This is a genomic window from Christiangramia fulva (genome assembly GCF_003024155.1).
GTDB classification, from domain to species: Bacteria; Bacteroidota; Bacteroidia; order Flavobacteriales; family Flavobacteriaceae; genus Christiangramia; species Christiangramia fulva.
Genome location: NZ_CP028136.1, coordinates 863,726 through 921,396, shown reverse-complemented (window position 1 = coordinate 921,396; position 57,671 = coordinate 863,726). Strand labels below are relative to the sequence as shown.

58 protein-coding genes (2 of these 58 running past the window's edge) are annotated in these 57,671 nt (G+C 40.3%); 40 read left to right on the top strand and 18 right to left on the bottom strand.

Annotation, left to right across the window (positions count from 1 at the left end; all coding sequences use genetic code 11):
• The 4 genes from C7S20_RS04280 to C7S20_RS04265 all read left to right on the top strand — a co-directional run.
• Positions 1-1,701, top strand: the 3' portion of a protein-coding gene (locus tag C7S20_RS04280; protein ID WP_227009093.1) for a GEVED domain-containing protein. It extends 1,287 nt beyond the left edge of the window; only the last 1,701 of its 2,988 coding nucleotides appear in the window; the start codon falls outside the window, past its left edge; its stop codon occupies positions 1,699-1,701.
• Between the two features lie 78 nt (positions 1,702-1,779).
• The gene (locus C7S20_RS04275; RefSeq protein WP_107011320.1) at positions 1,780-2,541 is read left to right on the top strand and encodes an exodeoxyribonuclease III; all 762 of its coding nucleotides are present in this window, start codon (positions 1,780-1,782) and stop codon (positions 2,539-2,541) included.
• Positions 2,542-2,552: 11 nt separating this feature from the next.
• Complete coding sequence (locus C7S20_RS04270) at positions 2,553-3,515, top strand: OmpA family protein (RefSeq protein WP_423738337.1); 963 nt, start codon at positions 2,553-2,555, stop codon at positions 3,513-3,515.
• A complete protein-coding gene (locus C7S20_RS04265) occupies positions 3,515-4,549 on the top strand; it encodes an NADP(H)-dependent aldo-keto reductase (RefSeq protein WP_107011318.1) in 1,035 nt (344 codons plus the stop codon). Before C7S20_RS04270 ends, C7S20_RS04265 begins: the two co-directional genes overlap by 1 nt.
• On the opposite strand, the gene C7S20_RS04260 is transcribed toward C7S20_RS04265, so the two are convergent.
• The 6 genes from C7S20_RS04260 to panC are packed head-to-tail and all read right to left on the bottom strand — an operon-like array spanning position 4,546 to position 10,461.
• Positions 4,546-5,682: a peptidoglycan DD-metalloendopeptidase family protein gene (locus tag C7S20_RS04260; protein WP_107011317.1), complete on the bottom strand. Its 1,137-nt coding sequence runs from the start codon at positions 5,680-5,682 to the stop codon at positions 4,546-4,548. The genes C7S20_RS04265 and C7S20_RS04260 overlap by 4 nt on opposite strands.
• Positions 5,683-5,721: 39 nt before the next feature.
• Complete coding sequence (gene radA / locus C7S20_RS04255) at positions 5,722-7,086, bottom strand: DNA repair protein RadA (RefSeq protein WP_107011316.1); 1,365 nt, start codon at positions 7,084-7,086, stop codon at positions 5,722-5,724.
• A gap of 12 nt (positions 7,087-7,098) precedes the next feature.
• Positions 7,099-8,247: an alpha/beta hydrolase gene (locus C7S20_RS04250; RefSeq protein WP_107011315.1), complete on the bottom strand. Its 1,149-nt coding sequence runs from the start codon at positions 8,245-8,247 to the stop codon at positions 7,099-7,101.
• Positions 8,248-8,282: 35 nt separating this feature from the next.
• A complete protein-coding gene (locus tag C7S20_RS04245; protein WP_107011314.1) occupies positions 8,283-9,248 on the bottom strand; it encodes a lysylphosphatidylglycerol synthase transmembrane domain-containing protein in 966 nt (321 codons plus the stop codon).
• Positions 9,249-9,251: 3 nt separating this feature from the next.
• A complete protein-coding gene (gene panD / locus C7S20_RS04240) occupies positions 9,252-9,602 on the bottom strand; it encodes an aspartate 1-decarboxylase (protein ID WP_107011313.1) in 351 nt (116 codons plus the stop codon).
• A gap of 10 nt (positions 9,603-9,612) precedes the next feature.
• A complete protein-coding gene (panC, locus tag C7S20_RS04235) occupies positions 9,613-10,461 on the bottom strand; it encodes a pantoate--beta-alanine ligase (protein WP_107011312.1) in 849 nt (282 codons plus the stop codon).
• A gap of 110 nt (positions 10,462-10,571) precedes the next feature.
• Here panC and C7S20_RS04230 point away from each other — a divergent pair, with 110 nt between their 5' ends.
• From C7S20_RS04230 to glmS, 3 genes are read left to right on the top strand one after another with little or no spacing between them, the layout of a single operon-like run.
• The gene (locus C7S20_RS04230) at positions 10,572-11,384 is read left to right on the top strand and encodes a glycogen/starch synthase (RefSeq protein ID WP_107011311.1); all 813 of its coding nucleotides are present in this window, start codon (positions 10,572-10,574) and stop codon (positions 11,382-11,384) included.
• 16 nt (positions 11,385-11,400) lie between these two features.
• The gene (gene bamH, locus C7S20_RS04225; RefSeq protein ID WP_107011310.1) at positions 11,401-12,948 is read left to right on the top strand and encodes a BamH family beta-barrel-assembly machinery protein; all 1,548 of its coding nucleotides are present in this window, start codon (positions 11,401-11,403) and stop codon (positions 12,946-12,948) included.
• A 6-nt stretch (positions 12,949-12,954) separates the two neighbouring features.
• Complete coding sequence (gene glmS / locus C7S20_RS04220) at positions 12,955-14,802, top strand: glutamine--fructose-6-phosphate transaminase (isomerizing) (RefSeq protein ID WP_107011309.1); 1,848 nt, start codon at positions 12,955-12,957, stop codon at positions 14,800-14,802.
• A gap of 121 nt (positions 14,803-14,923) precedes the next feature.
• Here glmS and C7S20_RS04215 read toward each other — a convergent pair whose 3' ends face one another.
• The gene (locus tag C7S20_RS04215) at positions 14,924-16,459 is read right to left on the bottom strand and encodes a S10 family peptidase (protein ID WP_107011308.1); all 1,536 of its coding nucleotides are present in this window, start codon (positions 16,457-16,459) and stop codon (positions 14,924-14,926) included.
• A 305-nt stretch (positions 16,460-16,764) separates the two neighbouring features.
• Between C7S20_RS04215 and atpD the strand changes: the two genes are divergently transcribed.
• Both atpD and C7S20_RS04205 read left to right on the top strand, forming a co-directional pair.
• Positions 16,765-18,273, top strand: coding sequence for a F0F1 ATP synthase subunit beta (gene atpD / locus C7S20_RS04210; RefSeq protein ID WP_107011307.1), 1,509 nt, complete (start codon positions 16,765-16,767; stop codon positions 18,271-18,273).
• An 80-nt stretch (positions 18,274-18,353) separates the two neighbouring features.
• Entirely contained in the window at positions 18,354-18,647 is a 294-nt protein-coding gene (locus C7S20_RS04205) for a F0F1 ATP synthase subunit delta/epsilon (protein ID WP_107011306.1), read from the top strand.
• 58 nt (positions 18,648-18,705) lie between these two features.
• On the opposite strand, the gene C7S20_RS04200 is transcribed toward C7S20_RS04205, so the two are convergent.
• The 4 genes from C7S20_RS04200 to C7S20_RS04185 form a co-directional block, all read right to left on the bottom strand.
• Positions 18,706-20,478, bottom strand: coding sequence for a M61 family metallopeptidase (locus C7S20_RS04200; protein WP_107011305.1), 1,773 nt, complete (start codon positions 20,476-20,478; stop codon positions 18,706-18,708).
• Between the two features lie 57 nt (positions 20,479-20,535).
• A complete protein-coding gene (locus tag C7S20_RS04195; protein ID WP_107011304.1) occupies positions 20,536-20,739 on the bottom strand; it encodes a helix-turn-helix domain-containing protein in 204 nt (67 codons plus the stop codon).
• Between the two features lie 2 nt (positions 20,740-20,741).
• Positions 20,742-21,200, bottom strand: a complete 459-nt coding sequence (locus C7S20_RS04190) for a DUF2975 domain-containing protein (RefSeq protein WP_227009150.1) — start codon at positions 21,198-21,200, stop codon at positions 20,742-20,744.
• Positions 21,201-21,312: 112 nt separating this feature from the next.
• Positions 21,313-22,179: a TolB-like translocation protein gene (locus C7S20_RS04185; protein WP_107011302.1), complete on the bottom strand. Its 867-nt coding sequence runs from the start codon at positions 22,177-22,179 to the stop codon at positions 21,313-21,315.
• 286 nt (positions 22,180-22,465) lie between these two features.
• Between C7S20_RS04185 and C7S20_RS04180 the strand changes: the two genes are divergently transcribed.
• From C7S20_RS04180 to mnhG, 7 genes are read left to right on the top strand one after another with little or no spacing between them, the layout of a single operon-like run.
• Positions 22,466-24,790, top strand: a complete 2,325-nt coding sequence (locus tag C7S20_RS04180) for a putative monovalent cation/H+ antiporter subunit A (RefSeq protein ID WP_107011301.1) — start codon at positions 22,466-22,468, stop codon at positions 24,788-24,790.
• Positions 24,787-25,215 (top strand): Na+/H+ antiporter subunit B, encoded by a 429-nt coding sequence (locus tag C7S20_RS04175; RefSeq protein WP_227009092.1) that lies wholly within the window; start codon positions 24,787-24,789, stop codon positions 25,213-25,215. Before C7S20_RS04180 ends, C7S20_RS04175 begins: the two co-directional genes overlap by 4 nt.
• Positions 25,216-25,218: 3 nt before the next feature.
• On the top strand, positions 25,219-25,572 hold the full coding sequence (locus C7S20_RS04170; RefSeq protein WP_107011300.1) for a Na+/H+ antiporter subunit C: 354 nt from the start codon (positions 25,219-25,221) through the stop codon (positions 25,570-25,572).
• Positions 25,569-27,083 (top strand): proton-conducting transporter transmembrane domain-containing protein, encoded by a 1,515-nt coding sequence (locus tag C7S20_RS04165; RefSeq protein ID WP_107011299.1) that lies wholly within the window; start codon positions 25,569-25,571, stop codon positions 27,081-27,083. Before C7S20_RS04170 ends, C7S20_RS04165 begins: the two co-directional genes overlap by 4 nt.
• Positions 27,084-27,090: 7 nt before the next feature.
• On the top strand, positions 27,091-27,567 hold the full coding sequence (locus tag C7S20_RS04160; RefSeq protein WP_107011298.1) for a Na+/H+ antiporter subunit E: 477 nt from the start codon (positions 27,091-27,093) through the stop codon (positions 27,565-27,567).
• Entirely contained in the window at positions 27,564-27,836 is a 273-nt protein-coding gene (locus C7S20_RS04155; protein ID WP_107011297.1) for a cation:proton antiporter, read from the top strand. The genes C7S20_RS04160 and C7S20_RS04155 overlap by 4 nt, the downstream gene beginning before the upstream one ends.
• Entirely contained in the window at positions 27,833-28,249 is a 417-nt protein-coding gene (mnhG, locus tag C7S20_RS04150; protein ID WP_107011296.1) for a monovalent cation/H(+) antiporter subunit G, read from the top strand. Before C7S20_RS04155 ends, mnhG begins: the two co-directional genes overlap by 4 nt.
• On the opposite strand, the gene C7S20_RS04145 is transcribed toward mnhG, so the two are convergent.
• Positions 28,246-28,707 carry an MgtC/SapB family protein gene (locus C7S20_RS04145; RefSeq protein WP_107011295.1) on the bottom strand — a complete coding sequence of 154 codons (462 nt, stop codon included), beginning with the start codon at positions 28,705-28,707 and terminating at the stop codon, positions 28,246-28,248. The two genes, mnhG and C7S20_RS04145, sit on opposite strands and share 4 nt — an antisense overlap.
• A gap of 26 nt (positions 28,708-28,733) precedes the next feature.
• Here C7S20_RS04145 and C7S20_RS04140 point away from each other — a divergent pair, with 26 nt between their 5' ends.
• The 8 genes from C7S20_RS04140 to C7S20_RS04105 all read left to right on the top strand — a co-directional run bounded on the left by C7S20_RS04140 (position 28,734) and on the right by C7S20_RS04105 (position 36,601).
• Positions 28,734-29,882 carry an aminotransferase class I/II-fold pyridoxal phosphate-dependent enzyme gene (locus tag C7S20_RS04140; protein ID WP_107011294.1) on the top strand — a complete coding sequence of 383 codons (1,149 nt, stop codon included), beginning with the start codon at positions 28,734-28,736 and terminating at the stop codon, positions 29,880-29,882.
• Positions 29,883-29,885: 3 nt separating this feature from the next.
• A complete protein-coding gene (bioD, locus tag C7S20_RS04135; protein WP_107011293.1) occupies positions 29,886-30,509 on the top strand; it encodes a dethiobiotin synthase in 624 nt (207 codons plus the stop codon).
• A complete protein-coding gene (gene bioA, locus C7S20_RS04130) occupies positions 30,497-31,783 on the top strand; it encodes an adenosylmethionine--8-amino-7-oxononanoate transaminase (RefSeq protein ID WP_107011292.1) in 1,287 nt (428 codons plus the stop codon). Before bioD ends, bioA begins: the two co-directional genes overlap by 13 nt.
• Positions 31,784-31,859: 76 nt before the next feature.
• A complete protein-coding gene (locus tag C7S20_RS04125) occupies positions 31,860-32,459 on the top strand; it encodes an SET domain-containing protein (RefSeq protein WP_107011291.1) in 600 nt (199 codons plus the stop codon).
• 57 nt (positions 32,460-32,516) lie between these two features.
• On the top strand, positions 32,517-33,659 hold the full coding sequence (locus C7S20_RS04120; protein WP_107014088.1) for a beta-ketoacyl synthase N-terminal-like domain-containing protein: 1,143 nt from the start codon (positions 32,517-32,519) through the stop codon (positions 33,657-33,659).
• Positions 33,660-33,746: 87 nt separating this feature from the next.
• A complete protein-coding gene (gene bioB / locus C7S20_RS04115) occupies positions 33,747-34,838 on the top strand; it encodes a biotin synthase BioB (protein WP_107011290.1) in 1,092 nt (363 codons plus the stop codon).
• A gap of 12 nt (positions 34,839-34,850) precedes the next feature.
• Positions 34,851-35,720 carry a cupin-like domain-containing protein gene (locus C7S20_RS04110; protein ID WP_107011289.1) on the top strand — a complete coding sequence of 290 codons (870 nt, stop codon included), beginning with the start codon at positions 34,851-34,853 and terminating at the stop codon, positions 35,718-35,720.
• Positions 35,720-36,601, top strand: coding sequence for a cupin-like domain-containing protein (locus tag C7S20_RS04105; protein ID WP_107011288.1), 882 nt, complete (start codon positions 35,720-35,722; stop codon positions 36,599-36,601). The genes C7S20_RS04110 and C7S20_RS04105 overlap by 1 nt, the downstream gene beginning before the upstream one ends.
• On the opposite strand, the gene C7S20_RS04100 is transcribed toward C7S20_RS04105, so the two are convergent.
• The 3 genes from C7S20_RS04100 to C7S20_RS04090 form a co-directional block, all read right to left on the bottom strand.
• On the bottom strand, positions 36,591-37,073 hold the full coding sequence (locus tag C7S20_RS04100; protein ID WP_107011287.1) for a regulatory protein RecX: 483 nt from the start codon (positions 37,071-37,073) through the stop codon (positions 36,591-36,593). The genes C7S20_RS04105 and C7S20_RS04100 overlap by 11 nt on opposite strands.
• A 138-nt stretch (positions 37,074-37,211) precedes the next feature.
• Entirely contained in the window at positions 37,212-38,750 is a 1,539-nt protein-coding gene (locus C7S20_RS04095; protein WP_107014087.1) for an Rne/Rng family ribonuclease, read from the bottom strand.
• Positions 38,751-39,081: 331 nt separating this feature from the next.
• Complete coding sequence (locus tag C7S20_RS04090) at positions 39,082-39,399, bottom strand: HU family DNA-binding protein (RefSeq protein WP_257791353.1); 318 nt, start codon at positions 39,397-39,399, stop codon at positions 39,082-39,084.
• Positions 39,400-39,515: 116 nt separating this feature from the next.
• Here C7S20_RS04090 and mutY point away from each other — a divergent pair, with 116 nt between their 5' ends.
• The 5 genes from mutY (at position 39,516) to C7S20_RS04065 (ending at position 44,027) form a co-directional block, all read left to right on the top strand.
• A complete protein-coding gene (gene mutY / locus C7S20_RS04085) occupies positions 39,516-40,568 on the top strand; it encodes an A/G-specific adenine glycosylase (RefSeq protein ID WP_107011285.1) in 1,053 nt (350 codons plus the stop codon).
• Positions 40,569-40,679: 111 nt separating this feature from the next.
• Complete coding sequence (locus C7S20_RS04080; RefSeq protein ID WP_107011284.1) at positions 40,680-41,156, top strand: single-stranded DNA-binding protein; 477 nt, start codon at positions 40,680-40,682, stop codon at positions 41,154-41,156.
• A gap of 21 nt (positions 41,157-41,177) precedes the next feature.
• Positions 41,178-42,503, top strand: coding sequence for a gliding motility-associated protein GldE (locus C7S20_RS04075; RefSeq protein WP_107011283.1), 1,326 nt, complete (start codon positions 41,178-41,180; stop codon positions 42,501-42,503).
• The gene (gene gldD / locus C7S20_RS04070; RefSeq protein ID WP_107011282.1) at positions 42,500-43,069 is read left to right on the top strand and encodes a gliding motility lipoprotein GldD; all 570 of its coding nucleotides are present in this window, start codon (positions 42,500-42,502) and stop codon (positions 43,067-43,069) included. Before C7S20_RS04075 ends, gldD begins: the two co-directional genes overlap by 4 nt.
• Before the next feature lie 58 nt (positions 43,070-43,127).
• Entirely contained in the window at positions 43,128-44,027 is a 900-nt protein-coding gene (locus tag C7S20_RS04065) for a DMT family transporter (protein WP_107011281.1), read from the top strand.
• Positions 44,028-44,087: 60 nt separating this feature from the next.
• Here C7S20_RS04065 and C7S20_RS04060 read toward each other — a convergent pair whose 3' ends face one another.
• Both C7S20_RS04060 and C7S20_RS04055 read right to left on the bottom strand, forming a co-directional pair.
• Complete coding sequence (locus C7S20_RS04060; RefSeq protein WP_107014086.1) at positions 44,088-46,154, bottom strand: M16 family metallopeptidase; 2,067 nt, start codon at positions 46,152-46,154, stop codon at positions 44,088-44,090.
• A gap of 13 nt (positions 46,155-46,167) precedes the next feature.
• Complete coding sequence (locus C7S20_RS04055; RefSeq protein WP_107011280.1) at positions 46,168-47,490, bottom strand: M16 family metallopeptidase; 1,323 nt, start codon at positions 47,488-47,490, stop codon at positions 46,168-46,170.
• Positions 47,491-47,676: 186 nt separating this feature from the next.
• Between C7S20_RS04055 and C7S20_RS04050 the strand changes: the two genes are divergently transcribed.
• The 4 genes from C7S20_RS04050 (at position 47,677) to C7S20_RS04035 (ending at position 50,933) form a co-directional block, all read left to right on the top strand.
• Positions 47,677-48,141 (top strand): DUF4199 domain-containing protein, encoded by a 465-nt coding sequence (locus C7S20_RS04050; protein WP_107011279.1) that lies wholly within the window; start codon positions 47,677-47,679, stop codon positions 48,139-48,141.
• Between the two features lie 118 nt (positions 48,142-48,259).
• On the top strand, positions 48,260-48,766 hold the full coding sequence (gene rplU / locus C7S20_RS04045) for a 50S ribosomal protein L21 (protein WP_107011278.1): 507 nt from the start codon (positions 48,260-48,262) through the stop codon (positions 48,764-48,766).
• Between the two features lie 20 nt (positions 48,767-48,786).
• Positions 48,787-49,047, top strand: coding sequence for a 50S ribosomal protein L27 (gene rpmA, locus C7S20_RS04040; RefSeq protein ID WP_107011277.1), 261 nt, complete (start codon positions 48,787-48,789; stop codon positions 49,045-49,047).
• Positions 49,048-49,358: 311 nt separating this feature from the next.
• A complete protein-coding gene (locus tag C7S20_RS04035) occupies positions 49,359-50,933 on the top strand; it encodes a carboxylesterase/lipase family protein (protein WP_107011276.1) in 1,575 nt (524 codons plus the stop codon).
• Between the two features lie 53 nt (positions 50,934-50,986).
• On the opposite strand, the gene C7S20_RS04030 is transcribed toward C7S20_RS04035, so the two are convergent.
• Positions 50,987-52,219: an LVIVD repeat-containing protein gene (locus tag C7S20_RS04030; protein WP_107011275.1), complete on the bottom strand. Its 1,233-nt coding sequence runs from the start codon at positions 52,217-52,219 to the stop codon at positions 50,987-50,989.
• A gap of 142 nt (positions 52,220-52,361) precedes the next feature.
• On the opposite strand from C7S20_RS04030, the gene miaB reads away from it, so the two are divergent.
• The 7 genes from miaB to groL form a co-directional block, all read left to right on the top strand.
• Complete coding sequence (miaB, locus tag C7S20_RS04025; RefSeq protein WP_107011274.1) at positions 52,362-53,807, top strand: tRNA (N6-isopentenyl adenosine(37)-C2)-methylthiotransferase MiaB; 1,446 nt, start codon at positions 52,362-52,364, stop codon at positions 53,805-53,807.
• A 60-nt stretch (positions 53,808-53,867) separates the two neighbouring features.
• Positions 53,868-55,130, top strand: coding sequence for a sigma-54 interaction domain-containing protein (locus tag C7S20_RS04020; RefSeq protein ID WP_107011273.1), 1,263 nt, complete (start codon positions 53,868-53,870; stop codon positions 55,128-55,130).
• A gap of 87 nt (positions 55,131-55,217) precedes the next feature.
• On the top strand, positions 55,218-55,721 hold the full coding sequence (locus tag C7S20_RS04015; RefSeq protein ID WP_107011272.1) for an LptE family protein: 504 nt from the start codon (positions 55,218-55,220) through the stop codon (positions 55,719-55,721).
• Positions 55,721-56,596, top strand: a complete 876-nt coding sequence (locus C7S20_RS04010; protein WP_107011271.1) for a hypothetical protein — start codon at positions 55,721-55,723, stop codon at positions 56,594-56,596. The genes C7S20_RS04015 and C7S20_RS04010 overlap by 1 nt, the downstream gene beginning before the upstream one ends.
• A gap of 2 nt (positions 56,597-56,598) precedes the next feature.
• On the top strand, positions 56,599-56,955 hold the full coding sequence (gene secG / locus C7S20_RS04005) for a preprotein translocase subunit SecG (protein WP_107011270.1): 357 nt from the start codon (positions 56,599-56,601) through the stop codon (positions 56,953-56,955).
• A gap of 152 nt (positions 56,956-57,107) precedes the next feature.
• Positions 57,108-57,383, top strand: a complete 276-nt coding sequence (locus C7S20_RS04000; RefSeq protein WP_107011269.1) for a co-chaperone GroES — start codon at positions 57,108-57,110, stop codon at positions 57,381-57,383.
• A 109-nt stretch (positions 57,384-57,492) separates the two neighbouring features.
• Positions 57,493-57,671, top strand: the 5' end (the start) of a protein-coding gene (groL, locus tag C7S20_RS03995) for a chaperonin GroEL (protein WP_107011268.1). It continues 1,462 nt past the right edge of the window; 179 of the gene's 1,641 nt are visible here — the first part of the coding sequence; the start codon lies at positions 57,493-57,495; its stop codon lies beyond the right edge, outside the window.

Genomic DNA, 57,671 nt, shown 5'->3' with positions numbered 1-57,671 from the left:
GATAGCGATCGTTTTTGCGGAAGTATTGCCCTCGACATTCGTGGTAATATCGGTTTAGGATATACTGTTTTAAATGATAATCCTAATAATCCTGTCTACCCTTCACTTCGATATACCGGTAGGTATGCTGATGATTCACCAGGACGTATGACCCTTGAAGAACAAAGTATTTATGAAGGGAAAAGTCCCGATCCGTTTTATCGATATGGGGATTATGCCCATTTATATGTAGACCCGAGCGACGGTATCACATTCTGGCATAATGGGGAAGTTTTCGAGGGATCCAAAAGAGTTGATAAGGTTGGGGTTTTCAGGATAGGCATAGAAGATCCAAGAGATTTGTCGGTAGTTTCAATTATTTCTCCAAAAAGTTCAACCTTAACAGATGCTGAAAAAGTGACGGTTAAAATTCGAAATTATGGGACTATGCCTCAATCGAATTATCAGGTAAGCTATACCATTAACGGGCAAACCGTAACCCAAACTTTTAATGAGACTATCAATCCAGGCGAATCTGTTGAACTTACTTTTGATCAGACTCTGGACCTGTCTCAGGGAACTAATTTTACCATTACGGCAAGTGTAAATCTTGAAAATGATATTAATGATTATAATGATTCTTTAACAAGTACTTTTCAAAATCTACCACCAAAAGATGTGGCGGTAACATTTATTGCCAAACCCGTGACAGGATTAGTTCAGAATGCAGATGAAGAGGTCACGGTGATCATTGAAAATCTCGGTGGCGAACCCCAAAGTCAAATCCCTTTGGATTACAGGCTTGGTTTGCGCAACCCTGTTAAAGAAGTGTACCAGGGAGTAATTGGTGTAGGTGAAGAAGAAGTTTATACTTTTTCACAAAAAATAAGGATAAATAGTCCCGGAAATTTTATTTTAAAATCTGAAACCAATCTTGAAGGTGATGCCAATCCAGAGAACGATGCCACGGTTAAATCTTTTGCTAAACTTGATTGTATTCCAGATGGATCAGATTGTAGTTATGGGGACGGGATCAGTTATTTTGAGTTAGGAGAGATTATTAATGAAAGGATTCCCTGTACCACAGGTTATGCCGATTTTATTGGACTTCCGGTTGCTGAACTTGACCGTTCTAAAGGTACTTTTACGGTCACTATAAAATCTGAATTTGCCGAAGAGGATTTTGAGAAATTCTCCATGTGGATTGATCTAAATGATAATGCACTTTTTGAAAGTAACGAGCGTGTTATTTCATCTGAAGTTATTACCGCTGAGGGAACTAAATTATCATATGAATTTCAACTTCCCGCTAATGCTCCACTAGGAGAACATTTATTGAGAATCCGCGCAGGCGATACCCGTTATGAAGGAGATCTTAACGATCCCTGTGATGTAATGGATTACGGAACTACCCACGATTATACCATCTTGTTGACCGACAGTAAACTTGATCTTAAAGATTCCATCTTAAACGATTCGAATTTAGTTGTAGTCTCTGAAGGAAATAATAAGTTTCGAATTATTATGGAAACTGTTATTACCGAGCCTCTTAACATCACTATTTATGATATGCTTGGTCAAAGACTGGTGTACGACCAAATGGAATATACCGGTATTGCTCAGGAATATGAATTGGATATGTCTTATGTGCCCCCCGGCGTTTATTTGGTGAGAGTGGGAACAGAAAAGGCTGGTAAAGTCAAACGCTTTATTGTTAAATAAGATTTAAGAAAGCCCGCTTATGTAAGGTATTCTTGAAATTTATCCTGAGAACCTTATTTTTGATGAAAATTGTGATCAATGAAGATTATTTCTTATAACGTTAATGGTATAAGAGCCGCCATAAGAAAAGGTTTTTTAGATTGGGTTCAGCAGGCAGATCCTGATGTGGTTTGCCTTCAGGAGATTAAAGCCCAGCCGGAACAGCTAAATCTTGAAGATTTTGAAGAAGCGGGTTATCCCTATCATTACTGGCATCCTGCAGAGAAAAAAGGCTATAGCGGCGTTGCTATTTTAAGTAAAACAGAACCGGAAAATGTCATTTACGGCAGCGGAATAGATTATATGGATCATGAAGGCCGCATTTTAAGAGCCGATTTTCAGGACGTTTCTGTGATGAGCCTTTATTTACCATCGGGAACCAGCAGTAAAAGATTGCAGCATAAATTTCGGTTTATGGATGATTTTCAGGATTATATCGATAACCTGAAGGAGTCTGTGCCGAATCTTATTATTTGCGGCGATTACAATATTTGTCACCAGGCGATCGATATTCATGACCCCGTTCGGCTTAAAACTGTCTCAGGTTTTTTACCTGAAGAAAGGGCCTGGATCGATGGTTTCATGAAAAGCGGTTTTATCGATTCTTTTCGGCATTTTAATGAGGAGCCCCATCAGTATTCATGGTGGAGTTACCGTGCCAATGCCCGCAACAACAATAAAGGCTGGCGAATTGATTATAATCTTGTTGCCGAGCCCTTAAAAGAAAGGCTGCAGCGAGCAGTGATTTTGCCCGATGCCATGCATAGTGATCACTGTCCCGTGCTGGTAGAAATTGATTAAAAAACAAAATGATGAAAATAAAAGCACTTTTAATTCTGGCTATTCTGAGTATTGCAACCTCCTGTGTTTCGTCAAAGAAATACAACGAACTGGAGAGTCGTAATGCCGATCTTCAGCGCGAAAACAGAAGAATGTCGGGCGATCTTGAAAATTATAGACGCACTTCTGAAGATCTTAAGGAAAAATATGCGGTACTTACTAAAGATTATGAAACCATAACTACAGAGCGTAATCAGCTGATGGAAAAGCTGAACGACCTTCGGAAGAATTACGAAAGCCTGGAAAAGTCGTATGATGCTTTGGAGCAGAACAGTTCTGCGGCCATTGCCGAAAATTCCCGGCAGAACAGGGAATTGCTGGCCCAGCTTGACGAAAAAGAAGCGGCTTTAATTCAGGAAAATAGGAGGCTTGAAAAGCTGGAAAAGGACCTTGCTCTTCGTTCCCAGCGAATCGATGAACTGGAAAAGCTAATTGCCGCCAAAGATGCCAAAATGAATGCCTTGAAAGAAGCGGTTTCCAATGCGCTGACCAATTTTGAAGGAAAAGGCCTCACTGTGGAACAGCGAAACGGGAAGGTTTATGTTTCTATGGAAAATAAGCTTCTTTTTGATTCCGGAAGCTGGGCCGTGAATGCTGAAGGCCGTCGCGCCGTTCAGCAATTAGGGGAGGTTCTTGCTCAAAATCCCGATATCGCCGTACTTATTGAAGGTCATACCGATAATGTGCCATATGGCGGCCGGGGAGAACTAAAAGATAACTGGGACCTTTCCACCAAACGTGCGACCTCTATTGTGCACATTCTGCGGGAAAATCCGAATATCGATCCTCAGAACCTTACGGCCGCGGGTCGGGGTGAATTTATGCCGGTAGCATCGAATGATACAGAGGCCGGAAGAGCAAAAAATCGACGAATTGAGGTGATCCTGACTCCTAAACTCGATGAGATCACCAAACTATTAAAAGAAACTAATTAATGAAATACACCAAACTTCCGAATACGGATGTAAAAGTGAGTAAAATATGCCTGGGTTCCATGACGTGGGGCCAGCAAAACACAGAAAAAGAAGGTCACCAACAAATAGATTATGCCTTAGATCAGGGAATCAATTTTATTGATACCGCTGAAATGTACCCGGTACCTGCGCGTCCCGAGACTCAGGGGAGCACCGAGGAGATAATTGGCAGCTGGCTTAAGAAAACCGGTAGAAGGGAGGAAATAGTCCTCGCTTCCAAAATTGCAGGTCCTGCTGATATGGTGTCCCATATTCGTGAAAATATGGGCTTTCATAAAAAAGCAATGGAGGATGCCATTCACAACAGTCTTAGGCGCCTCAATACAGATTATATAGACCTTTACCAGCTTCACTGGCCGGAGCGAAATACCAATTTCTTTGGAAAAAGGGATTATTCGCATGAGGAAGAGGAAAAATGGGAAGATAACTTCAGGGAGATCCTTGAAAATCTTAACCAGTTTATTCAGCAGGGAAAAATCAGATATATTGGTCTCTCTAATGAAAGTCCTTACGGACTGATGCGTTTTCTGGAAGAAAGCAAAAATGACCTGCCACGGGTAAGAACAGTTCAGAATCCCTATAGCCTCTTGAACCGAAAGGATGAAATCGGGCTTACTGAAATTTATCATCGCGAAAATGTGGGTTTATTGCCGTATTCACCTCTTGGAATGGGAACGCTTAGCGGGAAACACCTGAATGGGATTAAAAAAAATACACGATTAAGCCTTTTCCCGCAGTATAAAAGGTATACCAATCACCAGGCGGTAGAAGCCACTAAAAAATACAATCAGCTGGCGGTGAAGTTTGAGATGAGTTTAACCCATCTCGCGCTGGCTTTTGTTAACCAGCAGCCTTTTGTAACCAGCAATATTATTGGAGCCACGACGATGGATCAACTCAGGGAAGATATATCGAGTATCGATGTGGAACTTTCTGATGAAATCCTGGAAGAGATCGATGAAATTCATAATTCCATGCCCAATCCAGCTCCCTAATCGGCAGGTATTACAAGGCTTTCATGAATAAACATAGACTGGTTCAGACTGTCACGCACATGGAACCAGTCTTCAGCTTTGCCTAAAACTTTTAATTTTTCTCCCTGTTTTGCAGTTTTGAGCAACCGGGAATTATCGTTAGAAGGTTTATTTCTGAAATTGGCTGTTTTACCGGTGACTATAACCCGTGGAGGAATGATGCCTTGTTCCTGTGCACCTAAATTATGATGTTCGGTTTGGTAAACAAAACCTATAGGGTCGATAGCTCCCCTGCTGCGTTTGTAAATTCTGAAATGCAGATGTGAAGGAGTGTTCACGGCGTTTCCTGTATTACCAACAAAACCTAAGGTATCGCCAGTCTTTACCCGTGACAGATCTGGAATGATACTATCGAGATGCGCGTAATATAAAGACTGGTGCCGTTTAGGATCCCTTAGCCAAACCTGTTTTCCGCCCAGGCCTTCCTCGCCGGTACGTATGATACGCCCATTAACCGCGGCAACCACGGCCGTTCCCTTTTTAGCGAAAATATCCAGGCCTTTATGATCTCGTTTTCCGCCTTCCCGCATATCGCCAAAATAACTGCCAATATCTTCATTCCTTCCATTAACAACAGGGAAAATGTAGGCCGGTGATTTTTCTATTTCCAGTTTAAATGGGGTATGAGCTTCAATTTCGGGCTGAAAAATGATCTTGTAAAGCCCTTTTTCATTGATCTCATGATTTAGGCCTGGGCTATCGTCATCGGGTTGAGCTATTTTCTGAAAATTATCCGGATCATTTTCATCGGCTTTATATAACTGAATAAAAATTTTTGTTTCGGAAGAATCGGTTTGCATTTTCGCTTTGATGATCTCTCCCGGTAAAAAATAGCCTTCATAAGAATATACCGAAAAATCCCTGGGCATGAGTCCCCCAATTTCCCGGTATGGCAAACTGATTTTTATTTTGTCATTAAGGGCACTATCGATTTGTGAGTTCCAGAGCTCAAAAAGTTCATCGGAAATATCGTTTTCTTTCTGATATTTTTCCCTGGCAGATAATCCTTTGAGGAGGTCACCTGTTTTTTCAATTTTTGAGCAGGCGATCAGGCAAAGCATCAAAAAAATCCCTATTATCTTCCTGTTCACCATAAGCTATACTTCCCTCAAATATAGCTACATAAAAGCTTTTCAGGAAAAAAGATATCCTACCACATCCTCAATTTTGGAAACTTTAACGATGTTGATCTTGAAGTGCTGTCTCGGAATTTTACTAAGTTTTGAAATCATTATAGATCCAAAACCTAATTTTTCGGCTTCGAGAATACGTTGTTCAATTTTCATAACCGGGCGAATTTCCCCGGCAAGGCCTACTTCAGCAGAAAAGCAGAAATCTTTTTCCAGCGCGATATCTTCATTTGAAGAAAGAATGGCGGCCACTACCGCCAGGTCGATCGCGGGATCTTCCACGCTAATCCCACCGGTAATATTTAAGAAAACATCTTTGGCTCCCAACCTGAAACCTGCGCGTTTTTCAAGAACGGCTAAAAGCATATTCAGTCTTTTCGCATTATAACCCGTGGTAGATCGCTGAGGTGTGCCATAAACGGCGGTGCTTACCAAAGCCTGGATTTCGATCATAAGCGGGCGCATACCTTCCAGCGTGGAAGCGATTGCGGTGCCACTAAGATCTTCTTCATTCCTGGAAATTAAAATTTCGGAAGGATTGGAAACTTCTCTTAATCCGCTGCCCTGCATTTCATAAATTCCGAGTTCATGGGTTGAGCCAAATCGGTTTTTGTGCGCCCTTAGAATCCGGTAAACATGATTGCGGTCGCCTTCAAACTGAAGCACGGTATCAACCATGTGTTCCAGTACTTTTGGACCGGCAATGCTGCCTTCCTTGGTGATGTGGCCTATCAAGATAACCGGTGTGTTGCTCTCTTTGGCAAATTTGATAAGTTCTGCGGTACATTCTCTAATTTGGGAGATGCTTCCCGGGGAACTTTCAATATAATCGCTGTGAAGGGTTTGTATGGAGTCTATGATCACCACCTCAGGTTCTATTTCTTCCACATTGCGAAAGATATTCTGAGTTTTGGTTTCGGTTAAAATGAAACAATTTGCGGGATCGGGATTGATTCGTTGTGCCCGCATTTTGATTTGCTGCTGGCTTTCTTCTCCTGAAACGTACAGCACTTTATTGCGAAGGCCCAGAGAAATTTGAAGCAACAGCGTACTTTTCCCAATTCCGGGTTCGCCGCCGAGCAGGGTAAGGGAGCCGGGAACGAGGCCTCCGCCAAGAACGCGGTCAAGTTCTCCATTCCCGGTGATCATTCGGTGCTGCGGACTGGTCTCAATTTCAGAAATCAGCAAAGGTTTTGAAGCTTTTTTGGCTTCTTTTTTAGCTGAAGTTTTCCAGTCTTTGGGATCAGGCTTTTGTATAACCTCTTCAACAATAGTATTCCAGTCGCCGCAGGAATTGCATTTTCCCTGCCATTTGGCATATTGCGCCCCACATTTTTGACAATAATACGCGGTTTTCACCTTCGCCATTAACTCTGTTTTTTAATTATACCCGAAATCTTTTTTTATCGCTTCAGCCTTTCCCAGCATAAAATCGGTGTTAATAAAAGCAATTTTCTCCTGTCCGTAAGCATTTTGATAGATTCTCATCGCTTTCTTCGGATTTCCGGTTTCTTCCTCATAACGGGCTTCAAAGAAAGTGCCTAGCATGGTGCCGGGAAAATTGTCATAGGCCATTTTATAAAGAGGCTTCAGTTCTTCCCAATTTCGGGTCTTTTCAATGGCCTGATAAACCGCCAGAAAATCGTTTAGACGGATTTTCTTTTTGACTCCGTAAAGTTCGTTAATACTTTCGTATTTATCAGAAAGGTATTTTGAAGGAGAAATGGAAGTTTGAAGAAGCACTTCATTGAAATCTTTCTGGCTAATGGGCCTGTAATTTTCAAAAATATACTCTATGGCCGAAGGAATCGCCTTGCCTACCAATGAATAATGAGTTTCATTTTCAAAATTGTCGAACTTATAATGAAGGGCTTTATTATCAATTTTTTTTAGCTGATTATCAAAGCTGAGAATATTCTTTTTTAGATCCGGAATATCTTCTGATCCCGTTGCCAGGTAATACCATATTTTCTTTTCAGAATTGGTTAGGGAACGGGTAAGGCGTGCGTCCATTTCTGCGGCAAGATCGGGGCTGATATTGATATATGCGCTGAAAAGCGGCTGTTCTTTCAACAAATAATAATTGATAAAATTTGAGGTAAAATCATGTCCGGCAATTATCCGGAAATTGGAAGTACGGAATTTTTCATCCATTTTGGCCATAAGTTCCATTCCTAAAAATTCAAAGAACTTTGCTCCTTTTGCTGTGGGAAGGGACCTTTCATCATACGAAGTATCCTCCATCCTGATCCCGTCCTGGTTCACCCCGACCACAATCATTTCAGGGATCTCTTCCCAATAAGAATAATAATCTACCATTCCTGCTATGGGTTCAAAAAGATAGTCTCCGTCAAGAACTATCATAACGGGATAAACCTTGTCCGGCTTGTCTTCATAGCTTCGTGGCAGCTTAATTTTGATCTGTCTGGTTTCGCCAAGTTTTTCTGAAGAAATTTGTTCATATTTCACCTGGCCATAATAACATAATGGCACAAGAAGAGCCATTACCATAAGTAATAATCGTTTCATAGGCGTAGTATTGATTTGGACCTGTAAGGTAATTATTATTTCCTATTATTCAGAATAGGGAGCAAAATAAAAGAAAGTCCGCCAAATATCAGTACCACAAAGGTTTGAGTGGTCCAGGAGATCCATCCGAAGGCCTCGGCTGCATGTTCTTCAATTCCAAAGAAGATTAAAATTCCGCCTACTGCTAGTGGATAAACGCCTAAGCCTCCGTTAGTTGCAGATACCGCAAAAGAGCCAACAATAAATGCCGCAAGAAGGGTTCCGCTGCCCACATTTGCAGTTTCAGGAAGGCTTTGACTAATCACAAAGAACATTAGCACATACATGGTCCAGATGAAAACGGTATGGAATATAAATTTCCATTTGTGTTTCATTCGCAGGATACTGCGCATTCCTTCCAAAAGGCCTTTGGCAATTTTCTTCAATTTTTGAAAGGGAGGCCAGGAGGATCTTCGTACGAAATTGAGGGCTATGACCATGATCGCAAGGAGCATTAGGAAGATCAGAAACGTATTAAGAGGATTTATATGCTGCTCCTGTAAGTAAGTTAAGAGGGTTTCAGTTTTAAAGCTAATAGCCAGAACCACAATAAGCATGAGTATGAGAAGATCTGCAACTCTTTCAGAAATTATCGTTCCAAAACCTTTTTCAAAAGGTACTTTTTCGTAGCTCGATAAACTCACTGCTCTAAGCACCTCTCCTGAACGCGGGATTCCGAAATTAGCGAGGTAAGCGACCATAACAGCCATAAAACGGTTGGAAAGTCTGGAAGTGTAACCCATGGGCTCCAAAAGATATTTCCATCGATAGGCCCGGGAAAGATGGGAGAGGGCTCCAAGAAAAAAAGAAATTATTATCCAGCTTTTATCGGCTTGCTTAATACTCGACCAGATCTCGGCCCTTTCCTGCGGTGTTGCCGTACCCAGAGAATACCAGATCAAAAAAATCCCCAAAAAGAGGGGAATAAAAATCTTTAATATTCTGGTAGTTTTTTTTCTCACTGTTTATTTAAGCAAATTTGTTTCCTCATCTGGGAACACCAGTGAAGGCTTAAAATTGCGGGCTTCTTCCATATCCATAATACCATAGGCGATAATGATAAGAACATCGCCTTTTGCCACTTTCCTTGCTGCCGCACCGTTAAGAGTGATTTCTCCTGAATTTCTGGCCCCGGGGATCACATAGGTTTCCAGGCGTTCCCCGTTATTATTGTTCACAATTTGGACCTTTTCACCTTCCACGATATTTGCAGCGTCCATAAGATCTTCATCAATAGTTACGCTGCCAATATAGTTTAAATCGGCCCCGGTTACTTTCACCCGGTGGATTTTTGATTTTACTACGTGAATCTGCATTTTCAATTAATTAGTTCAGAGCAATATTGTCTATTAAACGGATATCTCCTGCATAAACAGCAATAAAGGCCCTGTATTGATTTCCTTTTTGCTTTCGATTTATCTTTTTGAGCGTATTGGCATCTGCAATCTCAAAATATTCCAGATTTAAAAATGAGTGATTTTGAAACTGTTTTTCTACCCATTCTATTACATAATCTGCATCTTTTGTGCCGAAGAGATCTTTCGCTTTCTGAAGAGTCTCATATATAAAAGCTGCCTTTTCTCTGGATTGGTCATTTAGACGTTCGTTCCTCGAAGACCTTGCAAGGCCGTTGCTTTCCCTTTGAATAGGGCAGCCCACAATCTCTACGGGAAGTGCAGCCTTTTCTGTTAATTTACGAATAATCTGGAGCTGCTGATAATCTTTTTGACCAAAAAAGGCCTTATCTGGTTTTACGGTTTCAAAGAGTTTTTTTACAACGGTTCCAACTCCGTCAAAATGGCCTTTGCGGAAAGCGCCTTCCATCACCTTTTCTAATCCGTCGAATTCGAAATGTTCAGAAGTTATTTCTTCTCCGTAGAGGTCTTCTGCAGAGGGAACAAAGATCCAGATATTTTCATCAATACTTTTCAGAAGGTCAAGATCTTTTTGAAGATCTCTGGGGTATTTTTCCAGATCATCGTGATTGTCAAATTGAGTTGGATTTACGAAAATACTTACTACCACAAGATCGGTTTCCTGTAAGGCTTTTTTTACCAACGAGAGATGACCTTCATGAAGGGCTCCCATGGTAGGAACGAGCCCTAGGGACTTTCCTTCCTTTTTTTTCAAATCTATAGCCCGTGAAAGCTCCTTTTTCTCCCTAAAAATCTGCATTTTATTATAAAATTAACAGCGTGCAAACTTAATATATCTCAGGCAATCTGCATAAAATTTTGTAATTTTGCGTGTTTTTTATTCAGAAACGTAATTAAAGCAAACAATCTATGAAAGATAAGAGAGTCTTATACGTCTCATCTGAAGTTATACCCTACTTACCTGAAACCGAAATATCATCAACCTCATTTGAAGCAGCCAAAATGGTCAATAATCTTGGCGGACAGATACGCATCTTTATGCCCAGGTTTGGCAATATTAACGAAAGAAGACATCAGTTACATGAAGTGATCAGGCTCTCCGGGATGAACCTTGTGATCAACGATCTTGATATGCCTCTTATTATTAAGGTCGCCTCCATTCCGAAAGAAAGAATGCAGGTTTACTTTATTGATAATGAAGATTATTTTAAAAGAAAGGCCACGCTTACCGATGAAGATGGAAATCTTTTTCCCGATAATGATGAAAGGGCGATCTTTTTTGCCAAAGGAGTAATAGAAACTGTCAAAAAGTTGAACTGGTCGCCAGATATCATTCATGTTCACGGCTGGCTTTCTTCGCTGTTGCCGTTGTACTTAAGAAATTATTATGGCAATGAGCCCCTGTTCAGAGATTCCAAAATAGTTACTTCAATTTACAATCAAAGCTTTGATGATACGTTAGATAAGGAAACTTATAAAAAAGTATTGTTTGATGGACTGGAAAATGCCAGTGTAAAACATCTAAAAAATCCTACTTTTGTCAACCTGCTTAAAACAGCCGTCGATAATTCTGATGCGGTGGTAATAGGCGGTGATAACGTGCCTGAAGAATTGAAAAAATATATAGATAAATTAGACAAACCGGTACTCCCATATACCGAAAAAGAAAATTTCGCTCAGGCTTATCAGGATTTTTACACTACAAAAGTTTTGTCTGAATAGAAAGTAATAGCTCTACATGAAATTAAACAAATTGATTCAGTTCGCAGCCGTATTGGTTGCTCTTTCCGCTTTTACAGCATGTGATGAAGATTATTCGAAGATAGGTGGGGAAATAATAAATAACCCTACTGATGTGAAGATGAACGAATATGAGGTGGATGCGTATTCTCAAAAAATAAATTCAGTCCAAACCAATAATCTTGCAAATCTTGTTTTAGGAACCTATAAAGATCCTGTTTACGGCGAAAGTACAGCGAGTATTGTTACCCAGCTTAGTCTTTCCAGGGTTGATCCAGAATTTGGCACCAATCCTCAGTTAGATAGTGTTGTTTTGACCCTTCCATATTATTCAACCGAGACAGCCGAAAGTACTACAGATGATCCAAGATATAAACTCGATTCGATCTTTGGTGGAGGAAGCTTTAAATTATCGGTTTATGAAACCTCTTATTTTCTGAACGATCTCGATCCTGAAACTGATTTTGAGCAACGCCAGAAATATTTTTCTGATCAACAGCCCGTAGTGGAGCAACATATCGTAGGGGATCCCTTATTCGTTGACCCTAATTTCAAACCTTCAGCAGTCACTTATGATACCTATGAAGTGAAGAATGGCGAGACAGATACAGTTACCAATGCTCCGGCCTTACGAATAAAGCTACCGATTGCCTTTTTTCAGAATAAAATACTGAATAAGGAAGGCTCGTCTGAGCTAATGAATAATGGGAATTTCAGGAATTACTTCCGAAGCCTTTTTATTAAAGCTGAACCAAATGAAACTGATGGAAGTCAGATCTTGTTTAATTTTTCAGGATCAGATTTAAAGATCAGCCTCTATTATACTCATGAAGTCGAAGAAGAAGTTGATGGAAATACTACAACAGTTAATAAACAGGCGAGTTATGATCTAATGATCTCCGGTGGAATTCATTTCAATACCTATTCGGGAGAATTTCCCGATTCGGTTTTGCAGGCTATAAATGAACAGGACCAGAATTCAAACGGTTCTGAAAAATTGTATGTAAAAGGAGAAGAGGGAAGCATGGTTGTTATTGATCTTTTTCCCGATGAAAGTGTGCTTCAGGATCTCATAGACAATAAAATGCTGGTAAACGAAGCCAATCTTATCTTTTATGTCGATCAGGAGGCTGTGGCAAATTCTGAAGAACCCGAACGGCTTCTTCTTTATAATCTTGATAATAATACTTTATTGGCTGATTATGATAATGATCCTGTTACTAATAGCGTTTCCCGAAAATCCAAACTGACTTTTGCGCCATTGCTGGAAAGAGGAGAGGATGATAAAGGAATTTTTTACAAGATCCGGATCACTCAGCACCTTTCCAATTTGATAAACGAAAATATTGAAAATGTCCGTTTAGGCCTGGTAGTTCCGGGGAATATAAATGTTACTAATTTTTCTGCGGTTAGAGGAATTGAGAATGTGCAAAAAATACCTTCCACCTCTTTGTTTACACCTTTAGGAACCGTTTTGTATGGTGATGAGGCAGCAGACCCTGAAAAAAGACTTAAATTAAGGATTTATTACACCGATTATAATTAGGAGAATATGTGTGGAATTGTTGGATATATTGGACATCGTGAGGCATATCCCATAGTTTTAAAAGGATTGCAAAGACTGGAATACCGCGGGTATGACAGTGCGGGCATCGCTCTTTATGATGGTGAGCAGTTGAAGATGAGCAAAACCAAAGGAAAGGTTGCCGATCTAAAAAAACGTCTTGAAAGTGAAATTTCCACCAATGGGAATGTTGGGCTTGGACATACGCGTTGGGCTACTCATGGTGAACCGAATGATGTAAATTCCCATCCTCATTATTCCAATTCTGGTGATCTTGTGATCATCCATAATGGAATTATAGAAAATTACGATGCTCTTCGAAAAGAGCTTAAGAAGAGAGGTTACCAATTCACCAGTGAGACTGATACTGAAGTCCTGGTTAACCTTATTGAAGATGTAATCAAAAAAGAGGGAGTTAAACTGGGAAAAGCTGTGCAAATCGCCCTTAATCAAACCGTAGGAGCTTATGCGATCGCGGTTTTCAATAAAAAGAAACCCGATGAGATCGTTGTTGCCAGATTAGGGAGTCCTCTCGCTATTGGAGTTGGAGAAGACGAATTCTTTGTAGCTTCTGATGCCTCCCCTTTTATCGAATTTACCAATAATGCCATATATCTGGAAGACGGTGAAATGGCAGTGGTTAGGAGGCATAAGGATGTGCGGGTACGCAAGATCAAGGATGACTCTCTGGTAGATCCATACGTTCAGGAGCTTCAGCTTAATTTGGAACAAATTGAGAAAAGTGGATTTGAGCATTTTATGCTGAAAGAGATTCACGAACAGCCAAATGCCATCAGCGATACCTACAGGGGGAGAATGCTGGTAAAAAAAGGCATTATAAAGATGGCAGGTGTTGATGATAATATTGAGCGTATCGCCAACGCGAAACGAATTATTATAGTTGCATGCGGAACCTCATGGCATGCCGGACTCGTGGCAGAATATATTTTTGAAGATATTGCCCGAATTCCAGTAGAAGTGGAATATGCTTCAGAATTCAGGTATAGAAATCCTGTTATTACAGAAAATGATGTGGTGATCGCCATTTCACAAAGTGGTGAAACCGCTGATACCATGGCGGCAATTAAATTAGCCAAGGAAAAAGGGGCTTTTACTTTTGGAGTTTGCAATGTGGTGGGCTCTTCGATTTCGAGGGAAACCCATGCAGGTGCCTATACCCATGCAGGCCCGGAGATTGGAGTTGCTTCAACAAAAGCTTTTACGACGCAGATCACTGTATTAACCCTGATGGCGCTCAAATTAGGTAAATTTAAAGGCACAATTTCTAATAGTGATTTTCAATTTCACCTTCAGGAAATGGAGCGGATTCCGGAAAAAGTGATGAAAGCTTTGAAATCTGATGAGCTTATTCAAAAAATCGCCTATACCTATAAAGATGCTCCTAACTGTCTATATTTAGGAAGAGGATATAACTTCCCGGTAGCACTTGAAGGGGCGCTTAAGCTCAAGGAGATCTCTTATATCCATGCTGAAGGTTATCCGGCCGCAGAAATGAAACATGGCCCTATCGCGCTTATCGATGAACAGATGCCGGTTGTGGTAATTGCTACCAAAAAAGGACATTACGAAAAAGTGGTGAGCAATATTCAGGAAATAAAATCCAGAAAAGGAAAGATCATCGCGGTAGTGACCGAAGGTGATGGCGAAGTAAGGGAACTTGCCGATCACGTGATCGAAGTGCCTGAAACCATCGAGTCCTTAACACCTTTACTGACCACTATTCCGCTGCAGTTGCTTTCTTATCACATCGCAGTAATGCTTGGTAAGAATGTAGATCAGCCAAGAAACCTCGCTAAATCGGTGACGGTGGAATAGATTTGATTCTAGCGTCAATATATATAGAAGCTGAAGCGAGTTCAGCTTGACGAATTAAAGTGATCTAAAACAAAAAAATCCCACAGAAACCTGCGGGATTTTTTCTTTTTTGAACTTTAAATTAATGGGTGGCTTTGATAAAAGCTGCCACATTATCGTGAAGCAATTTCAGCGATTCCGGGTGCAGGTAAACCATGTGTCCCGACATGTAGGTCTGGTATTCAATATTTTTTTGAAGAGAATTAGGCATTGGCAAATGTTTCATTTCATAAATACCTTCAAAATAAGGAGTTCCAAGATCGAAATAACCCATATTGAGCATTACTTTCAAATCTGGATTATAAACCATCGCTTCCGCTAAATCGTTCATAGCATTTGGAAAACCAACATATCCCTCTTTTCGGTTCATTTCCCATGGGTGTACATTTCCAAAGACATTATATTCCCTGTCTTTTCCAAAATTGAGTTGTGTTCTTGTATAATTATTGTAAGCCGAAGTAAAAGCAGCATCTATATAAGAATCCATAGGATCATAAGCCGGGGTTTCCCCTAAAGGATTGGAGCTTTCACCCTTAAACCTTGAATCAAGCCTTCCCGTTATCTCATTAGTATCTCCCAATAATGCTTTTTCAAACTGCGGTCCGTTTACCCTCAGGTTTGCTTTTTTTATGAAATCCACAGGCAAACCGGTGTATTCATGAAGTTTCTGGGCCGTTGCATTAAAAGTTGCCTCGCTGATATCTGATCCCTGGTTAAGGGCAAGTGCATAGTCTGTGAGGGCGAAATTTTCTACTTCCTTTAAAAAAGGCTCTAATTTTTCAGGACGGTTGGGTAATTTATGGTGATACCATGCTGTAGCTGCAAATGATGGTAGGATGAGTTGAAAAGGTTTGTCGTTTCCAGGATTTTCAGATGCCAGCTCTGTCATATTATCCCACGAAAGAAGCTGGGAAAGCAGAATTACCCCATTCAGGCTGATATTTTTTTCCTGAAGGTTTTTTGCAACTACAGCAGATCTGTAGGTTCCATAACTCTCACCGAAAAGATATTTTGGAGAATTCCATCGGTCGAATTCCGATATAAATTTCGTGATAAAATCGGTGAAGGCTTTGGCATCCTGGTCAGTTCCGTAGAAATCCTTTTTTTCACCTGCACCTCCCATATCTTCAGTAATGATTTTACCAAATCCGGTTCCCGGCGCGTCAATAAAAACAAGATCACTTACATCTAAAAGGCTGTAATCATTGTTGACCGTTTTATAGGGAGCTTTGGTTCTGGAGGTGTCCTTGAGAAAAACTCGCTGAGGGCCCCAGGCGCCCATATGAAGCCAGATGGTCGCGCTGCCGGGACCGCCATTATAAATAAAGGTGATCGGGCGCTTGGAAGCATCTTTCAATCCCTCTTTAAAATAGGCGGTGTAAGACATGCTTATGGTTGGTTTTTCCATGTCATTCTTTAAAACCATAGTGCCGGCAATAGCTTTGTAGTCAATGCTTTTACCTTCCACGGTAACCGTACCTTCGGTAACCGATTTTTCGGGTTTTAAATATTTTGCAAATAAGCTGTCAGAAGCAGTGGGTTCTTTTTTCTGCGAATACATTGTGGGAAAAGAAGTCAGCATAAACAGGAATAAAAGAACCTTTAAATGTTGTTTCATTTTTGAGTAGTAATTTTAAGAGTTATTAATTTCCGGAAATTTATAAATAAATAGTAATTAAGTTGGTAATGAGGCTGATTATCTTTCCGTAGCTTCCCTTTTGCGGAAATAATATAAGTGGCTGATTTTTAATAATATCACCATGAGTCGCGAGGGGTTAAAAACTTCTTAAATTTTCAATATGATTTTTGCAAGAAAAATTTATCTTTGCAGCCTGAAAACAGCCTGTTTCAATTTTAGGAAATTTTAAATCAGAGAGATAGGCTTTTTTGAAATTTTACAATCAATATTTAAAGATTATATAAATGTCTAAAATCACAGGTAAAGTTGCCCAGATTATTGGTCCTGTAGTTGACGTTGTGTTCGACTCAGAAAGTGAACTGCCAAAGATCTACGACTCTTTGGAAATCGCCAGAAAAGACGGTTCTACATTGGTTCTTGAAGTGCAGTCGCACATTGGTGAAGATACGGTAAGAACTATCTCTATGGATTCAACCGATGGTTTAAGCCGTGGAGTTGAAGTTCTTTCAACCGGAAACCCTATTCAAATGCCAATTGGAAAAGATGTTTACGGACGACTTTTCAATGTTATCGGAGATGCGATCGACGGATTGGGAAATCTTCCTAAAGCAGGAAAAGACGGACTTCCAATTCACCGCCAGGCACCAAAATTCGAAGACTTATCTGTTTCTACTGAAGTGCTTTTTACCGGGATTAAAGTAATTGACCTTATCGAACCTTATTCTAAAGGTGGTAAGATTGGTCTTTTCGGTGGTGCCGGTGTGGGAAAAACAGTACTTATTCAGGAATTGATCAACAATATTGCGAAAGGTCACGGTGGTCTTTCTGTATTTGCCGGAGTTGGTGAGCGTACTCGTGAAGGAAATGACCTTCTTCGTGAAATGCTCGAATCAGGAATTATCAAGTATGGTGAAGCTTTCTCTCATTCTATGGAAGAAGGAGGCTGGGATCTTCAAAAAGTTGATAAAGCCGCATTAAAAGAGTCAAAAGCGACTTTCGTATTCGGGCAGATGAACGAACCTCCGGGAGCACGTGCGCGTGTGGCGCTTTCTGGTCTTACCATCGCGGAATATTTCCGTGACGGAGCCGGAGAAAGTCAGGGGAAAGACGTTCTTTTCTTCGTAGATAATATCTTCCGTTTTACCCAGGCAGGTTCTGAGGTTTCGGCACTTCTAGGTCGTATGCCTTCTGCGGTAGGTTACCAGCCTACACTTGCAACCGAAATGGGTGCGATGCAGGAGCGTATTACTTCTACCAAGAATGGATCGATTACTTCTGTACAGGCGGTTTACGTGCCTGCAGATGACTTGACCGACCCTGCACCAGCGACCACTTTCGCTCACCTTGATGCGACCACAGTGCTTTCTCGTAAGATTGCCGAGCTTGGTATCTATCCCGCGGTGGATCCTCTGGATTCTACTTCAAGGATTCTTACTCCGGATATTCTTGGAAAAGAACATTACGACTGTGCTCAACGAGTAAAAGAGCTGCTTCAGCGTTATAAGGAACTTCAGGATATCATCGCGATCCTTGGTATGGAAGAACTTTCTGAAGAAGATAAACTTGCCGTTTCCCGTGCAAGACGTGTTCAGCGTTTCCTTTCTCAGCCATTCCACGTTGCCGAGCAGTTTACCGGTATCCCGGGAGTGCTTGTGGATATCAAGGAAACTATCAAAGGTTTCAACATGATCATGGACGGTGAGTTGGATCACCTTCCGGAGGCTGCCTTCAACCTTAAAGGGACAATTGAAGAAGCGATCGAAGCCGGAGAAAAAATGCTTGCTGAATCTTAATAGTAGTGAGATATGAGAAGTTAGTATTGAGAAAATCTCTTCGCTAACTACTCGATACTCAATACTCAATACTAATAAATATGTATTTAGAGATAGTAACTCCTGAAGCCACTGTTTTTAGAGCCAAAGTCAATGCCGTAAAGGTTCCCGGCCACGACGGTGAATTTCAGATGCTGAACAATCACGCTCCCATCGTTTCCACGCTTACTGCCGGTGAAGTAAAGATCAATATGGTCCCCGGGAAGAAAAACGAGGTAAAAACGAATGCTGATGTGATCATGTCTCAGAATAATGAAAAAGACGTGGTTTTTTTCAACATCAAGGGAGGCGTTCTTGAAATGAAAGATAATAAAGCGATTATTCTTGCTGATTAATCACTTTTGAATGATAAAATGAACCCCGCCATCGGCGGGGTTTTTTATTGCTTAATTATTATTTGGCAGCGAGCCATTTTTCGCGTTTCCTGACAGCTTCTTGGGAAGCATTTTCATCCAGCGAAATATTATAATTTGGACTCTTTTGAAGAGTTACCGTCGTTTCCTTACTTTCATTATATCTTTTGAAGCCTATTTTCAGTTGGGCGCCAACTCCGTTTTCTTCAATTATTTTTTGAAGATCTTCTGAAGTTGAAACGGGATTTCCCTTTATTGAAATGATCACGTCGCCTTCATCCAGCCCTGCTTCATAAGCCGGACTACCCATGGCTGTATTTCTGTAAATTTCAAGGCCTGCATCTGTTGGCCGCACCGAAGCACCGAAATAGGCATCTTGTTTTTGAGTAAGTTCAATGCCGAAATCTTTAAATAGCGAACTGTAATCTGGCATTTTACTTCCGTAGATATAATTATTAAAGAAATCTTCGGCGAACTGGTCTCCCGCGTATTCTTTCAAAGTCGTTTCAATATCTTCAACCTCATAGGCAACCTCGGTTTTCCCGTATTTCATCCACATCTTTTCCATGAAATCATCCAAATTCAGTCCTTTTTCCCTTAATGACAGGTCAAGAGCGAGGCCTAACACACTTCCGTAGGAATAATAGGAAATAAACATATTTTCACGATTTACCGGATCTACCGAAGTGGCCGCGTCAACAAATGGAGCCTGATAGCTCATCTCGATCGGATTGAAAAATTGATGCGCGGGAGAATTCCAAACATAATTAAAAGTTCCTGTGAGGTCGTTTATGTACTCCTCAGGAGTTGTGATATTTGCCCTGCAGCGAATAAGACCATCGTAATAACTGGTAAAACCTTCAGCAAACCAAAGGCAGCCGCTCATATTCGCCTTGCTGAAGTCGAATGGTTCAAGCCCGGCCGGGCGAATTCGTTCCACATTCCAGCAGTGAAAATATTCATGAGCTATAGTTCCGAGATTTCTTTTCATTCCACCATTCGCCAGGCTCCTGGTAGAGGTTACAATGGTGCTATTGCGATGTTCCATCCCGTCACCATCGACGTTTGGCATATAGCATACAAGAAAAGTATAGCGCCCATAATCATAATTGGGCAACTCGCCGTAAACAGCCTGTTCCTGTTTTACAATCTTTTTTACCTGTTCGAAATATTCATCAAGTTCGGCCTCTGTTCCCTGGTCATGAAGTACAAACTGAATGGTTTGTCCGCCCAGTTCAAATTCCCTCAGCTGGTAATCGCTGATCTCTGTTGGACTATCCATGAAATAGTACAGATTTGGAGCTGAATATTTAGTACCTGAAATTTTCTTCAGCTGAGTGGCAACCTTCCAGTTGAGGTCTTCCCGTACATCAAAATTCACCTCGATTGGCCTGCCCTGATAATCTTCAGCATACATAAAGGTCGCGGGAATATTGAGGTGGGCATGGGTTTCATCGATCTGCGAATAAGTTCCATCTCCGTGATTTCCGAAAAGGGTATATTGCACGTTAATAGTTCCGTCGGTATTTTCAATTTTCCAGGAATAAGGATCGGGTCGGGTTACTTCGAGTTCTTTCCCATGACCATCGGTCGCCTTAAGTCCATACACGTTTTTAGCAAATTCATGCAACGCGTAACGTCCCGGCGAGGAGCGGCTCATGCGCACGGTGATGCTACGGTCTTTGATATGAGGAAAAGTGGCTTTGATCTTCGCCTCATGATGTTCAGCGTTTTCAAAAGAAATAGAATAGATGTTTGTCTGGGCATTGGCAATAAATCCCAGAAAAAGAAAAATTAATAAAATTCGTCGCATTGTGTATTTTTTGAAGAGGATTCTAAAGTAAAAAAATATCGATGATAATTGAATAAATTATGGCTGGTATTCCAGAATGTCCCCCGGCTGGCAGTCCAGGGCTTCGCATATAGCTTCGAGGGTTGAGAAACGAATTGCTTTGGCTTTCCCGGTCTTAAGAATGGAAAGATTGGCTGTGGTTATTCCGATAATTTCAGCCAATTCATTGCTTTTCATATTGCGTTTTTCCAATACAGTATCAAGATTAATGTTGATTGGCATAATTACACGGTTAACTCATTTTCTTCCTTATAGCTTTTGGCTTTTTCAAAAATATTGGATAGAAAGATCATGAATAATCCAATTGAAATGACCAGTAAAAATGTGGAAAATTCGAATTTTATTTGAAGCTGATTATTGAAAATCATTTCAAAAATAAAGTTCGCAATAGTATCTATAATAGTAATTAAAATAAGGAATTTGCCTATTAATTTTAAGCTGGCAACCTGAAACCTTGTAAATAAAGGCCCTTCTCTTAGATTATCCATTAAGTTTCGGGCTAGGCGAATTATATAGATCCAGAATCCGCTAGAGATTAAACCGTAAATCAGAACCGAAATAAGCGCCCGTTGCGTATTAATGATTAAACCTTCGGAGTCACTTACGATTTCAAGAATTTTGTCTGAATCAATAAATATTGAAAAAACAAGGAAAGCAAAAATAATAACCCAGCCTAAAATCATTATATAATATACAAAGCTGAAAATATTTCGGAGCCAAGTTGAAGATTTCATCAAGAAAAAAATTATTGTTTATCGATAACAAATATAAAATAATTATTGAAAAACGATAATTTTATTTCGATGTATTACCTACCAGTGCCAATTTTGTTCCGTAAGCATTTACGGCCAGCCTCGTGATACCGGTAATTCCATATTCAGTAAGATCGGCAACTTTTACCCAGGCCTCCCCTCCAAAAGTGTCGAAAATATAGAGTTTACTGCCCACGCCGGTCAAAATGCGGTTCGCGTCCAACCATGTGAAATCCTGAGTGCCGTCGGGCAATTCGCAAACGAAGAAGCTCTTTCCGGTATCTGGATCGAAAAGATAGATATCAAAATTTCCCTCGTCATTGGGAAGGGTATAGCTCATGGTAGTATTTCCGGGGACTTTTTGAATGGAACGGCCGATATTTGTGATAATTTTTTCTGAAGAGTTCTTTTCCAGATCGTAGCTCATCAGGTCAAGTCCTGATCCACCTAGTTCAGCCGCAAGTAATTTATTCTGATCATAAAAAGCAAAATAGCCAATTTTCGCCCCGGGAATCAAAACCTTCGATTTTCCGGTTTGGTAGTCATATTTATACAGCAATTGCAATCCTGAAGTTTCTAATCTTACCGCGGCGATATCAGTGGTTTCTGGAATGCGTTGTGGTGAAAACTCGCTTCCTGTTGGCGTATTGCTGATCCAGGAAGTTTTAGAATTTTTCAGATTATATTGAGCGATATCGGTTTCCCCGTCCCGTATTCCCGAATAAATTAGCTCCTCATTATCATAAAATGAAGGTTGGTTGTTGTATCCTTTATTTTGGGAAATAATTTTTCCCTTTCCAATCTCGAAGTCGTTATTTTCAGTTTTTATATCAAAAAGAAAAATGTGCGTATCAGGGATTTTTTGGCCGAAAACCGAAAAACTTACCAGTAAAATGAATAAAAATCTCATGTTATTTTAAAATTTCGGGAATATATTAAAAATGGTTTTTGGAATTTGTTAAAAGGTCATTTTTATAAGATTAACTAAAATTCTTAAAATTTTCGGAAAAAAAATCAGCTACCACCGGTTTGAAAATCTTCATTGATTTAAGATTATTTGTACGAAATACATTTTATTTGCAAATAATAATTAAAGAGGTTTCAACAGGCGAATATTAAGAGTTATTTAAGTATTTCTCAAAATGTATATCTTAAATAATAACTATTATATTTGCCTATAACGGATTTAATAAAGTATGCTTACTGCAATTCTTACAGGTTTTATTTTTGCAATTTTTCTGGTCTTCACCGGAAAAATATTTAAAGGTAAGCTCTCGATTCTTACTTCTCTTATTCCGTTAGGCCTGTTTATCTATTTTGCAGGTTTCATATCAAGGATTTCTGAAGGGGAAGTAATCACCCGTTCTTATCAATGGATTCCCTCTTTTAATGTGAATCTTGATTTCAAGCTGGATGGTCTTTCATTGCTATTCACGCTTATGATTACCGGGATAGGTTTCCTAGTGTTTGCCTATACTTCTAATTATTTAAAAGGTCATAAATATCTGGATCGCTTTTACGGGTATTTAAGCGTTTTCATGGCAGCCATGCTTGGGCTGGTACTTTCAGATAATATGATCTCGCTTTTTGTTTTCTGGGAACTTACCAGTATAAGCTCGTTCTTTTTGATCGGGTTTAATAATGATAGCGAACCTTCGCGCAAATCGGCCATGACAGCCCTCGGAATTACTGGAATAGGTGGGTTGCTATTATTAGCTGCGGCCTTGCTTTTTGATAATATGGCAGGGACCTACAGCATTTCTGAAATGGTGAGTATGGGAGAAGCCATCCGCGGAAATGAGTATTATGTTCTGGGCGTGCTGCTTATTTTTGGAGCGGCTTTTACAAAATCAGCGCAATTCCCATTCCATTTCTGGTTACCGGGAGCAATGAAAGCGCCAACACCTGTTTCTACTTATCTTCACTCGGCAACGATGGTGAAAGCGGGGATTTATCTGCTTATGCGTTTTACGCCGATCCTCGGTGGCGAAAATGTATGGAACACTACATTGATCGTTGTAGGTGGAATAACCATGCTTTATTCGGCGGTGCATACCATCTTCAGAAAAGATCTAAAAGGTATACTGGCGTATTCCACAATTTCGGCACTTGGAATTCTGGTTTTTCTCACAGGCCTGGGAACCGAAGATGCTTTTATCGCCGCGGCGGTATTTATTATTGTTCACGCGCTTTATAAGGCGACGCTTTTCCTCGTAACGGGAATTATAGATCATCAAACGCATACTCGTGACGCTACTAAATTAAATGGTTTGAACAAGGTGATGTGGCCGGTGGGGATCGCAGGTATCCTTGGTGCCATTTCGAGCGCCGGTATTCCTCCAAGTATTGGTTTCCTCGGAAAAGAGCTGATCTATGACGCTACCACGAGATCAGAATTTATTGTTATTATCCTGATTATTGCAATTGTTCTAACCAAAATATTCCTTTTACATGCCGGTTTTGTAGCCGGAATAAAACCTTTTACAGGAAAACTTCCGGAAGAATTTTCTAAGGTTAAAATGCCTCCTCTTATATTATGGGTGCCACCGGTTTTTCTTGCCGTACTCGGAATGGTCTTTGGACTCGCTCCTTTTCTTATTGATGCACCTATAATAAGGCCTGTGGTTTCTTCACTTCTTGGAGGAGAAGCCGGGGAAGTTCATCTGGGGCTGTGGCATGGCTTCAATATGGTTTTTATCCTGAGCCTAATCACGATAGGAGTGGGAACCCTGTTGTATATTTTAGTAAAACCTTCAGTAAAACTGGTAAATGCAGCTGCGAAATTCGACAAATTAGCTCCGGAGTATTTGCTGAATAAATTTAACCAGGGATTCCTCTGGGTTTCTTCCTACTGGACTCGATTTTTTCAAAATGGTTATTTGAGAAACTATGTTTCTATGATCACCTTATTCGTGGTATTATTAGTAGGCTACGTGATCCTGGGAAGTACTCATTTTAAAATAGACTACACCGCACTTACAAAAGTAACCATCTCAGAAATAATTGTCACTCTTGTTCTTATTGCCGGAGTTTTCTATACGGTTTTTACCAGGTCCAGGCTGGCCGCGGTAGTTGCCATGGGAGTAATTGGTTGGTCTATTTGTTTGATTTTTGTTTTTTACAGCGCACCCGATCTTGCCATGACCCAATTTTCTATTGATACTCTTACAGTTATTTTGTTTGTGCTTGTATTATATAAATTGCCGAGATATTTAAAGTTATCTGACTATAAGACCAGGATCAGGGATGGTATTCTTTCTTCGATCTTCGGTGTATTGATAGCGATGGTGGCCCTGGAGGTACTATCTTACCCGGCTAATAATGAGATTGGTGATTTTTATGCCCAGAATGCCTATCTTCAGGCGCATGGGAAAAACGTGGTAAATGTTATTCTTGTAGATTTCAGGGGAGCTGATACAATGATAGAGATCTCGGTGCTTTCGATCGCCGCAATTGGGGTTTTTGGCCTTATGAAATTGAGATTAAAAATGTCTGACAGAAAAAGATACCAGGATAAGTGAGAAATCAAATTCGCACAACCATCATTTTAAAAACGGCTTCAAATTATTTGTTGCCGGTCTTGCTCATATTTTCAATATTTATCCTTCTTCGGGGGCATTATCTTCCAGGTGGAGGATTTGTTGGAGGATTGATCGCATCTATTGCTTTTATTCTCCATTCTTTCGCAAATGGGCTGGAAAAAACAAGGGAACTGATTGGCATCCACCCGGGATATATAATTCCTATGGGTCTGGCGGTATCTTTTTTAAGCGGATTTATGCCTGTATTACTTTATGATCTGCCTTTTATGACCGGTTTATGGTCCCACGATGCCGTGCCCATTTTAGGGCATATAGGCTCTGCATTATTTTTTGATATTGGAGTATATCTGGTGGTAAACGGAGTAACGCTCACAATAATTTTCACAATTTCTGAATCTGCCTGATCTATGGAAGTACTTTTGGCCTTAATGGTGGGAATTCTTTACGCTGCGGGTATTTATATGATGCTCAGGAGGAGTCTGGTGAAACTTATTATTGGGATCATCCTGATTGGTAATGGTGCAAACCTGCTTATTTTCCTTTTAGGAAGAATAACCAAAGGATCCCCTCCAATAATTCCCGAAAATGCGAAAGTTTTGACTGAAGCTTTTGCCGATCCTGTGCCGCAGGCTCTTATTCTTACGGCGATTGTCATTAGTTTTGGGCTTCAGTCTTTTGCCATCGTCCTGGTAAAAAGGGCCCATACCGTAGTTCGAACCGACGATCTGGATGAAATGAACGCAACCGACGAAGATTCATGACACAGCAAATAATTATATATCCCTTATTCCTTCAAATTGCCATCAGCATCATTTTGATGTTTTCATGGAATAATGTCCGTTTTCAAAAGATCTTTAGTGTTATAGGAAGCTTTCTGGCTTTGATCCTGTCTTTCGTGGTTTTTTATTTTATCTGGACACAGGGCACACAAACGGTACAGGCGGGAACCTGGCCCGCGCCTTTTGGAATTACCTTCGTCGCCGATACTTTTTCAGCTACCCTGGTGGTTCTTACAGCGCTTTCAGGCTTCGCGGTATCTATCTATTCGGCGGCCTCTGTATTAAACGACAGGTTGAAATTTGGCTATTTTCCCATTTATCATTTCCTGTTGCTTGGGTTAAACGGAGCCTTTTTAACCGGCGATATTTTCAACCTTTATGTATGGTTTGAGATCATCATTATCAGTTCTTTTGTGTTGATCACCATAGGAGGAGAAAAGGCCCAATTGGAAGGAGCTGTTAAGTATTTCACTTTAAATATCCTCGCATCGGTAATTTTCCTAACCGCTATTGCTGTTTTATATGGAATTACCGGAAGCCTGAATATGGCCGATCTTGCCGGAAAGGTTGCGGCGGTCGAGAACCGGGGCCTTGTTCAGATCACGGCTATTCTATTTATGATTGGTTTTGGGATAAAAGCAGGAGTTTTTCCACTTTATTTCTGGCTGCCCGCTTCTTATCATACCCCGCCTTTTGCTGTTTCGGCAATTTTTGGCGGTTTGCTGACAAAAGTTGGTGTCTATGCATTAATTCGTGTTTTTACATTAATTTTTACCGGAGATGAGTTCCTAAATGAATTACTTATCATAATTGCCATTTTGACTTTGGTAAGTGGTGGCGTGGGAGCCCTTGTTCAAAATAATATGCGAAAGGTATTCTCATACCTTATCATTTGCCATATTGGTTATATGATAGCCGGTTTGGGAATGTTTACTCAAATTGCCATTGCCGGGGCTATTTTTTACCTTATTCACGATATCGTTGTAAAAACAAATTTGTTTATGCTTAGCGGACTTGTTTACCGTCTTAAAGGAACAAATAGTATGAGGGCACTGGGAGGTTTGTATGCCCAATGGCCGAAAATAAGTCTGTTGCTTTTCATCCCCTTATTTTCCCTTGTGGGGATTCCTCCTTTATCCGGTTTCTGGCCAAAGATCAATCTAATAAAACAGGGTTTTGGAGGGGATTATTATATTACGGTGGCCGCGATTATTTTTGCGAGTTTTGTGACGCTTGTGATCATAGCGAAATTATGGGCAGAGGTTTTTTGGAAAGATTCTCAGCCTTTAAAGCTGAAAGAAAATTTCGGGTTCTTCTCTAAAATGACTACTTTAAAGAAGTTCCAGTTTGTGTTTCCGATAGCTTTATTGAGCCTTGTTTCGCTCTATATAGGTTTTGGAGCCGAGCATATCCAGGAACTTTCAGCACGCATTGCAGATGAGCTTGTAAATCATCAGGGATATATAGATACTGTTTTACACGCAACGAAATAGATGAAGAATGAAAAATAAATTCCTTTCTAATATATTTCTCACATTTGTTTGGGTTGCCCTGACGGGGGATTTTTCATTCGAAAATTATGTGTTCGGTTTCTTTCTGAGTTTCCATATTCTATGGCTTATCACCATGGGAAGGAACAGGTCAAAATATTTTATAATTGTTCCAAAACTCATTCTTTTACTTGTTTTTTTCCTGTATGAACTGGTGAAGGCAAACCTTGAGGTTGCTTATGAGGTGATCACCCCAAAACTTAATATGACGCCCGGGATCATTATGGTTCCTCTTGATGTGCAGTCAAATATGGGAATAACCCTGCTTGCGAATATGATCTCCCTTACACCGGGAACTCTGAGTATAGATGTTTCTAATGACCGGAAGGTACTTTTCGTGCACGCGATGTATATCAAAGACAGAGATCAGTTTATATACAGTATAAAAAACGGGTTCGAACGCAGAATACTAGAAATTACAAAATGACACTGGTAGATTATTTATATTATGTTATAATGCCTATTCTGGTAATATCGGCTATCCTGATTTTCTGGAGAGTGCTTAAGGGACCCAGTATCGCTGATAAAGTGATCGCACTGGATCTTTTAATTACCACCGGAATTGGAACCATTGGTGTTTACAGTATGATTTATAGACACTCTACTTTGCTTGATACGGCGCTCATACTTGCCCTTATTGCATTTTTGAGTACCGTCGCACTATCATATTACCTCGAAAAAAGAAAAAGAAAATGATCTCAGTAATAGTAGCAATTCTGGTAACTTTCGGAGCTCTTTTCGTGCTCTTTGCCGCCATCGGTCTGGTAAGAATGCCCGATACTTACCTTCGTATTTCGGTTACCACGAAGGCAGCTACCCTGGGAGTTGGACTCGTGCTTATGTCGGCCGCTGTTTTTTTTCAGGATTCTGATGTTACCTCGCAATCTTTTGTGATCATTCTATTTATTTTCCTTACCGCGCCGGTAAGTGCCCATCTTATTGGAAGAGCTTCTTATTTTATCGGAATAAAAATGTGGGATAAATCAGTGATGGATGACCTACGAGGAAAATATCAAAAAAACAGTCACATTCTTAAAAGTGAAGTAGACGATACTCCTGAAGATAATATTGATCATACCAAAATCAAAAACCGGGAGAAAAGGGATTAATCTTCTTCGTAATATTTCTGTTTCTTTTTGTGCTTTTTATTCCGGTCGTCTATGATTCTCTTTTCAATAAGGCTGAAAGTGAAGTTTAGAATGATTATGACTCCGGTTATAAAAGCCATTTCCTTATAATAACCAAAACCTGAGAGACATCCTACCCCTGCACTGCACCAGATGGTGGCGGCGGTGGTAAGGCCTTCTACATCTTTACCTTTTTTCATGATCGTTCCGGCACCAATAAAACCAATCCCGATGATCACCTGCCCCAGAACCCGGGTAATATCGGTATATTTTTCATCCTGAAATTGAAGGGAGAGAATAATAAATATACTTGCTCCCAAAGCCACGAGCGCGTGAGTTTTCAATCCGGCATGTTTGCCTCTTAATTCCCTTTCCAGACCAATTAGTAATCCCGCAACTATGGCTAAAGAGGTTTTTAATATAAAATGTGGTAACTCCATTCAGTTTTGGTTTATACTTTTGCTTTATGAGCAAGTTTCCCATAAAGTTAGATAAAAGACTTCAGAAAAGGAAAGAAGAAAATTCTTTACGCCGGCTGGATTTTTTTTCAGAAGGAGTAGATTTTTTCTCAAACGACTACCTCGGACTTTCAAAATCTGAAAAAATTTATGATTCGGCGAATACCTTGATAGCTTCTTCTGAATTGAAAAATGGGGCCACAGGTTCGCGCCTTCTTTCTGGGAATCATATTTTTTATAAAGAACTTGAAGATCTTTTAGCTGATTTCCACGAAGCCGAAGCTGCCCTGGTCTTTAATTCGGGCTATGATGCCAATATTGGTTTTTTTTCCGCGGTTCCCCAAAAATCTGATATTATTCTTTTTGATGAACTTTCACATGCCTCCATTCGTGATGGATTACAGTTGAGCCTTGCCAGAAATTACAAATTCAGGCATAATGATATGCAGCATCTCGAGGAATTGCTGAAGAAATTTTCAAAACAGAATTCAGAAATTTATATAGTTACAGAGTCGGTTTTTTCAATGGATGGCGATTCACCCGATCTCTTAAAATTAGGAAAACTGGCTGAAAGATTTAACGCGCGACTGGTGCTCGATGAAGCTCATGCCACCGGTGTTTTTGGTAAAAAAGGAGAGGGATTGTCTCAGGGAATGATCAAAAACTGCTTTGCGCGGATCTATACTTTTGGAAAGGCAATTGGCTGCCATGGCGCGGCAATTCTGGGAAGCCGGGAACTGAAGGAATATCTTGTGAATTTCAGCCGTAGCCTTATCTATACCACCGCGCTTTCTCCACATGCTGTCGCCACCGTTATTTCAGCCTATAGATTTTTGGATTCACCTCAAGGTCTTTCAGAAATTCAAAAACTTCGGGAAAATATCAGCTTTTTTACTCAAAAATTGAAAGAATTTCAGCTTGACAGCTTTTTTATTTCCGCAAATTCTGCCATTCAAAGTTGTATCCTTTCCGGAAATGACGAAGTAAAATCAGTAGCTTCTGAAATTGCCAAAAATGGCTTTCTGGTCAAGCCCATTCTTTCGCCTACGGTTCCAAAAGGAAAGGAACGGCTGCGGTTTTGCCTGCATTCCTATAATTCACACCAGGAAATTTCGGAGGTCTTGTCTCTGTTGGCTAATTTTGTTGTTAAAAATTGAAAGATGGGAAAGAAAATTTTTGTTACCGGCATCAGTACCGAAGTGGGAAAAACGGTGGTTGCCGCCATAATTACCGAAGCGCTTCATGCCGATTACTGGAAACCGGTACAGGCTGGAGATCTTGATAATTCTGATACCCATAGGCTCAAACGGCTAATTTCAAATGCTGAAACCGTTTTTCATGAAAATGCCTATAAACTCAAGACACCCATGAGTCCGCATGGGGCGGCCGAAATAGACGGAATAACAATCGACCTTGAAAAGATCAATCCGCCAGAAACAGATAAGGATCTGGTGATCGAAGGTGCCGGCGGACTTTTGGTTCCTTTGAATGACAAAGACACAATTATCGATTTAATAAAACCAGAATATTCTGTGATTCTGGTTTCGAGGCATTACCTGGGAAGCATTAATCACACGCTGCTGAGCGTGGAAGCGCTTAAGAACCGCGGCATTAAAAATATCGGTATTATCTTCAGCGGCAATGAGCACAAAACCACCGAAGGCATCATCAAAAAGATGGCGAAAGTTGAAATTCTGGGAAGGCTCGATGAGGAACCCTATTTCGATGAAATGGTAGTTAAAGAATACGCCGATAAATTCAGAAAAAAACTATGCGATTTATAAAAGTTTCAGATAAACTCAGGGAAAGGGATAAAAAACATTTGTGGCATCCGCTCACACAACACAAGGTTTCACCGGAGATGCTTCCCATAGCCAAAGCCGAAGGCGCCCTTCTCATAGACGATAACGGGAAAGAATATATAGACGGCATCTCTTCCTGGTACACGGCAGTTTATGGGCATTGTAACCAAAAAATCACTTCCCGCGTTGCCGAGCAGATGCAACAACTGGATCAGGTGGTTTTTAGCGGTTTCACGCATGAACCGGCAGTAAAACTTTCTGAAGCCCTGGTGAAAATTTTACCTGAAGGACAGGAAAAAATGTTCTTTAATGATAATGGTTCCACGGCTACCGAGATCGGGATTAAAATGGCGTTGCAATATCACCATAACCTGGGTAACGACCGCAATGTGATGCTGGCTTTTGAAGAAGGCTTCCATGGCGATACTTTTGGTGCGATGTCGGTTTCCGGGCTGTCGGTATATAATGGTGCTTTTAAAGATCATTTTATTAGAGTGGAGCGAATTCCCGTGCCTAAAGGCGACAATAACAAGGAGGTGATTTCGATCCTGAAAGAGCATATCAAAAATCATAAAATCGCCGGCTTTATTTACGAACCTTTGATCCAGGGTGCGGCGGCCATGAAATTTCACGATGCCGATGGACTAAATGAGATCTTGAAGATCTGCCGTGAAAATGAGATCATCCTGGTTGCCGATGAAGTGATGACCGGTTTCGGCAAAACCGGAAAATATTTTGCTTCCGATTATCTTTCGGAAAAACCCGATATCGTTTGTATGTCGAAAGCCCTGACCGCGGGATTATTGCCAATGGGCCTTACTTCCTGCAGTAAAAAAATCTACGATGCTTTTTATTCTGAAGATATCTCAAAAGGACTTTTCCATGGCCATACCTATACCGCGAATCCACTGGCCTGTACCGCTGCTCTGGCGGCTCTGGAACTATTACAATCTGATGAAATCCAACAGAATATCAACCAGATCACCATTTTCAATAAGGAATTTGCCGCGAAGCTGCTTCAGCATTCCAAAGTGAAAAATATACGTACCCTGGGCGTCATCCTTGCTTTTGAAATAGATGTAAAAACCGACAGATATGGCGGACTCCGCGACCGGCTTTACGGGTTTTTTATGGAGCGGGGAGTTTATCTGCGCCCGCTGGGAAATACCATTTATATCGTTCCTCCTTATATAATTTCGGAAGAGCAGCTTCAGAAGATGTATTCGGTAATAGAAGGCTGTTTATCAGAATTTTAAAATTTAGCAATAGGATTAATATTTTAGATTTTCGGATTCATTTTTTATCTAAATTAGGATATTTAATCTCATAATTATGATGCATCCTCATACAGAATTGAAATGGATAAGCGAAGAAATTGGGTTTGGAGTAGTGGCGACGAAACCTATCCTCAAAGGTACAATTACCTGGGTACAGGATGAACTGGACGGAGTTTTTTCACCCGATTTCGCTGAAAATATCAAACCTCTTACACGGGAATTACTGGAGAAATACAGTTTCCGAAATAATAAAGGAGAACATATTCTTTGCTGGGACATCGCGAAATTCGTTAACCATAGTTTCCGATCAAATTGCCTTTCCACAGCCTATAATTTTGAAATTGCCATTCGCGATATCGAAGTTGGCGAAGAACTGACCGATGATTACGGTTACCTGAATCTTTCGGAATCATTTGTGCCCAAAGACGAGGGCACCGACCGCAAAGTGGTACATCCCAATGATATTTTGAAATGCTATCAGGAATGGGACAGGATTTTAAATGCTGTTTTTCCACTTATAGGCAAACGAAACCAGCCTCTTTATTCCTTGCTTGATGAGGACCTGAAAACAGAGATCACTGAAATAATTGAAGGTAAGAAGAAAATGGAATCTACCCGAAGCCTTTACTTTAAACCTGAAACAAGTCAAATTTAGAGGCCTAAAATTTAGCCGTTCCCTCTGTGGGTTCTATTTTTGTGGAAAATTTTTGCTTTGAAAAATCCTGTTTCCATTACTTCCATTAGTAGTATTTCCCCTTTAGGCAGTACGGAAGAAGAGATCTGGAATAACTATAAAAATGAAAAGACCTTTTTTCGGCTTTATGATTTTGATGAGAATAAGGCCCTGGCCGCTTTTCTTCCCGAAAATGTAAAAAAGGAAGTCGAAAATCTCAGGTCGGAGACTTCAAGGTATCGGTATCTCGATGATTCGGTGTTATATGCTATCCTCGCCGCCAGAAATCTTAAATCTCCCTCACGGGAAAATTCAGGAATAAATATTGGCAGCAGTCGTGGCGCCACCGGCCTTTTCGAAAAATATCATTCTGAATATATAAAATCAGGGAAAGCTTCCACCTATACTTCGCCTTCCACTACTCTTGGGAATATTTCCTCCTGGGTAGCCCAGGATCTGCAATTTGAGGGTCCTAATTTTTCCCACAGCGTGACCTGTTCCACAGGAATGCATGCTATTCTCAACGCTATTGCCTGGCTGGAAAGCGGGATGGCCCATTCCTTTATTGCGGGGGGAAGTGAGGCGCCGCTTACCGGTTTTACCATTGCGCAAATGCAGGCGATGAAGATCTATGCGCGGGATGAAAATAGTGAATTTCCCTGTCGATCCCTGGATATGGAAAAAAAGAACAATTCAATGATCCTGGGCGAAGCGGCGGGATTGGCTGGGCTTTCTTTAAATTCGGAAAGTGCAATCGCAAAGATCAAAGGCTTCGGTTACGCGAATGAGGATCTCACTCATGGAGCATCGCTTTCAAGAGAGGGTTACTGTCTTCAGAAGTCCATTAAAATGGCCCTGAAAAATGCTGATTTATCCGAAGTTGATGCGGTGGTGATGCATGCGCCTGGAACTATTGGCGGAGATAATGCCGAGGTGAATGCGGTAAAGGCAGTTTTTGGAAAAAAGCTTCCAGGGATCACCAGCAATAAATGGAAAACCGGCCACAGTTTTGCCACCTCAGGAATTTTAAGTCTGCAAATGGCAATTTTAATGCTGAAATACCAGGAATTTATTACCGTTCCTTTTTCAGAATTTCAGCACGAACCCGAAAAACTTGAGAATATCATGGTAAATTCAGTAGGTTTCGGGGGGAATGCGGTTTCCGTTATTGTGGAAATCTGATTGTTAGTTTTTCCGTTTATAAATCTTATGACCGGCGATTCTTATTAAACCCCAGTTTTCTTTATTTTTGAATACAAATCAAATTTCATGGCACTAAAACACGATTGGACGAAAGAGGAAATCCTTGAGATATACAATAAACCTTTGATGGAATTGCTTTATGAAGCGGCTACCATTCACCGGGAACATCACGACCCGAATACGGTACAGGTTTCCACATTACTTTCCATTAAAACAGGCGGTTGTCCTGAAGATTGCGGCTATTGTCCGCAGGCAGCCCGTTATCATACCAACCTCGAGGGGAATGATTTAATGAGTGTGAACCAGGTGAAGGCCCAGGCGCTGCGTGCCAGGGAAGCGGGCAGTTCCCGTGTGTGCATGGGTGCGGCCTGGAGAAATGTGAAGGACGGCGAGGAATTTGACAACGTGCTGGAAATGGTTCGAACTATCAACAAACTCGATATGGAAGTTTGCTGTACTCTTGGGATGATCACCGAGAACCAGGCACAGCGTCTGGCAGAAGCAGGTTTATATGCTTATAATCATAATCTTGATACTTCAGAAGAATATTACAAAGAGGTAATTTCCACTCGTGGCTATGAAGATCGTTTGAAAACCATCGATAATGTTAGAAAAACCAATGTTACCGTTTGCAGCGGTGGAATTATAGGAATGGGGGAGAGCGAAGAAGATCGGGCTGGTATGCTGGTGGCTCTGGCCACATTAAATCCGCAGCCAGAATCTGTACCAATCAATGCTTTAGTTGCCGTGGAAGGCACGCCTATGGCAGAACAGGAACCTATACCTATCTGGGATATGATAAGAATGGTGGCAACTACAAGAATTGTGATGCCGGAAACCCAGGTGAGACTTTCGGCTGGAAGAACGCAAATGAGCCGCGAAGGACAGGCGATGTGCTTCTTTGCAGGAGCTAATTCGATATTTGCCGGTGATAAATTGCTTACAACTCCCAACCCCGATGTGAATGAAGATATGGAAATGTTCAGGTTGCTGGGATTAAACCCTCAGAAGGCTTTTGAAAAGAAAGCTCAGCCCGAATCAATAGAAGCAGCAAATTCAAAATATCAACCTAAGGGAGAAAAGCCCAAATGGTCACGTCCCGGGCACCAAATCGAGCGCAATCTCAAAGCCCAGGAGAAGGCCCGGCCGAAGGCATAACAAATTTTAATCTTGAAACTCGATCTTCAAAATATTCCCCGTAGGCGAAACCTTAGCAAAGAAGAGTTTCAGGAGGACTATTTTAAACCGGGAAAACCGGTAGTTATCGAGGATCTTTCGAAGGATTGGCCGGCACTGCAGAAATGGAATTTTAATTACTTCAGGGAAAAAGCCGGCGAAGTGATTGTGCCACTATATAATGGGGAACCGGCAAAGGGAAGGCAGAATTCCCATGGCCCGGCAATGAAAATTCCTTTTAAGGAATATATAGAAATCCTTGAAAAGGGACCTACCGATTTGCGTATGTTCTTCTTTAATCTTCTGCAAAATTGTCCGGAGCTGCTAAATGATTTTCAATATCCCGATCTGGGAGTAAAATTTTTCAAAAAATTACCTGTGATGTTCATCGGCGGCGAAGGTTCGAAAGTGGTGATGCATTATGATATGGACCTTGCGAATAATTTTCATTTCAATTTTGTGGGAAAAAAGCGCCTGATTTTATATCCTCCAGACCAGACCGGATTACTCTATAAGGTGCCATATTCCATTGTGAGCATGGAAATTATAAATATGGATGATCCCGATCTTGAATCATTTCCGGCACTGGCAAAAGCCAAAGGTTATGAAGCTGTTCTGGAACACGGGGACGCCCTGTTCATTCCCAGTAAATGGTGGCATTTTATAAAATACGAAACGGCCAGTCTTTCTCTTACCCTGCGTTCATTGCCCCGATCACCGGGCAAAATAGCCGAGGTTTTGAACAACTTGCTATTTGTACGTAATTATGATAACTTAATGAGAAAGCTTCAGGGACAGAAGTGGATTGATTATAAAAATAGAAGGGCGAAAGAACGTACAGATAAAAATGCTGATATAGATTGATGGGAAAGGAAATGATGAAATTGCAGCCAATACCGAGAGTGGAAAAGATTTCCAAAGATGATTTTGTTCGCAATTTTGTGCAGCCACAAAAGCCGGTGGTAATAGAAAAATTAATCGAAAACTGGCCTGCTTTTAAAAAGTGGGACCTTGATTATATTTCTAAAATTGCTGGTGAGAAGACGGTTCCTTTGTATGATGATCGTCCCATCTCTTCAGAATTTAAATTCAATGAGCCGCATGCCGAAATGAAAATGGCCGATTATATAAACCTTTTAAAATCAGGTCCTACCAATTATCGCATTTTCCTTTACCATTTAATGAAAGAAGTGCCGGAGCTTCAGAAAGATTTTAAATTTCCTGATATCGGGTTACGGTTTATAAAGCAATTGCCCATGTTGTTTTTTGGCGGTGAAAATTCCCAGGTTTTTATGCATTATGATATTGATTATGCCAATATTTTGCATTGTCATTTTCATGGGAAAAAGCAATGTATCCTTTTTCCCCCTGCTGAAAGCAAACACTTGTATAAAGTGCCACATGCACTGATCAGCCGGGAAGACATCAATTTTAATGATCCTGATTTCGATAAATTCCCGGCGCTTAAAAATGCCAGCGGATATATTACCGAACTCAGTCATGGTGAAGCTTTGTATATGCCCGAAGGTTACTGGCATCACATGACCTACCTTAGTCCGGGATTCTCAATGAGTCTTCGCGCCACTCCCAGAACCCTGACAAATTTTTCAAAGGCAGTTTACAATTTGGTGATTATGAGGAATTTTGATAATTATATGCGAAAACTGAAAGGGCAGAAGTGGATCGATTATAAAAATGAGCAAGCCATAAAGCGCACCCACAAAAAGAGTAATATTATTCAATAAGATCATTTACACAATCAAAAACTAACTGTGATTCATAGCCTTTTCGCAGTAGATGGTCACAGATTTTTTTCTTTTTAAGAAACGGATTCTTTTCCTTTACCTGCAGCGCTTTTTTTTCGGCCAGCTCATAAAGCGTGGAACTATAGTCTTTTTCATTTATTTCAGTAAGACCTATTTTTATAAGAGGCTCCGAGATTTCCCGTCTTTTTAATTCCTGCCTGATTCTTATTTTTCCCCATTTTTTTATCCTGAATTTCCCTCTTACAAAACTGCGGGCGAAGCGTTCTTCATTCAAAAATCCTTCCTGCATTAGCTTAATGACAATCTTTTCTTTTGCCTCGGGAATCATTCGCATCTGGTTGAGCTTGTCCTCAACTTCTTTTTGAGAACGATCCCTGTAGGAGCAGAAATGCATCAGCTTTTGAAGGGCTTCGGCAACTGTATATGATTTTTGAGAGGAGTTGTTTTTCATCAAAACAAATGTAAGGAAGAAGTATGAAATTGGAATTTTAGAAGTTCAGGCCAGAAACTATGTGCTCAAATTTATTATTTTTTGTAAAATCTGAAGCATAAAAAAACGCCTTCCGGAATTTCCAAAAGGCGTTTGGTTTTATTGAATCACTTTCCCGTCTTTGTCGTGAAAGTGGTACTCTAAATACGTGTAAGCATCTCGAGGTAAAATTTTCACCCAACGTTTATGGTCTACAAACCATTTTGATCGGGGAGATGGAAAGCCTTTTGTTAAAAAGGCTGCAATAAATGGATGCGCGCTAAGCGTGATCTTTTTATAATCTTTTTTGACCAGCTTTTCAAGGTCGGCTTTGATCTTATTTACCACGCTGATAGGTGCTTCAATTTCACCATTCCCATTAGGGTTTTCTTCGCGGGTTTTAATATTCATCTCTGGCCTTACGCGCTGTCTCGTAATTTGTATCAATCCAAATTTACTCGGTGGCAAAATTTTATGTTTTGCCCGGTCGTCACTCATTTCATTGCGAAGATGATCATAAAGCTTTTTTCGATTATCGGCTTTATTCATATCAATGAAGTCTACCACAATGATGCCTCCCATATCGCGTAGTCGCAATTGGCGGGCAATCTCGGTAGCGCTAATCATATTAACTTCGAGTGCGGTATCTTCCTGGTTTTTAGATTTGTTAGAACGGTTACCGCTATTCACGTCTATAACGTGCATGGCTTCAGTGTGTTCTATTACCAGGTAGGCGCCTTTGCTCATTGAAACGGTGCGCCCAAAGGAAGTTTTAATTTGTCTTTCGATACCAAATTTTTCAAAAATGGGTTGGTTGGATTGGTGCAATTTTACGATTGATTCTTTTTCCGGAGCAATATCGCTCAGGTAATCTTTTATTTGTGTATAAAGCGTTTCATCGTCTACGCAAATAGAGGTGAAAGTATCGTTGAAGATATCTCTTAACAGGGATGAAGCTCTATTGAGTTCTCCCAATACTTTGGAGGGATGATTCGGTTTATACAGTTTTTTACACATCGCAGTCCATCGGCCTACTAAATTTTGTAGATCTCTGTCGATTTCTGCGACTTTTTTTCCTTCTGCTACGGTTCTTACAATTACACCAAAACCCTTGGGTTTGATGCTTTTCACCAGTCTCTTAAGGCGTTCTTTTTCTTCTTTACTTTCGATTTTTTGAGAAACCGAAATGCGGTTTGAAAAAGGTACCAGCACGATATATCGCCCTGGCAGGGAAAGCTCTGAGCTTATCCTCGGCCCTTTTGTGGAGATAGGTTCTTTAACGATCTGAACCAGTATAGATTGATTTGCTTTTAAGACATCGGCAATTGAGCCGTTTTTGTCTATATCCTTTTCAAAGGAGAAATTCTTTAAAGAATAATCCTTTAGTTTACCTGTGCTTACACGTTTTATGAACTTTAATAAAGAAGAAACCTGGGGTCCCAGGTCATGATAGTGTAAAAAACCATCTTTTTCATAGCCTACATTTACAAATGCGGCATTTAAACCGGGAACAGCTTTCCTGATCTTGGCGATATAAATATCACCAACATTGAATTTATTGCTGTCTTCTTCTTTGTTTAGTTCAACAAGTTTTCCATCTTTTAATAAGGCAAAATCTACAGCAGAAGGTTCGGACCTGATAATTAATTCTTTGTCCACACTTCCAGATTTTATATCCATATCTGCCATTTTCAGGCAAACACAGATGGATTAAACATTATTTTTTTTCACAGGTTTTTGAATCCTGAAGAAACCTCCACGAAAAAATCAAAAATCGGGGGTTTCGTTTTCAAAGAACGAATTGAATTTGAAATAAAAAAAGTAGTTGTCACACTACTTTTTCTTGTGGCGATTGGCTCTTCTACGCTTCTTACGCTTGTGCGTAGCCACCTTATGTCTTTTTCTTTTTTTACCGCTAGGCATACTGAAAAATATTTTAAATTACTATTTACCTCTTGATGATATCCCCTATAGGGTGGGAGACATCAATTTACTTTACCTCTACATTAGATTTCACGCCTTCAACAAAGATCTTTGCAGGTTTAAATGCTGGGATGTTGTGAGCAGGAATTTTAATGGTAGTGTTTTTTGAGATGTTTCTTCCGGTTTTCTCAGCTCTTGTTTTTACTACAAAGCTTCCAAAACCACGCAGGTATACGTTGTCACCACTTTCAAGAGAGTTTTTTACTTCTTCCATAAAAGATTCGATGGTAGCCTGAACGTCACCTTTTTCCATTCCGAGTTTTTCTGAAATGTTTGCTACGATATCTGCTTTCGTCATTTTCGTGCTATTTAAATTTTTATAAATTGGGGTTTCTAATTTTCAAGGGTGCAAATATATGAATTAAATCTGCAATATTTCAAACCTAATCCACTAATAATAACGTAATAAACTGCTATTATTGCAGACCTGCTTTAATAATTATGCAATTTTCCAAGCTTCTCACAGTATGGTATTTAGGAAATAAAAGGGATTTGCCCTGGCGAAAAACTCGCGATCCCTATAAAATCTGGCTGAGCGAAATTATGCTTCAGCAAACCAGAATTGAGCAGGGGTTGCCTTATTATTTAAAGTTTATCAAAGCTTTCCCGACCGTTTTTGACCTGGCTGCTGCAAATTCTGAACAGGTCTTAAAACTTTGGCAGGGATTGGGATACTATTCCCGGGCCAGAAACCTTCATTCTACCGCTAAATATGTGGCCGAAGAATTAAAAGGAATATTTCCCGATAATTATTCCGATTTAAAGAAATTAAAAGGTATTGGCGATTATACCGCCAGCGCCATTGCTTCTATTTGCTATGACGAGCCTGTCGCGGTGGTTGACGGAAATGTTTATCGTGTGCTTTCGCGGATTTTTAATATCCATACACCTATAAATACTACTGCTGGAAATAAAGAATTTAAGAAGCTTGCTGAAGAACTTCTTGATAAAAATGATCCTGCAACTTTTAACCAGGCATTGATGGAGTTTGGCGCACTGCATTGTAAACCTCAGAATCCTGCCTGCCCTGTATGTCCCTTTAAAGATTATTGCCTGGCGCTTCAGAAGCAACTTATAACCGAATTACCTGTAAAAATTAAAAAATCAAAAGTCAAAAAGAGATATTTTAATTACCTGGTCTTTAATTTTCAAAATGATCAAACCCATCTTGAACAACGAAGGGGCAAGGGAATTTGGAGAGGATTATATCAATTTCCGCTGATTGAATCTGAAAAACTTTTAAAGGAAAAAGAACTTATTTCTTCAGAAGATTTTCAGGAAAAAGTCAGTTCTGAAAGCTTCAGCCTTAAAAAGTTCCATAGTTCTCCCGTGGTGCATAAACTTTCCCATCAGCATTTATTTACTCAATTCTGGGTTGTAAAATTTGAAGAAAAGTCGGCTGATGGAATATCTTTCAAAGAAATAAAGCAATATCCGGTTCCGGTATTGATCGAAAATTTTCTAAATGATTTCCTTCCCGACGATTACAAATAGATTCTTGTTTATATCTTTGCCTGTTTTTGGCCCTTCGGCTAAAATTTTTTAGTATTTTAGAATAAATTTAATTGGAAATAACCGAAATTATCGGTTCAAAAGTAATTAGAAATGACAGGCACATTAAACAAAGTAATGTTGATAGGGCACACCGGAGATGACGTGAAAATGCATTATTTTGAAGGCGGAGGCTCCATTGGGCGTTTCCCACTGGCTACTAATGAGGCATATACCAATCGCACTACCGGTGAAAGGGTCACCAATACTGAATGGCATAATGTGGTGGTGCGTAATAAAGCTGCTGAGATCTGTGAGAAATATCTCAAAAAAGGAGACAGGGTTTATATAGAAGGACGCATAAAAACACGTAAATGGCAGGATGATCAGGGTAACGACCGGTACCAAACTGAAATTCACTGTACCGAATTCACCTTTTTAACCCCGAAAGATGATTCTCAGTCTGGTGGCGGTTATCAAAATCAGGGTGGCCAGAATAAGCCTGCACAACAGAGTAAACCTAATTATTCAAATTCAAATAAGAATGAATCGTTTTCTCAGGAAGAAGAAGAGGATGATTTACCATTCTAAGTTTAATTAAAATTTTTGCATTTGGACTCGGAACCTCCCAGTTTGCTTTTCTTTTGGGCTACAATGGGATTTACCCAGATAATAAGTCTGCTTTTTTTGTTCGTGCTTCTGCTATGTTCTGCCCTGATATCAGGCGCAGAAGTGGCTTTCTTTTCGCTTACTCCCGCTAATTTTATTACTGAAGATGGTAAGCGCACCAAGACTCAGACCATTGTTATAAGCCTTCTGGAGAAGCCGAAGAAATTACTGGCAACCATCCTGGTGGCCAATAATTTTATCAATATCGCGATTGTCCTCTTGTTCGACAGCGTCGCCGATGATATTCTGGGCGACGTGAATACCGAATTTTTTGGTCTCGACCTCCGGTTTCTTTTTGAAGTTGTGCTGGTGACTTTTCTTATTTTGCTTTTTGGGGAAATCCTTCCTAAAGTTTATGCCAGCAGGAATAAGGTGCAATTTTCCAATTTTATGGCTTATCCCATAAATTTCCTGGACAGCCTTTTCTCGCCTCTTAGCACACCTATGAGAGCAGTAACTCTTTATCTTCATGAAAAACTGGGGAAGCAGCGTTCTTTTATAAGTATAGATCATCTTTCGCAGGCGCTGGAACTTACCAGCGAAGAAGATACTACCCGAGAGGAACAGAAAATTTTGCAGGGGATCGTGAGCTTTGGGAATACCGATACCAAGCAGGTCATGAGGCCGAGAATGGATATTTTTGCCCTAAATGAGGAAATGTCATTTAGTGAGATCCTTCCGCTTATCATAGAAAACGGATATTCCCGTATTCCTGTTTTCAGGGATAATATGGATAATGTGATTGGGATACTTTACATTAAAGATCTTTTGCCCTATCTCGAACGGAAGAACTTTGATTGGAAAAGCCTGGTTAGGGAACCCTATTTTGTTCCTGAAAATAAAAAACTTGACGACCTTCTTAATGAATTCAAAGACAAAAAAAACCATCTCGCCATAGTTGTGGATGAATATGGAGGCACCAGCGGACTCATTTCCCTGGAGGATATTATTGAAGAGATCGTTGGCGACATCAGCGATGAATTTGATGATGAGGATCTCATCTATTCAAAACTCGATGAAAACAACTTTGTTTTTGAAGGTAAAACTCCGCTGAAAGATTTTTACAAGATCACAAAAATTGAAGATTCTACTGTTTTTGAAGAGCAAAAAGGCGAAGCCGATACCCTGGCTGGTTTTCTTCTGGAAATTTCAGGAGGGTTCCCTAAAAAGAACGATGTGATCACTTTTCTAAATTACTCTTTTACCGTTGAGGTCATCGACCAGAAACGTATCAAGCAAATCAAAGTCAGTATTGCTCCTGTTGAATGAAAAAGATATTGAGCCTTGCAATATTAGCCTTGATGCTTTTCTCCTGTGGGGATGAAAATAAGCCTAAACCCAAAGGCTTTCTGGCTCTTCATTATCCCGAGGCTAAATACAGAAGGGTGGATATAGGCTGCCCCTACACCTTTGAAATGAACCGGCTGGCAGAGATCGGGCCTTCGAGAAACCATATTCCTTGCTGGATAGATCTCAATTATAAATTGCTGAACGCTTCAATTTTTCTCACATATATGCCGGTGAACAACAATCTGGACTCATTGCTTGCCGATGCTCAAAAATTGCCTTTACGACATACTATCAAAGCCGATGCGATTGAGGGAGATATTTATACCAATGATCTGCACAATACCTATGGCATGTTTTACGAGGTTTCTGGTGACGCGGCTTCCCAGGCACAATTTTATTTAACAGATAGTACCGACCATTTCATAACCGGTTCGGTATATTTTAATGCAGTTCCCAATTTCGATTCCATAGTTCCTGCGGCTGCATATCTGAAGAAAGATATGCGCCATTTGATGGAAAGCCTTCGCTGGAAAGAAAAAAAATAATTACACTTCCTTTTTTATCTGAAGCTTATACCGAAATTTGCGGCTTAAGTTTTAAGAAATGCCGAATAAAAACCTGAAATGGATATTTTTAATTATTCTTTCCCTTGTTTGGGGAAGTTCATTTATTCTTATCAAAAAATCACTGGTTGGGCTCAATGCAATGCAGGTAGGTTCCTTTCGGATAATTTTTGCGGCTGTTTTTCTTCTTGTTGGATTTCGGCGTATCGCAAAGCTTAATTTAAGGCAATGGAAATGGATTGTTATTTCAGGTTTTCTTGGTTCCTTTTTCCCGATTTATCTTTTTGCCTTTGCAGAAACTGAAATAGACAGTGCCATTGCTTCTATTCTCAATGCTACCACACCTTTGTTGACGCTGATCTTTGGTGTTTTATTTTTCCGATCGGTCTTAAATCAGAATAAAACGATTGGGGTTGTTATTGGTCTTCTGGGCACCATTGGTCTAATATTAAGTGGCGCTTCCATCAATCCCGACCAGAATTATATGTACAGTCTTCTGGTTATTCTCGCTGCGGGCTGTTATGCCATGAACGTAAATATTTTGAAAACCAAAATGGCAGATATTTCTCCCCTGGGAATTGCAGCCGGGAATTTTAGTTCCCTGTTGATTCCGGCGTTGGTTATTCTTTATTTTACCGGTTTTTTTGAAAATGAATTTCCCGAAAAAGTAAGTTTATCAATAGTATTCGTTGGAATTCTTGGAATTATTGGTACCGGTGTCGCTATGATTATTTTCAATAAACTGGTCCAGATCTCCGATCCTGTTTTTACCTCTTCGGTGACCTATATAATTCCCATCGTTGCCCTGGGCTGGGGAATTCTTGACGGCGAAGTTTTTGGTATCTGGCAATTGTTTTCTGCTTTGTTTATCCTGGCAGGTGTTTTCATCGTGAACCGTTCAAGAGATCTTATTTCCCGGTTCCGTAAGGTGTCGGCATAAAAAAACCTCGCAGGTATTAGAACGCCACGAGGTTTTAATAAAAAATAATAGTTCTGAAAATTATTCCAGTTTAAAATCTTCTTCAGATACGCCTTCGTTCACAAGGATTTCATTTACATTAAACGTAAATGTTTGAGGTCCCGCCGAAGAAGTGATCTGGAATGGAAATTTCACTCCTTCTACTTCACGGTAATCGCTATAGCCGGTAGGAACGGTCATTGTACGTCCGCCCTGTTCCATGGTTTTCACGGTTTGTACTTTCAACCCGCTGTCTACATCGTAATAAGCTTTGGTGTTTTTATCAAGCTGAACAACATAGGCATCCTCTCCATTTACTTGTTCGATGCCTTTAACCGAAGCGTCTCCCGGAGTCAATTCAGGAAAAGGGGAGGCATCAGCTTTTGCGGCTTCTACCTGTTCTTCGTTAAAATCCATTTTCTGACCCATAGCTCGAATAAAACCGGCGTCGCCATTGAATACCTGCTCATTCATCACGTTTCCGTTCATACTAATGGTTTGATGTAATTTGCCTTCAGCTGTTCTTTTCAATTCCATATTCAAGGTCATCCCCTGTATTTCGGCATCGGCTGTCATCACCACACTTTTTACATCATTTATGGCATCACGACCACCGATGGCTTTAATGTAATCGTTAAAAACTTTTTCGACTGTAATGGAAGGATCCATTTTACTGGCAAAATCGGGTTTTTCCTTAAGATTTGCTTTTTTGTCAAAATATTTAACAGGAATATTTTTTCCGTTATAGGTAAGGTTTTCTAAATCTTCAGCAACTTCACTCGCCTTTCCGGCAACAACAATTCTCGCATTATCTATTTTAAAATACTTGTTTGCCACGCGCTGAACATCTTCTGCGGTTACTTCGTTTATTTTTTTAAGATAATTTTCATAGAAATCGGCCGGGAGATTTTCCGTCTTTATATCCAAGGCATAACCGGCAATGGTTGAAGGCTGTTCCAGGGAAAGAACAAAATTGCCTATGTATTTATTTTTGGCATTCTGTAGTTCTTCCTTGCTCACTTTTTCATTCCTTATACGGTGAATCTCATCAAGAAAAGCGACCACAGCACTATCGGTCACCTCGTTCCTTACTTCAGCAGTAGCAATGAAGGAACCTATATAGCGATCAGGATTTAAATATGAATTGGCAGCGTAAGCGTAGCCTTTATCCTCTCTTATGTTATTAAAAAGTCTTCCGTCATTGGAGCCGAGAATATAGTTGGCGATAATTGCTGGGAAATAATCTGGATCGTTCTTTTTCAGCTGAGCGCTATTTGTCACAGCGATAACGCTTTGTACAGCGTTCGGCATATTAATGAAATCAATCTGAGTTTTATCAACATTGGTTACATCAGTTAGATTTTCTTTGGGTAAACTTTTATTCTTCCAGGAAGAAAAGTTCTCTTTTACCAGTTTTTTGGCTTCAGAAAGATTTATATCCCCAACAATAGCGAGATACGCGTTGTTAGGTACAAAATAAGTGTTATAGTAATTTTTAACATCCTCCAGGCTTACATTCTTTAATGTTTCAACACTCGTAAATTCACCATAAGGATGCTCTTTGCCATAAGTTAAAGCTCTTCGAACCCGACCAGCATTAAAATTTACGTCATTTTCATTGCTTTTTAGACTTTCAATTTGCCTGTCTTTTAGTTTGTCAAACTCTTCCTGACTGAATTTTGGTTGTAAAGCACCTTCTGCCATCAAATTCAAAACCTTTGGGAAAAATTTCGAAAGCGTATTTGCACGCGCACCACTTGCGCTAAAATTCACGTTTGCACCTAAAAAGTCCAATTCTTCGTTAAATTCATCTTTTGAGGTTTTGGTTGTTCCGGTTCCCAAAAGACCTCCGGCTAAACCTGAGACCCCGGCTTTTTCACCTTCGGAATGTGGAGCATTATCTAAGAGAAGTGTCATATTTACCCGGGGCAATTTATGGTTCTCCACTACCATTACTGTAAGGCCGTTGTCGAGTGTAAATACCTCCGGTTTTTGTAAGTTGATTTTAGGAGCAGGTCCTGGTTCGGGTTGCGTGGTCCGATCTATCTGAGCGTTTACTGCAAGACCAAGAAAAAGGAATATATTGAGTGTGATTATTAGTTTCTTCATTGTTTTTATGTTTTTATTCAACATCCTCAGATTTTGGCAAATAATAAATCTCAGCCCGCTGATTCTTGTTTAAATATTCGTTTGCAACTCTTTTGATATCTTCGGGAGTAATAGATCTATAGATCTCGATTTCTTTGTTAATCAGGTTAGTGTTGTCGTAAAGCACATTATCTGTAGCAAGGCTTTCGGCAATACCCGCTATGCTGCTATTTGAATTCACAAAATTATTTTCAAAAGTGTTTTGAAGTTTTTGGTATTCCCGATCAGAAATCTTTTCGGTTTGTAGCTTACGGATTTCCTGATCTATTTCTGATTTTATGGTATCAAGTGGAGTATTGTTTTGTGGAATGGCATAAATGGCATAACCCCCATAATCCTCAAGGGGGAGATTAAAGGCAGAAACCTGTAAGGCTTGTTTCTTATCATCTACAATTTTCTTATAAAGGCGGGATGATTTTCCTTCAGAAAGGATGGTTGAGATCATATCCAGAACATAAGCGTCGCGATCTTTCATTTCAGGAGTTCTCCACGCCAGCACTAGCATTGGCAACTGTATATTGGGATCGTAAAAGGTATCGGTAACTGTTTCGGTTATAGGTTTTTCTTCAATCTTCGCGCGATCAACTTTATTGCCCTCTGGTATAGGTCCAAAATAATCTTTTATTAACTTCTTTGTTTTTTCGATATCTATATCGCCTGCTACAACAAGAGTAGCATTATTTGGAGCATAATATTCATCAAAATATTCATTGAATTCTTCCAAAGTAGCGGCATCGAGGTCTTCCATATAGCCTATATTTGGATCTTTATATGGATGTTTGTTGAAGAGGTTTTTTTGGATCACCTGCAATACATTCCCATAAGGTCTGTTATCATACGACCTGCGTCTTTCTTCTTTTACCACCTCATTTTGTGTCTCCACTCCTTGCTCACCAATTACTGGATGCATCATTCGTTCAGATTCCAGCCAAAGGCCCAGCTCAAGCTTGTTTGAAGGAAAGGTTTCGAAATAATAAGTACGATCAAGAGATGTGTTGGCATTAAAAGACCCTCCATTAGCACTGATGATTTTCATAAAATCACCTTTTTTGATATTCTCCGTTCCTTCAAAAAGAAGATGTTCGAAAAAATGAGCGAAGCCTGTTTTATCATTTTTAAGGTCCTTTCCGCCTACGTGATACATAACCGAAGTATTAACTACAGGAGCAGTATTATCCTGGTGGAGGATGACGTGCAGCCCATTGTCTAGATTATACTCAGTAAAATCAACTTCCTGAGCAAAGCCCATTATTCCGACGAATAAAAGGCAGAACAATAGTTTTAATTTGTTCATCATTTTAAGTTTTTTCAGAGTTTAAAGTAAGAATTTAAAGTAAATGTATAAATAGGTATGTTTTGGGTAGAATTAGTTACAAAAATAAATCGCAAATATGTCCAAATGGTGTAAATGTGTTAAAATTAACATGCTGTTAAGGGAAAAAGCGTCTCATTTTTTAGAAATTTACTAGAAACAGCTATAAGTATGATTAATTTAAAAATTCCGATTTTATATGGTATAGGAGTGGCAATCGCTTTGATCGCCTATTTTCTAATTCTTTCGATATTTGGCCTACATGTAAATCCCCTGTACAGTATTTTTAACGGGGTGATCATGGCTGTAGGTTTATTTTTATCTCTGAAGGCTTATCGCAAGAGTAAGGGAAACAAATTTAAATATCAAAAAGGCTTTTCAGCCGTGTTTTTGACCGGGGTCAACGCCACCATTATTTTTCTTATTTTCTTTGCCTTTTATGCTACCGAGCTAAATCCAGGTTTTTTAGACCAGCTTATCTCGATGTGGGCTACTTTTTATAGTACCGATATTGCGAGTGTTCTGTTTACCGTCGCATTAATGGGTTTTTCAACAAGTATAGTCCTTGCTCTCACCTATATGCAATTATATAAAAACAGCTGGAATACGAAAGAGTCTAAAAAACATACCTTATAACTGCCTGGGCTAAAAATTAAAAAACCTTTGTCAATTAATTAATTAGAATTATATTTGCACCCGCTTGCGTGAAAACTCAGGTGCAGAGTATTGAAAATCATTTAATTAATTATACGCTATGTACGCAATTGTAGAGATAGCAGGGCAGCAATTTAAAGTTGCAAAAGACCAAAAGGTTTTTGTACACCGTTTAGAAGGCAACGAAGGAGACAGTGTTTCTTTCGATAAGGTTCTTCTTACTGCAGACGGTGATACAATCAATGTTGGCGCCCCGGCTATAGAAGGTGCTTTGGTTGGAGCTAAAATCAACCGCCACCTGAAAGGTGATAAAGTGATCGTTTTTAAGAAAAAACGTCGTAAAGGTTACAAAGTAAAAAATGGTCACCGCCAGTCACTTACCGAAATTCTTATCGAGGAAATTAGCCTTGACGGAAAGAAAAAATCTTCGGCTAAAAAAGAAGAACCAAAAAAAGAAGCTCCAAAACAGGAAGCTAAAAAGGCCGATAATGACTCAAAAGACCTTAGTCAGCACACTGTTGCAGAGCTAAAGGAAATGGCAAAAGAAAGAGGTCTTGAAGGTTATTCTTCAATGAAAAAGGCCGAATTAATAGAAGCCTTAAGTTAAACTACTAAAAACATTATAAAATGGCACATAAAAAAGGAGTTGGTAGTTCCAAGAACGGTAGAGAGTCAGAATCTAAACGCCTTGGCGTGAAAATTTTTGGTGGCCAGGCTGCCGTTGCGGGAAATATTATCGTAAGACAGCGCGGATTTACTCACCACCCTGGTGATAATGTATACGCTGGAAAAGACCATACACTTCATGCTAAAGTTGACGGAGTTGTAAAATTCGCCAAAAAGCAGGGAGATAAATCATATGTTTCTATCGAGCCGTTCGAGGCCTAAGAGATATTTGAAGATATTTGAAGATATTTGAAAGCCCTTCCTGATCTGGAAGGGTTTTTTTTATTTCCAAAAATAAAAAATGTTTGTAAAAATCAGGAAAAATTTAAACAATTAAGGCAAATTGAGAAATTAGGCTTTTCTGAAAGAAATAAAAACCAACCCACTGAAAAAGAGAAGTTTTCAAACAGGAAATTTTAAGATCCCTGACAAAACAAATAACCGGGCAGCAAATCTTAAAAAAGATATGCAAAGTCGGGAAGATAATGATGAATTTTTCGGTTAAATTTAAGTGCATAATTAAAATCTTTATCATGAGAATTCGCTTTGAATTTATAGCAGCCTTATCACTTTTTCTTAATTTTAGTCTTTCTGCCCAGGCTCCGGTGAAAGCTGAAACAAACTATGGTCTAGTACAGGGATTTCATGACAACCAGAGCGATCTTGATCTTTTTCTGGGCATTCCCTTTGCAAAGCCGCCGGTTGGGGATTTAAGATGGAAAGCTCCGCAGGAACCCGATGAATGGCAGGGAATTAAGAAAACTACCGAATTTGCAGCCGCGCCCATGCAAACTAATGTCTTTGGCGATATGGTTTACCGCGGAAAGGGTTTTAGTGAAGACTGTCTTTACCTGAATATCTGGACGCCAAATGCCTCTGAAAATAAATCTCTTCCGGTACTGGTTTATTTCTATGGTGGCGGATTTGTGGCCGGTAGTGGCGGGGAACCGCGTTATGACGGAACTTCACTTGCGCAAAAAGGAATTGTGGTGGTAACGGTGAATTATCGTTTAAATATCTTCGGGTTTTATGCTCATCCCGCACTTTCAGCTGAAGCGCCTTATCATGCTTCCGGAAATTACGGACTGCTCGACCAGAACGCGGCCTTAAAATGGGTTTCTGAAAACATTGAAAATTTTGGAGGCGATCCTGAAAAAATTACCATTGGCGGAGAATCGGCAGGATCCATTTCGGTGAGTGCACAAATGGCTTCCCCGATGTCTAAAGATTACCTGGCCGGCGCAATGGGTGAAAGCGGTGCTTCCATAAAACCTACACTGGCTCCTGTTCCGCTTTCTGAAGCTGAAAAAATTGGAGTGGAATTCATGAAAAAAACCAGCTACAATTCCATTGAAGATCTAAGGGCCTTAAGCGCCGAAGAATTATATAAAGTTTATCAGGAATCGGGAAGGTTTGGTTTTCCCACGGTGATAGATCACTATTTTCTTCCGAAGCCACTGCCAGAGATTTTTAGAAATGGAGAAGAGGCTCAAATTCCACTTCTCGTAGGCTGGAATTCGGCTGAAGTGGATGGTCAGGGAATTATGCAGGGAAAAGAGTATAACGAGGAAAACTATAAAAATAAATTGAAGGAACTTTATCCTGAAAATTTTGAAGAGGTAGTGGAATTATATCCTTCCGGAAACACCAAAAAGATCAGGGAATCTGCTACGCAATTGGCTTCCGACAGGTTTATCGCTTACAGCACCTGGAAATGGTTTGATCTTCACAGAAAAAATTCCGAAGAACCAGTTTATCGCTATTTGTTCAAAAAGATCAGGCCGGCGGCCAAAGCTAATCCAGATTACACTCCCATCGGGGCAGCCCATGCGTCAGAAATTGAATATTTTTTAGGAAATCTGGGGAGAATGGACAATCCTAATTTGAAAGAAATCGACTTTAAAATTTCAGATACCATTCAGCAATACCTGGCGAATTTTATCAAAACAGGAAATCCTAATGGAGCCGGTTTGCCAAAGTGGCCTTCGGCAGAAGCTTCAGATGTTACTCCACCGGTCCTGATTATGGATGCTGAATTCGAAACCCAGGATGCCGAAAATGATAAAAGATATCTTTTTCTGGACGGGGCCTATGGAAATGATGAATAAGAAAATCCCCGCCCTACCGGGGATTTTCTGAAAAAAACCAAACAAAAAGGAAATCAGTTCAAAGCAAAACTGCTTAATAAACTAACCTCATTACCTTTATAGGAATATTGGTAAAGAATATTGTCCCCGACCATGAGCAACTTATCCTCCATGGGGATAACGTCATAGGTGTTTATGTTGCTGAATTGATCTATTAACCTAAGGTCGGGGGTATTTTCAATGTCATAGACTTTTAATCCGGCACTGCCGTCGCAAACAAACAGCCAGTTATCTTTGGTGCCCATTCCGTGCGGATTTTCCATTTCATATCTATTGGCAATAAATGGTTCTGATTTATCGGAAATATCAACGATATCCAACAGGTTTTCGGCCTGTCCGCAGCTATTTCCGTTTCTAATGGTTACATAGGCATAATTGTCTTTCACCACAACGGGATCGCAGCCCATTACATGCTGAAGAAAAGAGACCTGCCGGGGGGAAGCAGGATCCTCTATGCTGTAAATATACATTCCTGTTGCGCTACCCAGATAAAGGTAATCATCGGCGTTAAAGATGGTCTCTATCTGCCAGCCGGCATACTCCTCGTGAATGAGATCGGTATCTTCGGGCATGGAAATATCAAATACCGAAAGTTTTGTTTCTTCCGCAACATATAAATAATCGTCTTTAATACTAAATCTGGCCATAGATCCTCCCTGGCCGGTGTTTCCATTTGAATAGTAGGCCGCTGCCTCGTCTACGGTCATCCAGATATCTGGAGCATATTCGATTTTCTTTTTCTCGTAAACATAGCCTACGATTACTTCATTTTGAGGATCAAAATTTTGGAAATCCACATATTCTGCACCGGCTGGAGCAACATTAAAATAATTAGGAAAAACATCTTCGATCCTGTTGATCTCATGGATGTTTGCCATATCGCTCAAATCAAAAACCACAAGATCCATCCCGTTATCAGCATAAAGCATATCGTCTTTAATTGCGATATCCATGTTTCGCGGGATCTTCAGAAATGAGATTTTTTTCGGATTAAAACGATCGGTATTGTCGATGATATGGACCCCTTCGTTTTTGTCATTGATGAAAATGTAGTTTTTCCAGGCATAGATCTTACCTGATTCTTTGATGTTCCTTGGAGCCGTGACTTTAACCGAAGAACGAAATTTTTCCAGGCTAACGGTCACCGGCACTGCCACCAGAGTACTGCCTGTGTCTTCTTCGCGTTGGCAGGAAAGAAAAAGAGAACTGCCTGAAAGGATTAGAAAAAGCAGTAGTGATTTTTTCATTTTTTGATGGTTAGTTACCTGTTAGATGCGGAAGAAATAAAAAGGTTGCGTCGATTTGCAGAAATTTTTTTCTGTCACTTTGTCAGAATCCTGTTTAGCCTTATCTTTGCCAGTCTAAAAACCGGAAGGTTATCAAGGAATTATGGAGAAGATCATAGATGAAAAAAAACAGGGTAACGCCCTGGTAATGGAGCCACAGGAGAGGAATACCCGTAAGCTTTTTATTGAAAGTTACGGCTGTCAAATGAATTTTAGCGATAGTGAGATCGTGGCTTCCATACTTTCAAAAGAAGGATATAATACCACTCAAAATCTTGAGGAGGCCGACCTTGTACTGGTCAATACCTGTTCGATTCGTGAAAAAGCGGAACAGACAGTAAGAAAGCGCCTGGAAAAATATAATGCCGTTAAAAGGATCAATCCGGGAATGAAAGTGGGTGTTTTGGGCTGTATGGCCGAACGACTGAAAAACAAATTTCTGGAAGAAGAAAAAATTGTTGATCTGGTGGTGGGCCCCGATGCCTATAAAGATCTGCCAAATCTTATCAATGAGGTTGAAGCAGGCCGGGAAGCTGTTAACGTAATTCTTAGCAAAGAAGAAACTTACGGCGATATTTCACCAGTAAGGCTGCAGTCGAATGGCGTTTCTGCCTTCGTTTCGATCACCCGGGGTTGTGATAATATGTGTACTTTTTGCGTGGTGCCGTTTACCCGCGGCAGGGAACGAAGCCGTGATCCGCAGAGTATCGTTGAAGAAGTGAACGATCTGGCGGCAAAAGGCTTTAAGGAAATTACCCTTCTCGGTCAGAATGTAGACAGTTATTTGTGGTATGGCGGCGGACTCAAAAAGGATTTTAAAAATGCTTCAGAAATGCAGAAGGCTACCGCGACTAATTTTGCCGGACTTTTGAAAATGGTTGCTGAAGCCCAGCCGAAAATGAGGATCCGTTTTTCTACTTCGAATCCTCAGGATATGACGATGGATGTGATCGAAATGATGGCGAAATATCGAAATATCTGTAAATATATTCACCTGCCGGTTCAAAGTGGAAGCGACCGAATTCTGCAAAAGATGAATCGCCTTCATACCCGCGAGGAATATTTCCAGCTTATCGATAATATTAAAAAACTGATTCCAGATTGTGGAATTTCTCATGATATTATCACCGGTTTCCCTACCGAGACCGAAGAAGATCACCAGGATACGCTTTCATTGATGGAATATGTGAAATATGATTTCGGATTCATGTTCGCTTATTCTGAAAGACCGGGAACTATGGCGGCGAGAAAATTTGAAGATGATGTTCCGGAGGAGGTGAAGAAAAGGAGATTGACCGAAATCGTCAATTTACAACAGCAGCATAGCAAATATAATACGGAGAAATACCTTGGAAAGACCGTAGAAGTTCTTATCGAAAAGGAATCCAAAAAATCTGATGTTCACTGGAGCGGAAGAAACACTCAAAATACCGTAGTGGTTTTTCCGAAAGAGAACTATAAAGTGGGTGATTTTGTGAACGTGAAGATCGAAGATTGTACAAGCGCCACTCTTATCGGAACTGGCGTGGGATTTAGTGAAAATAATTAGGTTTAAATGAAGGCTAAAACACCCACTCAATACTCACTACTCAATACTGAATACTAATAAATGGAATCAGTCCAGGCAATAAAACAACGTTTTGGGATAATCGGCGACGATCCAAAACTCAATCGCGCCATAGAAAAGGCGATCCAGGTCGCGCCTACCGATATTTCGGTATTGGTTACCGGGGAAAGTGGTGTGGGAAAAGAGAGTATCCCTAAGATCGTTCATTCCCTTTCGCATCGCAAACACGGGAAATATATTGCTGTGAACTGCGGTGCGATCCCAGAAGGAACTATAGACAGTGAGCTTTTTGGTCATGAAAAAGGAGCTTTTACCGGCGCCACCCAAACCAGAAATGGATATTTTGAGGTAGCCGATGGGGGAACGATCTTTCTCGATGAGGTTGGGGAACTGCCTTTGCCCACCCAGGTGAGGCTGCTTCGTGTGCTTGAAAATGGTGAATTTATCAAGGTAGGTTCTTCAAAGGTTCAGAAAACCAATGTGCGTATCGTTGCTGCCACGAATATCAGTATGTTCGAGGCTATCAAAAAAGAAAAATTTCGCGAGGACCTTTATTATCGATTGAGCACTGTTGAGATAAACCTGCCACCTTTGCGGGAAAGACAGGAAGATATTCATTTGTTGTTTCGCAAATTCGCTTCAGATTTTGCGCTGAAGTATAAAATGCCCACCATTAAGCTGGAAGACGATGCGGTAAGGGTGCTTTTGAATTATCGCTGGGGCGGAAATATTCGTCAGCTTCGAAATATAGCCGAGCAGATTTCGGTTTTGGAACAGGATCGGATCATTTCGGCTGATGAACTCAAACATTATCTTCCGGATGTTGGGAGTAACCTTCCAGCTGTTATTTCTGATAGGAAAAAAGGAAGCGATTTCAGCAATGAAAGAGAGATCCTTTATAAAGTGCTTTTCGATATGAAAAATGATCTCAACGATCTCAAAAAACTCACCCTTAAACTGATGCAGGAAGGAAATAACAAGCAGGTGCAGGATGAGAATGAAGGACTTATTCAGAAAATATATGGGGAGAGCGGGGATAATATCGACGAAGAAAGTATAGATCAGGAAAGGCTGGAAGCATTGCCCATTGCAAAGCAGAATGCGCCGCAAAAGCAGGAGGAAAAAGACAAATATTATTTCGCGGAAGAGATTGAGGAGGAGGAAACCCTTTCCCTTCAGGATAAGGAGCTCGAGCTGATTAAAAAATCACTGGAACGCCATAACGGAAAGAGAAAAGCAGCGGCCGAAGAACTGGGAATAAGCGAACGAACGCTGTACCGCAAGATCAAACAATATAATTTGTAGCTGGATGCGCTCAGCTCTAAGCCGTAAGCCAGAATTTATAATAAGGGCTTATCGCTTAAAGCATACCGCTTAAGGCTAAATAAAGACATGAAAAAACCAATAATCATACTTTGTTCTGTTTTGCTGCTTGCCTTGCAATCCTGCGGGATCTACTCTTTTACCGGGGCAGATGTTGGCCAGGCTAAAACTTTCCAGGTGAACTTCTTCCAGAACAATGCCGACCTTGTGGAACCCGGAATAGACAGGGCTTTCACGAATTCACTTCAGGACCTTATTCAGAACCAGACCAGCCTGAGCCTGGTAAATAATAACGGCGACCTGATCTTTGAAGGCGAGATCGTGCAGTATTATATTTCCCCGATGTCGGCTACGGCCGAAAACACCGCGGCGCAAAACCGGCTGACCATTGCGGTGAATGTTCGGTTTTACAACACTCTGGAGCCCGAAAAAGATTTTGAAAGAAGGTTTTCCTTTTATTACGATTATCCCGCTTCCAAACAATTGCTGGGTTCAGATCTCGAAACGGCCGTTGATGAAATATATAACCGAATCACACAGGATGTTTTTAACGCGGCCCTGACCAACTGGTAATGGAAAAAGAAGAGCTTACATATTTGCTGGAAAATCCCGCTGAAATTTCACGGGAGCAGACACGGGATCTGGAAAAGATCCTGATGAAAGCTCCTTATTTTCAGGCTGCCAGGGCTGTTAGATTAAAGGGATTGAAAGAATTTGATGAGCTTGCCTATAATTCTGCGTTAAAGAAAACCGCCGCTTATACTACAGACAGGAGTATACTTTTTGATTTTATTACTTCCCGTGAATTTAATCAGAACCAGATCGCAAAACAGATCAGGGAACAGGAAGAAAGGCTGAAACAGATCACCGTTTATGAAGCTGAAGAGGTTTTTGGCAAACGCAGCATTGACATCAATGAGGCGATCAAAATGAAACGATCTGAATCGGAACGAGTGCTTGATCCGGGTTTATTTGAAAGAGCTAAAAAAGCAGGGACCGAAGAAAAAGCTGAAGACGAGACAGAGAAAGGACCTAAAGATGAACTTTCCCTGGGAAAACCTCTCGAATTTGACCAAAAGGAATCCCATTCATTTTCAGAATGGCTGAAGCTAACCCGCACGAAACCCGTCGAACGTGAAGAAGAAAAGGGATCAGAAACCGATGAGCAGCGTTTGAAAAAATTTGAGCTTATCGAAGAGTTCATTTCCAAAAATCCGAAAATAAAACCGGGGAAAATCAGCACTAAATCGAATCTTGCAGAACAGAGCATAGCAGCACCGGAATCCTTGATGACCGAGACTCTCGCGAGGGTTTATCTTGAGCAGAAGAATTACAAAAAGGCGATCCAGGCATTTAAAATATTAATTTTGAAAAATCCCGAAAAAAGTGGTTTCTTTGCAGACCAAATTCGGGCAATAGAGAAATTACAAGATACTAATAACGAATAAGAATGAGCACATTCACTATTTTTTTAGCTTTAATAATCATCGTGGCATTCTTGCTGGTGGTGGTGATCATGGTCCAGAATCCTAAAGGAGGCGGACTTTCTTCTTCTTTTGGTGGCGGTGGCCAGCAAATGGGAGGTGTGAAAAAAACTACCGATTTCCTCGATAAGAGTACCTGGACCCTTGCTACGGTTCTTCTGGTTTTGATCCTTCTTTCTAATGTGACCATCATGGATAAAACGGCAAGTGCCGAAAATGATGTTTTCGAAGGTCAGCAGCCGGCAAATACTCAGGTTCCGGCGCAACCTCAAAACAATAATACAGCTACCCAGCAGCCTGTTCAAACTGACACGGCTCAGTAGAAAAATCAAAAATATTTACCTGTAAAATGCCAGCTTCTGACAAGCTGGCATTTTTTGTTTGTAATTGGCAGAAAAAAGGCGGTGGCATAATTTTAGAAATATCCCTAACCAATATTCATAAATTGATTAACCTAAAAATAAATTAGTAAAAAATGGGACTAAACATTAAACCGCTTTCAGACAGGGTTGTTATTGAACCTGTAGCAGCTGAAAACAAGACTGCTTCCGGTATTATTATTCCGGAAACCGCCAAGGAAAAACCACAAAAAGGAAAAGTGGTGGCTGTAGGTAAAGGAACCAAAGATCACGAGATGACCGTTAAGGAAGGTGATATGGTGCTTTACGGAAAATATGCAGGTACCGAACTAAAGCTTGACGGTACAGATTACCTTATCATGCGGGAAGATGATATACTTGCGATAGTATAAATTACTTCAATATTTCTTCGGAATTTCTTCCGGAATAAATTCAAAAAAAATAATTAACCACCTTTTTCAGAAAATTCAAAAGATAATCTGAAAATAAAAATTTTAAAAAATGGCAAAAGATATAAAATTTGACATTCAGGCCCGTAACGGGATCAAGCGCGGAGTAGATGCTCTGGCTAATGCCGTAAAGGTAACTTTGGGCCCTAAAGGTCGTAATGTAATTATCAGCAAATCTTTCGGAGCACCTATGGTTACTAAAGATGGTGTGACCGTGGCAAAAGAGATCGA

Coding starts and splice junctions, on each gene's coding strand:
- C7S20_RS04275 (WP_107011320.1), top strand. CDS start 1,780: ATGAAGATTATTTCTTATAACGTTAATGGTATAAGAGCCGCCATAAGA.
- C7S20_RS04270 (WP_423738337.1), top strand. CDS start 2,553: ATGAAAATAAAAGCACTTTTAATTCTGGCTATTCTGAGTATTGCAACC.
- C7S20_RS04265 (WP_107011318.1), top strand. CDS start 3,515: ATGAAATACACCAAACTTCCGAATACGGATGTAAAAGTGAGTAAAATA.
- C7S20_RS04260 (WP_107011317.1), bottom strand. CDS start 5,682: ATGGTGAACAGGAAGATAATAGGGATTTTTTTGATGCTTTGCCTGATC.
- radA (WP_107011316.1), bottom strand. CDS start 7,086: ATGGCGAAGGTGAAAACCGCGTATTATTGTCAAAAATGTGGGGCGCAA.
- C7S20_RS04250 (WP_107011315.1), bottom strand. CDS start 8,247: ATGAAACGATTATTACTTATGGTAATGGCTCTTCTTGTGCCATTATGT.
- panD (WP_107011313.1), bottom strand. CDS start 9,602: ATGCAGATTCACGTAGTAAAATCAAAAATCCACCGGGTGAAAGTAACC.
- panC (WP_107011312.1), bottom strand. CDS start 10,461: ATGCAGATTTTTAGGGAGAAAAAGGAGCTTTCACGGGCTATAGATTTG.
- C7S20_RS04230 (WP_107011311.1), top strand. CDS start 10,572: ATGAAAGATAAGAGAGTCTTATACGTCTCATCTGAAGTTATACCCTAC.
- bamH (WP_107011310.1), top strand. CDS start 11,401: ATGAAATTAAACAAATTGATTCAGTTCGCAGCCGTATTGGTTGCTCTT.
- glmS (WP_107011309.1), top strand. CDS start 12,955: ATGTGTGGAATTGTTGGATATATTGGACATCGTGAGGCATATCCCATA.
- C7S20_RS04215 (WP_107011308.1), bottom strand. CDS start 16,459: ATGAAACAACATTTAAAGGTTCTTTTATTCCTGTTTATGCTGACTTCT.
- atpD (WP_107011307.1), top strand. CDS start 16,765: ATGTCTAAAATCACAGGTAAAGTTGCCCAGATTATTGGTCCTGTAGTT.
- C7S20_RS04205 (WP_107011306.1), top strand. CDS start 18,354: ATGTATTTAGAGATAGTAACTCCTGAAGCCACTGTTTTTAGAGCCAAA.
- C7S20_RS04200 (WP_107011305.1), bottom strand. CDS start 20,478: ATGCGACGAATTTTATTAATTTTTCTTTTTCTGGGATTTATTGCCAAT.
- C7S20_RS04195 (WP_107011304.1), bottom strand. CDS start 20,739: ATGCCAATCAACATTAATCTTGATACTGTATTGGAAAAACGCAATATG.
- C7S20_RS04190 (WP_227009150.1), bottom strand. CDS start 21,200: ATGATTTTAGGCTGGGTTATTATTTTTGCTTTCCTTGTTTTTTCAATA.
- C7S20_RS04185 (WP_107011302.1), bottom strand. CDS start 22,179: ATGAGATTTTTATTCATTTTACTGGTAAGTTTTTCGGTTTTCGGCCAA.
- C7S20_RS04180 (WP_107011301.1), top strand. CDS start 22,466: ATGCTTACTGCAATTCTTACAGGTTTTATTTTTGCAATTTTTCTGGTC.
- C7S20_RS04170 (WP_107011300.1), top strand. CDS start 25,219: ATGGAAGTACTTTTGGCCTTAATGGTGGGAATTCTTTACGCTGCGGGT.
- C7S20_RS04165 (WP_107011299.1), top strand. CDS start 25,569: ATGACACAGCAAATAATTATATATCCCTTATTCCTTCAAATTGCCATC.
- C7S20_RS04160 (WP_107011298.1), top strand. CDS start 27,091: ATGAAAAATAAATTCCTTTCTAATATATTTCTCACATTTGTTTGGGTT.
- C7S20_RS04155 (WP_107011297.1), top strand. CDS start 27,564: ATGACACTGGTAGATTATTTATATTATGTTATAATGCCTATTCTGGTA.
- mnhG (WP_107011296.1), top strand. CDS start 27,833: ATGATCTCAGTAATAGTAGCAATTCTGGTAACTTTCGGAGCTCTTTTC.
- C7S20_RS04145 (WP_107011295.1), bottom strand. CDS start 28,707: ATGGAGTTACCACATTTTATATTAAAAACCTCTTTAGCCATAGTTGCG.
- C7S20_RS04140 (WP_107011294.1), top strand. CDS start 28,734: ATGAGCAAGTTTCCCATAAAGTTAGATAAAAGACTTCAGAAAAGGAAA.
- bioD (WP_107011293.1), top strand. CDS start 29,886: ATGGGAAAGAAAATTTTTGTTACCGGCATCAGTACCGAAGTGGGAAAA.
- bioA (WP_107011292.1), top strand. CDS start 30,497: ATGCGATTTATAAAAGTTTCAGATAAACTCAGGGAAAGGGATAAAAAA.
- C7S20_RS04125 (WP_107011291.1), top strand. CDS start 31,860: ATGATGCATCCTCATACAGAATTGAAATGGATAAGCGAAGAAATTGGG.
- bioB (WP_107011290.1), top strand. CDS start 33,747: ATGGCACTAAAACACGATTGGACGAAAGAGGAAATCCTTGAGATATAC.
- C7S20_RS04105 (WP_107011288.1), top strand. CDS start 35,720: ATGGGAAAGGAAATGATGAAATTGCAGCCAATACCGAGAGTGGAAAAG.
- C7S20_RS04100 (WP_107011287.1), bottom strand. CDS start 37,073: ATGAAAAACAACTCCTCTCAAAAATCATATACAGTTGCCGAAGCCCTT.
- mutY (WP_107011285.1), top strand. CDS start 39,516: ATGCAATTTTCCAAGCTTCTCACAGTATGGTATTTAGGAAATAAAAGG.
- C7S20_RS04080 (WP_107011284.1), top strand. CDS start 40,680: ATGACAGGCACATTAAACAAAGTAATGTTGATAGGGCACACCGGAGAT.
- gldD (WP_107011282.1), top strand. CDS start 42,500: ATGAAAAAGATATTGAGCCTTGCAATATTAGCCTTGATGCTTTTCTCC.
- C7S20_RS04065 (WP_107011281.1), top strand. CDS start 43,128: ATGCCGAATAAAAACCTGAAATGGATATTTTTAATTATTCTTTCCCTT.
- C7S20_RS04060 (WP_107014086.1), bottom strand. CDS start 46,154: ATGAAGAAACTAATAATCACACTCAATATATTCCTTTTTCTTGGTCTT.
- C7S20_RS04055 (WP_107011280.1), bottom strand. CDS start 47,490: ATGATGAACAAATTAAAACTATTGTTCTGCCTTTTATTCGTCGGAATA.
- C7S20_RS04050 (WP_107011279.1), top strand. CDS start 47,677: ATGATTAATTTAAAAATTCCGATTTTATATGGTATAGGAGTGGCAATC.
- rplU (WP_107011278.1), top strand. CDS start 48,260: ATGTACGCAATTGTAGAGATAGCAGGGCAGCAATTTAAAGTTGCAAAA.
- rpmA (WP_107011277.1), top strand. CDS start 48,787: ATGGCACATAAAAAAGGAGTTGGTAGTTCCAAGAACGGTAGAGAGTCA.
- C7S20_RS04035 (WP_107011276.1), top strand. CDS start 49,359: ATGAGAATTCGCTTTGAATTTATAGCAGCCTTATCACTTTTTCTTAAT.
- C7S20_RS04030 (WP_107011275.1), bottom strand. CDS start 52,219: ATGAAAAAATCACTACTGCTTTTTCTAATCCTTTCAGGCAGTTCTCTT.
- miaB (WP_107011274.1), top strand. CDS start 52,362: ATGGAGAAGATCATAGATGAAAAAAAACAGGGTAACGCCCTGGTAATG.
- C7S20_RS04020 (WP_107011273.1), top strand. CDS start 53,868: ATGGAATCAGTCCAGGCAATAAAACAACGTTTTGGGATAATCGGCGAC.
- C7S20_RS04015 (WP_107011272.1), top strand. CDS start 55,218: ATGAAAAAACCAATAATCATACTTTGTTCTGTTTTGCTGCTTGCCTTG.
- C7S20_RS04010 (WP_107011271.1), top strand. CDS start 55,721: ATGGAAAAAGAAGAGCTTACATATTTGCTGGAAAATCCCGCTGAAATT.
- secG (WP_107011270.1), top strand. CDS start 56,599: ATGAGCACATTCACTATTTTTTTAGCTTTAATAATCATCGTGGCATTC.
- C7S20_RS04000 (WP_107011269.1), top strand. CDS start 57,108: ATGGGACTAAACATTAAACCGCTTTCAGACAGGGTTGTTATTGAACCT.